43 protein-coding genes (2 of these 43 only partly in view) are annotated in these 57,671 nt (G+C 58.0%); 24 read left to right on the forward strand and 19 right to left on the reverse strand.

Annotated features, from left to right (window positions below; translation table 11 throughout):
• The 3 genes in view from ACWNZ1_RS08445 to ACWNZ1_RS08455 are tightly spaced (at most 54 nt apart) and all read left to right on the forward strand, a layout consistent with a single transcriptional unit that may run on beyond the window.
• On the forward strand, positions 1–139 hold the 3' portion of the coding sequence (locus ACWNZ1_RS08445) for a hemagglutinin (RefSeq protein WP_456027554.1). Its footprint begins 3,488 nt before the window's first position; the window shows 139 of its 3,627 coding nt (coding positions 3,489–3,627); its start codon lies beyond the left edge, outside the window; the stop codon is at positions 137–139.
• On the forward strand, positions 136–13,161 hold the full coding sequence (locus ACWNZ1_RS08450) for a LysM peptidoglycan-binding domain-containing protein (RefSeq protein WP_456027555.1): 13,026 nt from the start codon (positions 136–138) through the stop codon (positions 13,159–13,161). The genes ACWNZ1_RS08445 and ACWNZ1_RS08450 overlap by 4 nt, the downstream gene beginning before the upstream one ends.
• 54 nt (positions 13,162–13,215) lie before the next feature.
• Positions 13,216–14,553 (forward strand): hypothetical protein, encoded by a 1,338-nt coding sequence (locus ACWNZ1_RS08455; RefSeq protein ID WP_135845441.1) that lies wholly within the window; start codon positions 13,216–13,218, stop codon positions 14,551–14,553.
• Between the two features lie 128 nt (positions 14,554–14,681).
• On the opposite strand, the gene ACWNZ1_RS08460 is transcribed toward ACWNZ1_RS08455, so the two are convergent.
• Together ACWNZ1_RS08460 and rtcR are read right to left on the reverse strand one after the other, a co-directional pair.
• Positions 14,682–15,416 (reverse strand): PA3715 family protein, encoded by a 735-nt coding sequence (locus ACWNZ1_RS08460; protein WP_456027556.1) that lies wholly within the window; start codon positions 15,414–15,416, stop codon positions 14,682–14,684.
• Between the two features lie 69 nt (positions 15,417–15,485).
• Positions 15,486–17,114: an RNA repair transcriptional activator RtcR gene (gene rtcR, locus ACWNZ1_RS08465; protein ID WP_280944938.1), complete on the reverse strand. Its 1,629-nt coding sequence runs from the start codon at positions 17,112–17,114 to the stop codon at positions 15,486–15,488.
• Between the two features lie 205 nt (positions 17,115–17,319).
• Between rtcR and ACWNZ1_RS08470 the strand changes: the two genes are divergently transcribed.
• From ACWNZ1_RS08470 to ACWNZ1_RS08510, 9 genes are all read left to right on the forward strand, one after another.
• A complete protein-coding gene (locus ACWNZ1_RS08470) occupies positions 17,320–18,546 on the forward strand; it encodes an RtcB family protein (RefSeq protein WP_135845444.1) in 1,227 nt (408 codons plus the stop codon).
• A 4-nt stretch (positions 18,547–18,550) separates the two neighbouring features.
• Positions 18,551–19,582: an RNA 3'-terminal phosphate cyclase gene (gene rtcA / locus ACWNZ1_RS08475; protein WP_135845445.1), complete on the forward strand. Its 1,032-nt coding sequence runs from the start codon at positions 18,551–18,553 to the stop codon at positions 19,580–19,582.
• A gap of 331 nt (positions 19,583–19,913) precedes the next feature.
• Entirely contained in the window at positions 19,914–20,768 is an 855-nt protein-coding gene (locus ACWNZ1_RS08480) for a MurR/RpiR family transcriptional regulator (RefSeq protein WP_135845446.1), read from the forward strand.
• A 38-nt stretch (positions 20,769–20,806) separates the two neighbouring features.
• Complete coding sequence (gene ddpX, locus ACWNZ1_RS08485) at positions 20,807–21,358, forward strand: D-alanyl-D-alanine dipeptidase (RefSeq protein ID WP_135845447.1); 552 nt, start codon at positions 20,807–20,809, stop codon at positions 21,356–21,358.
• A gap of 151 nt (positions 21,359–21,509) precedes the next feature.
• Complete coding sequence (locus ACWNZ1_RS08490) at positions 21,510–23,090, forward strand: ABC transporter substrate-binding protein (protein WP_135845448.1); 1,581 nt, start codon at positions 21,510–21,512, stop codon at positions 23,088–23,090.
• 76 nt (positions 23,091–23,166) lie between these two features.
• Positions 23,167–24,183 (forward strand): ABC transporter permease, encoded by a 1,017-nt coding sequence (locus tag ACWNZ1_RS08495; protein WP_456027557.1) that lies wholly within the window; start codon positions 23,167–23,169, stop codon positions 24,181–24,183.
• Between the two features lies 1 nt (position 24,184).
• Entirely contained in the window at positions 24,185–25,066 is an 882-nt protein-coding gene (gene ddpC, locus ACWNZ1_RS08500) for a D,D-dipeptide ABC transporter permease (RefSeq protein WP_135845450.1), read from the forward strand.
• 2 nt (positions 25,067–25,068) lie between these two features.
• Positions 25,069–26,058 (forward strand): ABC transporter ATP-binding protein, encoded by a 990-nt coding sequence (locus ACWNZ1_RS08505; RefSeq protein WP_456027558.1) that lies wholly within the window; start codon positions 25,069–25,071, stop codon positions 26,056–26,058.
• Positions 26,058–27,026, forward strand: coding sequence for an ABC transporter ATP-binding protein (locus ACWNZ1_RS08510; RefSeq protein WP_256452871.1), 969 nt, complete (start codon positions 26,058–26,060; stop codon positions 27,024–27,026). The genes ACWNZ1_RS08505 and ACWNZ1_RS08510 overlap by 1 nt, the downstream gene beginning before the upstream one ends.
• A 117-nt stretch (positions 27,027–27,143) precedes the next feature.
• Here ACWNZ1_RS08510 and ACWNZ1_RS08515 read toward each other — a convergent pair whose 3' ends face one another.
• Both ACWNZ1_RS08515 and ACWNZ1_RS08520 read right to left on the reverse strand, forming a co-directional pair.
• Positions 27,144–28,691 carry a TerC family protein gene (locus ACWNZ1_RS08515; RefSeq protein ID WP_256452872.1) on the reverse strand — a complete coding sequence of 516 codons (1,548 nt, stop codon included), beginning with the start codon at positions 28,689–28,691 and terminating at the stop codon, positions 27,144–27,146.
• Positions 28,692–29,281: 590 nt separating this feature from the next.
• Entirely contained in the window at positions 29,282–30,028 is a 747-nt protein-coding gene (locus tag ACWNZ1_RS08520; RefSeq protein WP_135845466.1) for an NADPH-dependent F420 reductase, read from the reverse strand.
• A 102-nt stretch (positions 30,029–30,130) separates the two neighbouring features.
• Between ACWNZ1_RS08520 and ACWNZ1_RS08525 the strand changes: the two genes are divergently transcribed.
• Positions 30,131–30,484, forward strand: coding sequence for a winged helix-turn-helix transcriptional regulator (locus ACWNZ1_RS08525; RefSeq protein WP_135845467.1), 354 nt, complete (start codon positions 30,131–30,133; stop codon positions 30,482–30,484).
• A gap of 93 nt (positions 30,485–30,577) precedes the next feature.
• Positions 30,578–30,754 carry a hypothetical protein gene (locus ACWNZ1_RS08530; RefSeq protein WP_158296356.1) on the forward strand — a complete coding sequence of 59 codons (177 nt, stop codon included), beginning with the start codon at positions 30,578–30,580 and terminating at the stop codon, positions 30,752–30,754.
• A 193-nt stretch (positions 30,755–30,947) separates the two neighbouring features.
• Here the strand turns inward: ACWNZ1_RS08530 and ACWNZ1_RS08535 are convergent, their stop codons facing one another.
• Together ACWNZ1_RS08535 and ACWNZ1_RS08540 are read right to left on the reverse strand one after the other, a co-directional pair.
• A complete protein-coding gene (locus ACWNZ1_RS08535; protein ID WP_272949226.1) occupies positions 30,948–31,082 on the reverse strand; it encodes a hypothetical protein in 135 nt (44 codons plus the stop codon).
• An 885-nt stretch (positions 31,083–31,967) separates the two neighbouring features.
• Positions 31,968–32,468: an Lrp/AsnC family transcriptional regulator gene (locus tag ACWNZ1_RS08540; protein ID WP_135845468.1), complete on the reverse strand. Its 501-nt coding sequence runs from the start codon at positions 32,466–32,468 to the stop codon at positions 31,968–31,970.
• Positions 32,469–32,587: 119 nt separating this feature from the next.
• Here ACWNZ1_RS08540 and ACWNZ1_RS08545 point away from each other — a divergent pair, with 119 nt between their 5' ends.
• The 4 genes from ACWNZ1_RS08545 to ACWNZ1_RS08560 all read left to right on the forward strand — a co-directional run bounded on the left by ACWNZ1_RS08545 (position 32,588) and on the right by ACWNZ1_RS08560 (position 36,961).
• Positions 32,588–33,622, forward strand: coding sequence for a histone deacetylase family protein (locus tag ACWNZ1_RS08545; protein ID WP_256452873.1), 1,035 nt, complete (start codon positions 32,588–32,590; stop codon positions 33,620–33,622).
• A 50-nt stretch (positions 33,623–33,672) separates the two neighbouring features.
• Positions 33,673–34,728, forward strand: coding sequence for an ornithine cyclodeaminase (locus ACWNZ1_RS08550; protein WP_265072027.1), 1,056 nt, complete (start codon positions 33,673–33,675; stop codon positions 34,726–34,728).
• A gap of 175 nt (positions 34,729–34,903) precedes the next feature.
• The gene (locus tag ACWNZ1_RS08555; protein WP_046062427.1) at positions 34,904–36,319 is read left to right on the forward strand and encodes an amino acid permease; all 1,416 of its coding nucleotides are present in this window, start codon (positions 34,904–34,906) and stop codon (positions 36,317–36,319) included.
• Positions 36,320–36,415: 96 nt separating this feature from the next.
• Positions 36,416–36,961 carry a hypothetical protein gene (locus tag ACWNZ1_RS08560; protein WP_046062426.1) on the forward strand — a complete coding sequence of 182 codons (546 nt, stop codon included), beginning with the start codon at positions 36,416–36,418 and terminating at the stop codon, positions 36,959–36,961.
• Positions 36,962–37,002: 41 nt separating this feature from the next.
• On the opposite strand, the gene ACWNZ1_RS08565 is transcribed toward ACWNZ1_RS08560, so the two are convergent.
• The 9 genes from ACWNZ1_RS08565 to ACWNZ1_RS08605 form a co-directional block, all read right to left on the reverse strand.
• Positions 37,003–37,638: a hypothetical protein gene (locus tag ACWNZ1_RS08565; RefSeq protein ID WP_456027559.1), complete on the reverse strand. Its 636-nt coding sequence runs from the start codon at positions 37,636–37,638 to the stop codon at positions 37,003–37,005.
• Between the two features lie 315 nt (positions 37,639–37,953).
• On the reverse strand, positions 37,954–38,454 hold the full coding sequence (locus tag ACWNZ1_RS08570) for a lipocalin-like domain-containing protein (protein WP_280943993.1): 501 nt from the start codon (positions 38,452–38,454) through the stop codon (positions 37,954–37,956).
• A 45-nt stretch (positions 38,455–38,499) separates the two neighbouring features.
• A complete protein-coding gene (locus tag ACWNZ1_RS08575; protein ID WP_265072028.1) occupies positions 38,500–39,822 on the reverse strand; it encodes an NTP/NDP exchange transporter in 1,323 nt (440 codons plus the stop codon).
• A gap of 69 nt (positions 39,823–39,891) precedes the next feature.
• Positions 39,892–40,944: an oxidoreductase gene (locus ACWNZ1_RS08580; protein WP_280943994.1), complete on the reverse strand. Its 1,053-nt coding sequence runs from the start codon at positions 40,942–40,944 to the stop codon at positions 39,892–39,894.
• A 43-nt stretch (positions 40,945–40,987) separates the two neighbouring features.
• Entirely contained in the window at positions 40,988–41,248 is a 261-nt protein-coding gene (locus ACWNZ1_RS08585) for a DUF2790 domain-containing protein (RefSeq protein WP_135845477.1), read from the reverse strand.
• A gap of 160 nt (positions 41,249–41,408) precedes the next feature.
• On the reverse strand, positions 41,409–42,785 hold the full coding sequence (locus ACWNZ1_RS08590; RefSeq protein ID WP_320109820.1) for a heavy metal sensor histidine kinase: 1,377 nt from the start codon (positions 42,783–42,785) through the stop codon (positions 41,409–41,411).
• On the reverse strand, positions 42,782–43,486 hold the full coding sequence (locus tag ACWNZ1_RS08595; protein WP_135845479.1) for a heavy metal response regulator transcription factor: 705 nt from the start codon (positions 43,484–43,486) through the stop codon (positions 42,782–42,784). Before ACWNZ1_RS08595 ends, ACWNZ1_RS08590 begins: the two co-directional genes overlap by 4 nt.
• 322 nt (positions 43,487–43,808) lie before the next feature.
• Positions 43,809–44,363 carry a LuxR C-terminal-related transcriptional regulator gene (locus tag ACWNZ1_RS08600; RefSeq protein ID WP_256452878.1) on the reverse strand — a complete coding sequence of 185 codons (555 nt, stop codon included), beginning with the start codon at positions 44,361–44,363 and terminating at the stop codon, positions 43,809–43,811.
• A gap of 196 nt (positions 44,364–44,559) precedes the next feature.
• Positions 44,560–45,993, reverse strand: a complete 1,434-nt coding sequence (locus ACWNZ1_RS08605) for an HD domain-containing phosphohydrolase (RefSeq protein WP_256452879.1) — start codon at positions 45,991–45,993, stop codon at positions 44,560–44,562.
• A gap of 114 nt (positions 45,994–46,107) precedes the next feature.
• Between ACWNZ1_RS08605 and ACWNZ1_RS08610 the strand changes: the two genes are divergently transcribed.
• The gene (locus tag ACWNZ1_RS08610; RefSeq protein ID WP_135845482.1) at positions 46,108–46,869 is read left to right on the forward strand and encodes an alpha/beta hydrolase; all 762 of its coding nucleotides are present in this window, start codon (positions 46,108–46,110) and stop codon (positions 46,867–46,869) included.
• A 247-nt stretch (positions 46,870–47,116) separates the two neighbouring features.
• Positions 47,117–48,676: a GMC family oxidoreductase gene (locus ACWNZ1_RS08615; RefSeq protein WP_256452881.1), complete on the forward strand. Its 1,560-nt coding sequence runs from the start codon at positions 47,117–47,119 to the stop codon at positions 48,674–48,676.
• A 40-nt stretch (positions 48,677–48,716) separates the two neighbouring features.
• Here ACWNZ1_RS08615 and ACWNZ1_RS08620 read toward each other — a convergent pair whose 3' ends face one another.
• Positions 48,717–49,640, reverse strand: coding sequence for a LysR substrate-binding domain-containing protein (locus ACWNZ1_RS08620; RefSeq protein ID WP_256454399.1), 924 nt, complete (start codon positions 49,638–49,640; stop codon positions 48,717–48,719).
• A 118-nt stretch (positions 49,641–49,758) separates the two neighbouring features.
• Here ACWNZ1_RS08620 and ACWNZ1_RS08625 point away from each other — a divergent pair, with 118 nt between their 5' ends.
• Positions 49,759–50,535: an SDR family oxidoreductase gene (locus ACWNZ1_RS08625; protein ID WP_256452882.1), complete on the forward strand. Its 777-nt coding sequence runs from the start codon at positions 49,759–49,761 to the stop codon at positions 50,533–50,535.
• A 72-nt stretch (positions 50,536–50,607) separates the two neighbouring features.
• Here the strand turns inward: ACWNZ1_RS08625 and ACWNZ1_RS08630 are convergent, their stop codons facing one another.
• Entirely contained in the window at positions 50,608–52,890 is a 2,283-nt protein-coding gene (locus ACWNZ1_RS08630; RefSeq protein ID WP_256452883.1) for a heavy metal translocating P-type ATPase, read from the reverse strand.
• A gap of 312 nt (positions 52,891–53,202) precedes the next feature.
• On the opposite strand from ACWNZ1_RS08630, the gene ACWNZ1_RS08635 reads away from it, so the two are divergent.
• The 3 genes from ACWNZ1_RS08635 to ACWNZ1_RS08645 all read left to right on the forward strand — a co-directional run bounded on the left by ACWNZ1_RS08635 (position 53,203) and on the right by ACWNZ1_RS08645 (position 56,277).
• Positions 53,203–54,570 carry an erythromycin esterase family protein gene (locus ACWNZ1_RS08635; protein ID WP_280943997.1) on the forward strand — a complete coding sequence of 456 codons (1,368 nt, stop codon included), beginning with the start codon at positions 53,203–53,205 and terminating at the stop codon, positions 54,568–54,570.
• An 80-nt stretch (positions 54,571–54,650) separates the two neighbouring features.
• A complete protein-coding gene (locus ACWNZ1_RS08640; RefSeq protein WP_135845486.1) occupies positions 54,651–55,217 on the forward strand; it encodes a phosphoribosyltransferase family protein in 567 nt (188 codons plus the stop codon).
• A gap of 94 nt (positions 55,218–55,311) precedes the next feature.
• Positions 55,312–56,277 carry a ribose-phosphate diphosphokinase gene (locus ACWNZ1_RS08645; RefSeq protein WP_280943998.1) on the forward strand — a complete coding sequence of 322 codons (966 nt, stop codon included), beginning with the start codon at positions 55,312–55,314 and terminating at the stop codon, positions 56,275–56,277.
• Positions 56,278–56,531: 254 nt separating this feature from the next.
• Here the strand turns inward: ACWNZ1_RS08645 and ACWNZ1_RS08650 are convergent, their stop codons facing one another.
• Positions 56,532–57,140 (reverse strand): c-type cytochrome, encoded by a 609-nt coding sequence (locus ACWNZ1_RS08650; protein ID WP_280943999.1) that lies wholly within the window; start codon positions 57,138–57,140, stop codon positions 56,532–56,534.
• A 90-nt stretch (positions 57,141–57,230) separates the two neighbouring features.
• Positions 57,231–57,671, reverse strand: the 3' portion of a protein-coding gene (locus ACWNZ1_RS08655) for a dienelactone hydrolase family protein (protein ID WP_135845488.1). 219 nt of this gene lie beyond the right edge of the window; 441 of the gene's 660 nt are visible here — the last part of the coding sequence; the start codon falls outside the window, past its right edge; its stop codon occupies positions 57,231–57,233.

Consider the following 57,671-nt stretch of genomic DNA (forward strand, 5'->3'; position numbering starts at 1 on the left):
CTCGTATCTGAAAAACGGCGCGGGCGGTAACACGGGTACAGGTAAAAATGCTGTCAGCCGCCTCAAGGCCACCGCACACGGAAATACGGTGCTGATTGCGCCGCAACACGAGACCAGAAGGCAGGGAGCCAAGAAATGAACATCCAGGATCTTTGGACCAGCCTCCACACCAATGACTATCTGAACGCTTCGAACACGAACCTGGCCCTGCCGGCCGACAATCAACTGGGATCGGCACCTCTTACCGCGCTGCTCAGTGATGCCACGCTGTTTCCAAGCGCCAGCCTCGAAATGGCGCTCACAAGCGCAACGCCGCCGGGCACGGTCATCACACTCGTCGGCACGTTGACCGGCACCTTCATGGGCTTCACAAAGCCGGCTGCCACCGCCGTGTTCAGTGTCGATAGCGATGGAGTGGCCGAACTGTCTCTCGCGGTCACTTTGGGTGACGGGCAGGTGCTGGGTATCGCGTTTGCCAAGATCGCCAACGACGTTCCAGGTCAATATGATTTCACGGGGGCCAGCCTGACTGCGGCGTCAGCAGCATCGGGCAGTACGCTGACCTTTTCAGGTGTGCCCGTTCCTCCCAAGACCTATGCCAAGCTCTGGAGCGGTTCCATTTCACCGGTGGCCGGTGCAATCACAAGCTGGGCTAACCCCAGCACCACATGCCCTGTTTTCTCGCTCTCAAACAAGCTAGCTATCACCGCGCCACAGGCCGGGTTGCTCACCTTCAAGGCACAACTCTCGCTGACGAGTTCGTCTTCCGGTGGCGCGGGTCAATTGGTCGGTGAGATCCCCGCCGGACAATTGGCAGTCAGTGCCGTCCCGATGTCGAGCGTCTTGCCTGTCAATGAGGGGACCGGCCCGGTTTTCAGCACCGCAGATGGCTGGAAGCTCAATATCCCGGACCTTTCGAGCCTCGCTGCGCTGTTCGTCGGTACGCAGCTTGCCGCTTATGTCCCACCGCGTTTTCCCCTTGGAAGTGCCCTCAACGTTACCCGTATAGCGTTGTCGCTGGCCTATGGCGGCGCCACATCGTCCGTGATGACTACAAAAGTGGTCGAAGACACGTCGGTCTCGCTACTGCCCCTTAATGCGGCGAACCTGGATAGCATCGAGTTCTCGTTCTCTATGGTGCTCAGCAATGTGTTGAGCTTGAGTATCAGTGTCGGGGGCAATTTTCATTTCTTCGGTAACCAGACCCTCAGCTTCTATGCAGGCGTCTCTGTTCCCTCACTGATCGGTCGGTTCTACAACAACAACGCTATCGACGTTTCTGACCTGCTTTCCGTTGTCGATATAACGGGCATCCCACAAAGCGGCTGTGTGTTCGACACGCTGAGCGCCACCGTAGATGTCAACAACGGATACTATTCCTTTACTGGCCAAGCACTCTTTACCCAAGGTGACTGGTCAATCAATCTCGGTAGCGGAATTAAACTCATCGAGATCGACAGTCTCGGCCTGACTATCAATAAATCGGCAGCGATCACAACGGCTCAACTCTCGACTTCATTTGTGTTTCTAGGCTCTGAGTTTTACGCGACGGCTTATAACAGCTCCGGTTCAGCGGGGTGGGTGTTAACCGGTACGATGTCGCCGAACACACCGATGAAGATCGCCGATATCGCGCGTCAGCTCCTGCCCTGGATCGCTGACGCCGTACCGGACATCACCATCAACTACCTTCAGTGCCAGTTCGACACCAGCAACAATACCTACATGGTCAACGTCCAGGTCATGTGGAAACTGGACATTTTGCCGATATCGATCGCGGCTGAATTCATGCTGCGATCCAGCCGCATGAGTTCCACTGCTCCGGCCCAGTATTCCGGTTATGTTCGGGGCACCGTCGACATCAATGGCATGATCCTGGGCGTGGCCTACCTCTTTGATCCGACCACCAGCGACATTATCTTCAGTTATAAGAGCCTGTCGGTCACCTATCACAAAGACAACCAGGTAGCCGCCAATACCTATGTGGCGGTGAGTCTGAACAACAGCACCGTCGGCGACCTGTTCAGTTTCCTGCTGGAGTTCGCCGACCCGGGTCGGAACATCTCGCTCTCTTCGCCTTGGGACGTGCTGGAAAAAATTGGCTTACCGAACCTGACAGTCAAAGTCTATCTCCAGACCAAGAACATTGAAGTCGACATGGATCTGGGCGTCGATCTGGGCTTCATGAAACTCACTAAATTTGTCCTGAAGTACAGCAAGCAGTACGGCAAATCGAAGTTCGACCTCCAGCTCAGCGGGAATTTCCTGGGGCAGGATTACGGCCAGAACGGCGCCGCGCCACTCAGTTGGGATCCGCTGAACCAGGCACCGCCCGTTGTGCCTGGCTCCGGCACCCAAAGTTTCGATCTTGAATACCTTGGCCTGGGTCAGCGCATGGCCCTGCGAGAGACACCACCGGCGACGATGGATGGTGTCATCAAGGCCCTTGAAAAAGCGCTGGTACCAACGGGCAACCCACAGCAGAATCCGGCCACACAGTTACCGGGGCTTTCCTATGACGCGGGCTCTAACTGGCTGATCGGAACCCGTTTCACCGCGATGTCCACGGTACAGCTCAGCGTCGTCTTCAACGACCCCAATCTCTACGGCCTGCTGATCCAGCTTTCCGGCAGCCGGGCAGGCTCTTTGGCGGGCCTTCGCTTCGAAATTCTGTACCGCAAGATCAGCGACACCATCGGTGTCTACCATATCGAGTTGACGCTGCCCGATGCCATGCGACACATCGAGTTGGGCGAAGTGTCGATCACATTGCCAATCATCACGCTGGACATCTATACCAACGGCAACTTCCGTGTGGACGTCGGCTTTCCGCCAAGTCTTACTGACTTTTCCAGATCCGGTTCGGTCCAGGTTTTCCCGTTCATTGGCTATGGCGGCTTTTACTTTGCGGTTCTCAACGGGACGACCTCGACCAATGTCCCCGTCATCTCTAACGGCAATTTCTCTCCTGTTCTCGAGTTCGGTCTGGCACTCCAGGTCGGCGTCGGAAAAACCATCTCACTGGGCATCCTGTCCGGAGGTATAAGCATCACTGTCGGTGGACAGGTTCAGGGGGTACTTGCCTGGTTCAATCCCACTTCGGCCAACCTGTCGCCGGAACGTTACCTGCATCTACGCGGGACCGTGGCGGTGGTCGGTATTGTCTACGCGACCGTCGACTTCGGAATCATCCAGGCCAGCGTCAATCTCACAGTCTATGCCTCGGTTTCTCTGGACATGCAGAGCTACAAGGCCATCCTGCTTGAGATCAGTGCAGGGGTGCGCGTCAGTGTCTCGATCAAGATCGTCTTCATCCGCATTCGTTTCTCCTTCTCGGCAACCATCACCGAGAGCTTCACCATAGGCTCAGACTCCACCACCCCCTGGCTCATTGCCTCGAATTCAAACCCTCAGAGCATCCTGCGGGGGTCTTACCGGACCCAGGCCCCGGTGCTGCGCCAGCGGCCCTACGCAAAGCTGCGCAGCCGAGCCGCTCGCAGCCTGCAAAAGCGTGGTGTGCTGCTGCGCCGGTCCGCACTCAACCTGGCTGCGACGACTACGGTCAACCTGACGGCGATTCCATTGATCTCCCAGGCGTTGCCCAGCGACTTCAGTTTCCCGGGTGCCCCGAGCTTTCCTGGTACCAGCATGAACCCGGTACTTGCCCTGCTGCTGGGCATGGAGACGTCGACGGATCCCGCCGCTGGTACCAACCAGTTCCTGACATTTGTCACCGACTGGATCACCGATGCTATCGGTCACACTCAGGAAACGCTTTCGGCTGCGTTGATCGATGAAATTCTTGACGCGTTGTCCTTGAGCGATGTGGCGTCCACGATCTTCACCTACAGCGCATTGGAGACGTTGTTCACCAGCAACAACATCCAGTTTGCGGTCGCGGCCCGGCCGACAACGGATCCCGGCACAGAGATCCCCATGGCCTTGATGGCCATGATTCCCGAACTGACGATGTCTACGCCTGATTTTTCCATAAACTTCTTGTCTGACCGCGTGCCGGAAGGCGACTACGAACAGACGATCCAACAGTACTTTGCCGACCTGGCCGCCCAGTTCGCCGCCCGTAATACGGGCTCAACCCTGCAGGCCGAGGAGTTGATGGAAACGCCGGAATCCATGGCAACCCTCATATTCCGCTACTACTTTCAGATGCTGACCAAGGGGCTGATGCAACAGGCCAAGAGCCTGCTGGCCGATCTCGACCTGCAACTTGACGAAGGCCAGACCGCAGCGGCTTCGCTGACCTCGATCGCCAACAGCTTTACCAATAACTACACGGTACGTACTGGCGATACACTTGCCTCGATTGCCCACTTATTCGGCGTGAGCGAAGCGGATCTCAGGGCGATCAATCCGAACTACCAGAGCGTTGACCCGACTGTCGGCCAGACGATTTTCATCCCCACGACTACGGTCACGTACACCAGCCAGAGCGGCGATACCCTGGCCGGGCTCAGTGCATGTTTCGGCGTCTCTCCGGCCGATCTACAGGCCGCCAATCCCAGCGTGGACTTCGACAACCTACCGGCGGGGGCCGCGCTCACGATCCCGGCGATGCGCATCCTGCACACCGTCATTGCCGGTGAAAGCGGGGCATCGGTCGCCGCAGATTTCGGCATCGACCCGGGCACGCTCAAAGCAGCCAACCCAGGCGTCGACTTTAATCCGCTGCCGGCCGGGACGGAGTTGTTGATACCTCTGCAGGTGACTCCTTATATGGTCGCCGCCAGTAATCAGTCCGCACAGAACGTCCTCAATACCGCGGTTACGCTTGTTCTCGGTGACATCACCTTTACGGCCAAATCAACCGACAGCATCACCTCGTTGGCGGCCCAGTTCGGCGTCACCGCCGAGCAATTGGTGACGACAAACGCCGAGAGCCTGACCGTGATAAACCCGGGCCAGTCAATTGTGCTCGGCGATCTGACCACGGTGACCCGGGCAGGGGACACCTACAACTCAATCATCGCTTACTGGTACGACCGTATCGCTGATTTCGATCCGACGACTCTGACCACGGCCAATCCGAACCTGACCTTTACCGGCGGTCAGACGCTCTCGATCCCGCAGACCACCACGAATAACACGATCTACACGGTTCAGAATGGGGACACCTTCGCCAAGGTGGCCGCGGCGTATCCAGGCCTCACACTCTCCCAACTGCTCAGCAACAACGCCGCAATCGGTCTTGATGTCGGCCAAACCGTCAACTTGCCGGCCGTCTCGGTTCCAACCAGCAGCAGCTTCATCCTGCCCTACGCGGCCACGACGGGCGATACACTGACCTCCATCGCCGCAGCGTTCTTCGCAGCCGATGACCAAACCCAGGCGGCGGCGATCCAGAGTTTGCAGCAGTGGAATGGCACCCTGGTCGCAACGGCCCCGCTGGCTGTCGGCCAGCTCATCAACATTCCGTATGCCAGCAGCTTCGGGAACATCCAGCGCCAGTATAAAGTCTCTGCGAAGTTGATCGCAGACAGCACGGCCTCAGGGATGGCATCGCTTCTGGCCGCCCGGGCGTCGCTGACAGCGCCGAATGTGAGCCATTCGATAGCGGCCGCCGACACCCTGGGCGGCATTGGCGCGGCCTACGACCTTTCCCTCGAACAGCTGACGGATCGTATCGCCTTGGTCACGGGCCTCTTTATGGTCGATGCCACGTCGAAGGTGCTGACCCTGTCTGTTGTTGCTATCCCTGGCATGCGCTTGTCGGTGCTCACCAATAACCTGGCGTCCATGGGGATGTTCACCGATGCGCTGAACATGACCAGCCGTTTCATGATGAGCGGCCTGCGAGCCCCGGCGCCGCAGTTCGCTGGGCAGCCAGCCCCATCGGCAACGGTGGCATACCCGCTCTATGCCCTTATCGGTCAGGAGTACCCGCTGGGCGCGGTTGCCATTGGATACGACATCAACATCGGCAGCTCAGGTGCGTCGTGGGTGTCCGTTGACCCCAGCGCTGCCGTCATGCCGCTGGTCCAGCCAGAAGTCGACCAGATCAATAGCTTCAAGACGCTTACTTTCCAGCCCAGCGTCTCCCAAGCCATTGCATTGCCGCAGTTTAGCTACACGGCCGATTGCCAGTCGGTGGGCACGATCAATCGCTGGGTGACCCCGCAAGTGCCGGCGGCCATCGTCCCCAGTGGCCAGAAAGTGGTGCAGCCGTCGATGTGGACGCTGCCCGATGCCATGATATCGGCGCTTGCCGCCAGTCCGACCGGCACGCTGCTGTACCAGCCAAAATCCGGCACCACGATGTCCGATGGCAGCATCGAGAGCGTTGCCCTCGAAAACACGTGCTATGCGACCTCGATCAGCATCGATATCCAGACGATCCCTGACGCGCCCGATGGCACCTATATGGTCGCCGGAGCGGATCAGGCGGGGATGCAGCGGCTGTTGGCACTGTGGGAGTTCCTTACCACCAACAGCGAGACCGCGACCCTCTATATCGCTTATCCGGATCAGAGCTCGTCCAGCACGACCGGTGTTTTGGTCTCTGACACGCTGAGCCGCACCGACAGCTTCATCCTGAAGACGAACCTCAGCACAGAAAGCCATGGCGCACCACAACTGACGCTGCGTAAAACGCCGATTCGCATGCTCAACACCGGCCTGTTGGAGACGCCGCTGGCCGATCTCGAACCCGCCAATTCGCTCAACTTCCTGCAATTGCTGTGGGAATGCAGTGTGGTCAAATCCGGTGGTTACTATTTGCGCTATGTGACGAGCGACGGAACGCTGGGTCTGCCTCAAACCCTTTTCACCGGCGGAACCCAGGCGACCATTCAGATCATCGTGGTCGCCGACAATCAGGTGGCGGGTAGCCCGGTAGCGTACGCCTTCAACAACGTGGCGCTGATCGGTGACAACGTAGATGCCGGTACTCACAACATCTTTTTCGAGGCGCTGACCCACGAGGTCACGAGCTCAGACACGCTTGCCAGTGTGGCGCAGCTCTATGCCTCTTATGTCAGTCTTGATGCCGTCTCGCTGGCGGAGCTGAACCAGACCGTTGTCGGAACCATGGTGCCGGGCACCACCGTAACGGGAGCGTCCGGCCAGGTCGCAGCGCTGGCCACTGACAGTTTCCTCAGCCTGGCGCAGCGCGCCGGCGTGACGGTAGCCGCGATTGCAGCCGAGAAAGCCCAGGTGACTGGTTGGCTCCAGCCGGGCAATGATCTTCAGTTCTCCGGGAACCCGGTCCAGGTCGTCGCGCCCGGCGATACGCTGGCATCCATCTCGCAGGAATATGACTTCCTCGATCCGGAGGCGCTGGCCGCTCTCAATCTCAACACGGTTAACCTGCTCTTGGTCGGGGCGACACTCACAATCCCAACTAAGGCTGACTACATCATCCAGGCCGGCGACACCTTTGGCAGCATCGCGTCTGCCCAGGCGATCGATCTGTCACTGATTGCCGATACAAACCAGGACGCGCAGATCCTGGCGGAGGGCCAATCCATCATCGTAGGGGGCGGCACACTCAACCTCACCGCCACCTTGCCGCAAGGGCACGTCGGTTTCGACGTCACCCGGGCGAACCCACAGCCCGTCGATACAGCAGAGGAAACCGATCAGCAAGCGCTGAACACGCTCTTCAACCTGCTCGGCTTCCAGATCACAGAAACGGCTGCCCTCAAGGCCAGCAATGAGGGGCTGCCCGCCGGCCCCACGACTGAGAACGATGATGCCCCCTGGGACTACCAGCAGGTCATGTCGGTGCTTGCCTTTGCGAAGGTCAACCATGCGATCGAAAGCGCTCCGTTGCCGCCACCCGCGTTGAACCCCTATGCAGGCATCAGCCCCAATGCAATGTCCGAGGTCGCGCTTGCGTTCCAGGATGTACTCGGCAACCGCACCAACGGCTCGGTTCTAAGCCCCATCGATCAGCCGCTGGGCTACACCGATTCGATGGTTTCAGTCGGGGCATGGCCCTCGGCGACGACGGCTTATCGTTTCTCTTCTCCGGCATCGGGGGACAACAATCTGTCGGTCACCGTTTCGATTTCGCCGACTCAGTTCCTGCCGGACAACTCTCCGCTGCAGATGCTGGGGGGCGCGCCAAGTGCCGAGCTGTCAACAGCAGCGGCCATACGCGCCAGCGGGGCCCTGGCAACCTATCAAACCGTTTCTTACCAACTGCAACAGCCCGATGTGACCGGTTGGCTGAGCACGACCCTAGGCACTGTCGCGGATGCGCAAAACGTTGGCGAAACGGCTCGCGTTCGTCTCCTCGGCCTGGCGAACTCCGCCTATGTCTTCTTGACCGGCGCGCAGGGCCTGGTCGTTGATCCGGTGACGCTGGGGGCCAATGGCTACAAGAACATCGGGTCGTTGTTAAACCTTACGTTGTCGCAGAGCTCCACAGGCTATGCGGTGACGGCCGCCAATCTGGGACAATACAACGCTGCTGCCCGGGCCGATCTGCTGTGGGGGCAGGGCACTCAGCTCGCTGTTCCGAGCAACTATCTGGTGCTGTCGGGCGATACGCCCCAAGCCATCGTCACTCGCCTGGACGGCGCCATCGACCTGGCCACGCTGGCAGACAACAACGCCGCAGTAAAAGTGGCCCAGGATGTAATGGTTCACACAGCCGTACGCTCTGCGACGGTTGGCTCGGCCGGGCTGTCCCTCAGTGCGATCGGGCTTCAGGTCGGCACACTGGTGGTTGATGGCCCTGGCAGTGTTCCGGGGTTGGTGACGCCGAACTCGACGGCGCCGCTCAGCGCAAACCTGACGCTGACCTATTCCGACACAACGGGGCAGTACAGCTACCAGACAACGGCCAGCGTGACGCTGGAAGACGCTGCGGCCAGCTTCACCGAGCAAGTGCGCAAGAACAGCGGTGATCAGGAGGCTGTCGTCACAGTGCTTGAAGTCGCCGGGGCCAATGAGTTCCTGGACGACATCTGGCCAGTGGGCACGAAGCTCACAATCTCAAGCGTACTGTCCAACTCCAACGACACCTTGACGTCACTGGCCAGCGATTTCGGCGCTCCGCCCGGCGCAACGGGTTCGCCTGAAGCCCAGTTCCTTGCAGGCAATGCTCAAGTGCCCGGCATCTGGGAGGTCAATACCGCTCTGTTCATTGAGACGGTGCCTGTTTCCATTGCAGAGGGCGAGACGCTGGCGGATATCGCCGGTGCGCATGCCAGCGACGTGGGCTCGGTACTTGATCAGAACCGCTCGGTGCCATTCCTGGACTCGGCTCTGCTTGCCATTCCGTACCTGGCGAACAACATCGGTATTAGCGCCAGCATCTATGGCGCAACGGGTGCCGAGACGCTTTCGGACATTATCGCCAAATATCCGGGATGGAGCCTGGATGGGCTCACTCAATACAATGGTGACGTACCGGGCCTGTTCGCTTCGGTGGCGATCAATCTCAATGGTCGGACGATAACGCCGACCGTGACATCGACGATCAACACGCTGGCGCTGGCATTCGGTCTCAGCGTCAGCGATTTCATGGCCCAGATAACCGGGCTCGCCGGGATCATCGCGGCAGGGGCCGCCATTGTCGCTCCAGCGATGACCTCGCTCAGCGGCGACACCCTCCATGACGTGGCGTCCCGCTACAACCTGGATGACGGCAGCCTTGCTTCGGCTTGTGCTTCGTTGCCAGGTTTTCTGCCCGCCAACATGACGATTACCATTGATGGCACCCAATACCAGACGTATGCCAACGACACCTTTGGCTTGCTGACGGCGCGTATCAACGCCGACCGATTGGCGCAGAACCTCACACAGATCAGTGTGGCCGATGTTGCCGCGGCGGCGTCCGGTGTTGCGGTCAGCGCCCGTACGCTGCTGGCGCCGCCGCTGACCGGTTCCGTGCTGGCGGCGGTTACCCCGGCTAAAACCAAGGCAATCTTAAGTCTCGGCGTGACCCTGACGATGAGCCGCGATCCGTCCCTGCTGGCTCCGGCCTTCGCAGGGGCGCCCCATGTCGTTTCAGCGCGGACCGATATACCGGCCCAGCCATTTGCCGGCTTGACGGCTGTCGACCAGGGATCGCTCCAACAGTTCGCGATTGATTTCGAGACGGCTTTCCCGGGGCTGAAAATCGCAACCGGCCCCGCATCGACACAGACCCAGGGCACCCCGCAGATCAAGAAACCCTCGTTGAAGCTGGCAGCCACTGCCAACCCGGCATCGTCGACAGGTGGAAAGACGCTGTGGGTGGTCAATTTCTCAGAGTCCGGCGTGGGCATCACCTACGAGGTCAACAAATCCGGGGTCCGCTACTTCGGCGTAACGCCTCTCTCGACCGTTGCCTGGAACAACACCGTTGAAGTCCCAACCTATTCCAGCGACAAGGGCTTGGTCTGGAGCGGTAAGCAGCAGGCTTTCCGCGCTGCGGATCCAGACCAATGGAACCAGCAGTTCCTGGCCGCCATCGACTTGTTGCTGTCGCCGTCATATGCCGTGTCGGGGTCCTCGGACAGTAAAGTCGCCGCCAATATTGCCGACGTGATTGCCGCTAAAGGTGGGATCGCGACCGGCATGTCCGGGATCGTCGCGCCGATTCTCGGGACCGACAGCATGGGGCTTGATGAGGCTCAGGCCACGCTCAAGCAACAGTTGCTGACGACCTTGAGCTCTGCCTACTCAGTGCAGACGTTGGTCCAAATCGATCTCGATGTTCAGGGCCGCGGGGCTGGCAATGACCCAACCACGGCGCCACAGCTCTCCGGCAACCTGGTGGCCGGGGTCATCCGTACGCCGGATGATACGGCTGAGGTCGCCGATCCGAACCAACCGTTCGCACCGCTGGCGGCCCGGGCCCAGGTTTCCCAGAGCTTCCTCGTGGAGACCATTTTTTATGTCCCGAACATCATTCGCCCGGGGCTGACTGTGAGCTATGCCGGTGTCCCTGATACCTACACGACCACGGGCTCCGATACGCTCAGCACGATTGCCGAGTTCTTCAAGGTCAAGCAGCCCGGGGATCTACCTCTCGGGTTGACGCTGGCCGCCACCGATGAGCCGCTGTTCCTGGGGTCCACGGCGATCAACGTGACGTCCTATGTGGTGCCTGCCTCGCTCGCGACGATCACGGACGTGGCGGCATGGATGAACGTCGAGATAGCGGATGTGGTCAACGCCAACTCAGAGCGCACGGGCTTCTTCGCCGTGGGCAGTACGGTCACCATCGACGGCAACGCGTTCACGCCGAGCGCTACAGATACGCTGGAAGCGATCGCCACCCATTTCGGTGGTCAAGATCAGTTCTCGGACAACCTGGCGGATATTGATGCAGGAACACTGCCTGGCAGCTACACGTTGAACAGCTCGGCGCCTGCGCGTGGTATTCAGAACGTCCCACAAATGAGCATTGCCACTGCAAAGGGTGCGCTTTCCACCAACGGTTCACGAATTACCACCCTGTTCGGGGTCAAGGACCCGGCCATTCAGAAGTCGGTCGTGCTCAATCTCGACTATCAGGTCAGCCAGCTGGAGTTCGATCTTCATTCGGTGGATGGTATCCAGGGGTACAAGAGCTCGTCCTGGCTTAACTTCATCGTTCCCATCGTCAACGGCGCCGACACTGATGGATATGTCGGCCAGATCCAGGTCCCGGTCCCCTTACGCGGTTACCCGGGCCCCGCGATCATCTCGGATCAATCTGCGAGCAACGCAACCGATACGCCGGAGCCGGCTAAAGTGCTGGCCCAGTGGGACTACGGCTTCACCACGAAGCGGCAGTACGCGGCCCAAGATCAGATGACGCTGGAAGTTCGTTTCAATCAGACCAGCGATGACAGCGCGGATGCGCTGGACTATGCGAGCGCGCCTAAGTACGAGAGTGTCATTGAGGTGTTGGCGGCTTTTTCGGCGGTCTGGCCCGCGATATCGGCTGACCTTGCGCAACTGCCGGATACTTTGGCCGATACTGCGAGCCCGGCCGCTGCCAACGCGGTAGCCGCGCTCGCAGACCTGGCGGGCAGGCTCCAGAATGCGTGGAGCGGCGTGCATGCCATGAAGCTGTTCGCAGGCCTGCCTGAAAAGACTTTCAGTTATCTGATGTCGACGTTGGTCCGCGGGGTGCCGGCCCATATCAGCGGCGTCACGCTGGATCGCATCGGGCAGATGACGGATTTTTCGGTAGACCCTGACGATTTCCTTTTCGTGACCGATGCAAGCTATACGGTCGACCTAAACAATGGGGTTGTTCCGGCCGCGCTGGCGACCGAGTTCGATGGATATGGCTTCAAACTCAGTGGCGAGCAGACGATCAAGCCTGCGGTCGTCGGGAGCGGTAACACTGACTGGCTGGTTGTCGATCCGGCGGGCACGCAAAAAATAATAGATGGGCAAAACAATCCTCAAGTCTTTACTGCACCGCAAACCTACAGACTGACGTTGTCGGGTACGGAGGCATCAGCGGTGATCAAGGTCTATCGCCAGATACTGTGGCCGGGCCTGAAGTATGTGCCTCCCGGCAATGGGGTTGAAGGGCAGGGGGCCTGGCTGAGTGCCTCTCAGGCAGGGACCCGCTTGGCATTTGCGCTGGAAAAAGAGCAGGCGCTGATTTCAGACCAGTTGGAACTCGATTACGACTTCTACCGGCTCAATCTGCTGTTGCTGCAGAACGCCAGCGGCGGAACGTCAATCTCGCGCAACGCCAACTTGATTGCCGGCGCCCAGATAAACCCACTGTTCATCTACAAGACACCGGTGGTGAAGTTCCCAACACGGATCACTCCGTTGCTCAGTCATACCGAAACCGTACCCATGACGGGGCCAGACTTGACTGGCGCACTCAGTAATTTCTTCGAGACGCTGGTGGCATCCCAGACCCAGGCCTTGCCGGGGACGATGCGCCAAATGCGCATCGGCGCCGCTTACTGGCAATCGGTGGATGGAAAGACCGATCCGACAATACCGGGCAGTCTTTCCTTCCGTAATCCTTTGATATTGGTGCCAACCGTTCAGTTCAACGTCGACACAGACTGGAAGGCCTCTGGTCTTGTGGGAGCACTGGCTTCAGCCATGACAAGCAGCGCCGAGCAAATGGGTATTACGGCCGCGGCGCCAGGGCAGTGGGTACTCGATGTGCTGGTCTATAGCTACGTTGATGGCGCCGATAAGCTCACCGGGATTCTGGATATTCAAAATCAGATCTACCCTGCCTGAGTAGTGCGCAGTTGAGGCGAAGCAGCTTTTCACCCATGAAAGGAAGGATCGAAAATGGCAACTTCGGACACCGTATTTGGAGTGGTATACAGCCCGACATGGACGACATGGTCTCCCCCCTATTCCAACGCCGGGGCACAAGCGCAGTTCTCTGACTCCGACTTCTTTAACGACAGTTTCCAGGCGCTTTGGAATACCGGGCAGGACACCAGCGGCAACGCCTACCGAAACGATATCGGAGTGATCGGCAGCTTCGGCTTTAACTTGGTTCGCCTCTATGACTGGGGTGCAACACGTGGCTGGAACGGAACGTATGGCACCGCGCATATCAACTTTCTGGACTATGCGCATCAAAGTGGCGTAAAGGTTGTGGTGCCCATATCCAATTATTTCCTGTCGGACGACACTTATGCGTGGAACGGTAACGATCCTGACGCCTCATACAGCTTCGACAGCGCGCCGTCCGACATACAGAGCGCACTGAAGCAATTTGTCAGTAGCGTGGTGGTCAGCGGCGATATCCATCCGGCCGTCCATAGTTTCTCCGTTGGCAACGAGATCGATATCAATACGTTTGTCGGTCAGGGAAGCAGCGGGGCGGTTGCTCCGGGATCACGCCTGGCCAGGGTGATTTGGTGGATCGTTAACCTGCAACTGCAGATCAGTACCGCGAAATATCGCTACGTGTTACTGACCAGCCCCATCTCGAACGCAGACCAGGGCAATCCATCGTCGGGTAATCCGCCGTTGAGCTACTGGTTTCAGGCTTTCCTCAATGGAGTGACGACCAACACTAATCTGCCGGAGGGCACCACGGGCGGCGATGGCGCGACGTTCTCGGCCAACTGGGCCGGCATCGGCGATATCATCGGTTATAACAACCTCTGGTACTTCAACAGCGTCAATATCTATCAAGTCGGGGAGGGCTTGACCACGACGTTGAGGCAATACGACAGCTGGTCCAGTAACGCGACGACAAACAGCCTGAACTGGCCCGGTCAGCAATTTGGCGTTCCCTTGCTGCTCAGTGAAATAGGGGTAACGCGGTCGGACAATGGAGCAAGCGGGCAGCAAGCACAGTTCACCACGGTCACCCTGGACATCGTACAGACCATTGTGAGTTATCTCGCCACCCATACCGGCAGCTACCTGATGGGCTTCTGTCTCTATGAGTTCAGCGACGAGGTGACACTGAGTGCCAATTGGGGGCTCTACATGGTAGAGCCGACGACTTACCCCAGTGGCAACGTTTTATTTAGCGATATGACCGGCGAGACGGCCGTCAGTTACGGAGAGTTTCCTAGCGTTAGCTATGCCGTGGACCAGCTTTTTCCTGTGCAAGATACGTCGGGTACCACTCTGATGGCGGCGCTTCAGAGCATCATTACCTAAACTGTTCAAGCAAAGTGGACGGCTAGCGTTCTTCTTGGCGATGTAACGGCACTGGCTGGCTGAAGGAGTGAGTGTGATGATCAAAGCGCGCCGCCAAGAAACAACAAGCGCGCCATCAACGCCGCCATTTACGGAAATGACAATTCACCGGGCACACTGTATTGGTTGCCATCGTATTCCAAGGTGAACTTGGCCACGGTGGGCTTGCCAACGACGTTTTCGCAGTCCTCACCCCTGGTGTGGTTTTGAGTGTTGATTGTCTTCTGATTAACATAAATACGGGCCAAGCCATTCTTGCTCGTATCTCCGATGGAGACAGTACGCAATGTCTGGATGAAATCCCCCGTACAGGAGCCATCCCACTCACCGTTGCTTCTGCTGACTTCCAGTGTGTTCATGACTGGGCGCAACGCTGGGCCATCGAGTACATAGAGATTCAAAGTCGTACTGCTAAAAGGATTGACCCTGGATGATCCCTGATAAGCCACTCGCACACCAAACGCGCGTATCTGCGGTGCAAGCTGATAGCGGGCGGTGTCCAGCGAGAGACTTTCAAAATATACGGCGTCTGAACTGATTGAAGCCGCTTGGTAGTGATGGGCAACGATCTTGCCGCTGGAGGCATTGGCCACAACCACGGCCAGGCCATATTCGCCCTGGCCATCCTCATCAACATTCTCGGCAAAGGGCAGGGCAGCCAGGACTTGGCTGGAGTTCGCCGGATTGATCCTGCACACAGCATGTTCGCTGTCGAGTTTCAAATCCGGACGCAGGGTCTTGGCCCACGTTTGCAGTTGATCTGTGCAGTCAGCCAAGGCGACCAGTGGGAAGAAAAACAGCGGTAAGACAGCGAGTGCTCTCATTGAAACCTATTCCTTTAGGGGAGGGGGGCAATAATTATAGTAGGGCGACGCCGTAACGGACGTAACGTATCAAGTTAGCCCATGACGATGCGCTACGAGCTCGTGGACTTGGCTCCATGTGATGTTGAATCGAGCTAGAAATTTTCGAATTCGATCGGAATCGTTAGGCGATGCCTTGGCTGATCTGCTGTGTGCAAAGAGCTTGCGACCGGCATCAGCCTGGCTAGCTGCGGTGCTGCATATCCTCAAGACCGACTCCAGTTGAAGGCGATCATACAAATCAATCTCAAGGCCTGCTTCAGCCAGGTGCTCGGACAATGGGTCCGAAGCGGTCGGTATCCGCCAATCCAGGCGCAGCCGTTCCAGTTCATCCTCCACAAGTGCCATGTCGATGCGACCGCTATCAGCGAGTGTGGCCATCCGGGTGATCGAAGCAGAAAGTTGTCGGAAGTTTCCTGGCCAGGTGGCATCCCTATCGGTAGCAAAGGAGAGATATCGGCGCCGAGCTTCGATGTTGAAGCGAACCATATGGCCGTGATCTCTGGCATATCGCAGCAATTCAAAATCTATGTTCGGCTCAATGTCTTCGCTTCGGTTAGCCAGCCCGGGCAACACAAAAGTCCAAATATTTATTCTGGCTAACAGGTCTTCGCGAAACAGCCCTTCAATCACGCGCTGATGCAGATCTCTATTAGTACCCGCTATCAGGGTGAAGTCAGACTCGACCTCCTTATCAGAACCCATCGGCAAGAACTTTTTCTCCTCAATCGCTTTCAGGAGCATCGCTTGCTCATCGAGCGGTAACTCTCCGATCTCGTCGAGGAACAAAACCCCTTTGTGGGCCGAGCGCAGCAAGCCCTCTCGCGCCTGCTGGGCGCCAGTGAACGCGCCTTTCGTATGGCCAAACAACGTCGACATCGCTGTATCACCGCGCAACGTGGCGCAGTTCACCTCGACGAACGGCCCATCGATCTGGTGACGTCCCCGTTTGAGCTCGTAGATCTGCCGTGCCAGAAAAGACTTGCCGGCCCCTGTTGGGCCGCTAATAAAAATCGGGGCACGGGATCGCACGGCAACCCGTTCGATCTGCTCTATCGTACGGTTGAAAGCCGCGTTGCGGGTTTCAATGCCGGACTTGAGAAGTTCTGTGCCTTCCAGGCGCTCAGCTTGGAATCGCTTCGCGATCTGGTCGTAGCGCTGAAGATCCAGGTCGGTGACAACGTGTTTACCTACCGATGCCGAGACGTCATCCCGCAGACCACTTGGCTGCGTCTGTATCAGCTTGGCAGGGACATGCCGGGACTCGGCCAGCAGGAACCAGACGATCTGTTGAACATGGGTGCCCGTAGTGATGTGAACAAGATAATCCTCCCGCTCTGTGTCAAATGGGTAGTCAGCCGCGAAGTCATGTAATGCGGCATAAACCTCCTCGAAGTCCCAGGCGTTTCGCATGGCCATGCTATGCAGGCGAACCTCGGTCTCTGGCGATACCTGCACAATATCAGCCGCTACCTTCAAGGCGAGATCGGTATCCCAGCGCGCTTCCCCGTGAATCAGTTCAAGGCGATCAATCACCAGATCAGGCTGCTGGCAAAGCGAGATGGTCGGACGCCATCTGTTCCAGCGCTGCTCACCTTTTCCAGCACGGTCGAGCTTTGTCCCTAGAATGCCAATGGCGACTGTTTTTTTGACCTGCACTTCGTGATATCCAAAAAGATAGGTGACGATAAATCAGTATAGTTTTTCGACTCGCTACTGAATAGCAATGCTGTGATTGAATCTCTTTAAATCCGTATAAAGTCTTTATGTATCAGTAAGATAGTAGAAAAATAAACGTCCGCCCGTAAAATTGGCACGCCGCTCGCTATAGAGCTCCCAAACAGAAATCATAGGAGCGAAAATAATGACCACTCAAACCTTCGAACTGCTTGAGGTTGAAAACGGCAAGCCCATCAAAATGTGGACCCGAGGCGTCCCGGTTGAACCCGAAGCTAAGCAACAGCTGATAAACACCGCACAGATGCCGTTCGTGTTCAAGCACATGGCCGTCATGCCCGACGTTCATCTGGGGAAAGGCTCGACTATCGGGAGCGTGATTCCAACCAAGGGCGCGGTCATTCCCGCCGCCGTGGGGGTCGACCTCGGTTGTGGGATGTCGGCTGTGCGGACCTCGCTGCGCGCCGGCGACCTTCCCGATAGCCTGTTCAGCCTGCGCACCGCAATAGAGAAGGCTGTTCCGCACGGACGCACCTCAGGGCGTAGCGGCCGTGACAAAGGGGCCTGGGAAACCGCCCCGACGATTGTCGATCAGGCCTGGTCGGCGCTTGAGGGGCGTTTCAACCTCATCACCGACAAACACCCACGCCTTGAAAAGTCTAACAACCGCAAACATCTTGGAACGCTGGGTACAGGCAACCACTTTGTCGAGGTGTGCCTGGACGAAGCCGATCATGTGTGGGTGATGCTTCATACCGGCTCCCGTGGCGTAGGGAACGCGATCGGTTCCTACTTCATCGAGAAGGCCCGTGAGGAAATGCGCGAGCACATGGTAAACCTGCCGGATCGGGACCTGGCCTACCTGCGAGAAGGAACATCCAGCTTCGATGATTATGTTGAGGCTGTTGAGTGGGCCCAGGACTTCGCCAAGCAGAACCGCGCGGTCATGATGTTGGCGGTGCTGGATGCCGTTCGGTCGATTATCACCAAGCCTTTCGAGTCACGGCTAATCGCCGTCGATTGCCACCATAACTACGTGGAGCGGGGCACCTACTTCGGGGAGGATATCCTTCTCACCCGTAAGGGAGCCGTATCCGCGCAGAAGGGCCAGATGGGGATTATTCCCGGATCGATGGGCGCAAAGAGCTTCATCGTGCGCGGCCTGGGGAACGAGGAGGCGTTCTGCAGTTGTTCGCACGGTGCTGGTCGGGTGATGAGTCGTACCAAGGCGAAGGCGTTGTTCACTGTTGACGATCAGGTGCGGGCGACCGCCCATGTTGAGTGCCGTAAGGATGCTGCTGTGATCGATGAGATTCCGATGGCTTATAAGAACATCGATGCGGTGATGGCTGCCCAGCGCGACTTGGTTGAAGTGGTCCATACCTTGCGCCAAGTCGTCTGCGTGAAGGGCTGACGTGATGAACCAGGATCTGATTCTGATCGACGGCACCAACGGAGGAGGGCAGGTGCTTCGTACCGCCCTCAGCCTCTCCATTATCACCGGCCGGGCATTTCGGATGACGGGAATACGCGGTGAGCGCTCCCGTCCCGGATTGTTGCGCCAGCACCTGACCGCGGTACGCGCAGCGACTGAGATTTGTGGCGCTAAAACCCTTGGGGCGGAACTCAACTCGACAGCTATTGAGTTCCACCCGGGAGGCGTAAAGGCCGGGGAGTATTCATTCGCGATCGGAACCGCGGGCAGCACTATGCTGGTATTGCAGACCCTGTTACCTGCACTTTTGCAGGCTGACGGGCCCAGTACAGTCCGGATCACCGGCGGGACGCATAATCCGGCGGCGCCGCCCTTCGAATTCATAAAACAGGCGTGGTTGCCTCTGGTGCGGCGCATGGGGGCGCAGGTGGAATTGGCGCTACTTAATTATGGGTTTGTTCCCGGCGGAGGGGGCCTGATCGAAGCCACTATACGACCTTCTGCACTCAAACCGCTGGAGTTGGACGGTGGAATGGAGCCCATCTCAATCGTTTCGGCGGGAGCGCTGGTTTCGGCCATTCCTGTCTCGATTGGGAGCCGAGAGCTCGATCGACTCTCGGCGAGGCTGAAGATAGAGCGTCGCGACCTGTCTGTTACCGACCTGGGTGACCAGGCTGGCCCAGGCAATGCTGTGTCGATCACTGCCGTGAAGGCTGGCGTCACCGAAGTGTTTACCAGTATCGGCCAAGAGCGAATGCGCGCGGAGCGGGTAGCTGACGTGGCGCTAGACGAGTTCACAGTGTGGGCCCAATCGAATGCCGCTGTAGGAAACCGCCTGGCGGATCAGCTGATGTTGCCGATGGCAATTGCGGGCGCAGGCAAACTGACAACGGTGCGCTTGAGTAATCACATCCGAACGAACGCGGCTGTTATCCAACAGTTCATCGCGGTTGATGTACGCCTTGTCCAATCTTGCGATCAAGGGAACATTGTGGTTGAGCTTCAGGCTCGCTAAATACCATCAGAGCGACGCACAAACACCTGGACCATGTGATGGGCATAAAGCAGTGCCTGCCTCCCGGCGAAGCCGGCCGGTCTCTAGCCAAACGAAAGACCCCAGCGATCGACAGACCACTGGGGTTTTTCTTCGCGGCCGTTTCGTGTTCGGGCGTCTTCGGCCGATCCCTGGCCATGCAGCTTCTGCACCCAGGTGCTGCCGCCTGATCACCGTAGGACGCCTGCTGAAATAGTCATTGTATTGCTTCGAAAGCGAATGTTATTATTCTAACACATATGAAAATATTGACAGCGCAATAACATTTCGCATTCGGGAGCTCTGAAAGTCCATGGAAAAGAACAGCTTCCTGCAGTTGCTGGAGCGAGAGTTCTCCAACCTGACCCCGACCGGCAAGCGGATCGCCAGTTATCTGTTGGGTAACCCAGAACAGCTTCCGTTCGAGTCGGCTGATAGCATCGCGCAGCAGACCTCCACCACTGGGATTTCCGTAGGGCGCTTTTTTCGATCCCTTGGTTACCAGAACATCGATGAAATCAAACAGAGCCTGCGCGTTGAAACGCCAGCGTCGTGGCTTATCACCGATCGCATCGGCGCCTTTCGTGCCGAAAGCAATCAGCAGGATGCTCTTGATCGTTCCCTGAGTCGCGAGATCGAGGCCATTCGGTATGTCTACGGTTTAGCGCGCAGCGACGCCTTCGCCCATATCGTGCAACGCATCTACGAAGCCGATGCAGTATTTATTCTCGGCATTCAGTCCACTCGAGGGATTCTCACAGCGTTCCATAGCCACCTTGAGTACATCCGGCCCAAGGTCTACTACGTCGATGGTTTATCCGGCATTTACGCAGAAACCCTGAATTCCGGCTTCGCCAATCCCTACGCGATCATTGCGGATTTCCGTGCTTATTCCAGTGTGACTCAGACCTTCTGCGACGCAGCCATAGACAACAACCTCCCATTGGCGCTGATCACCGACCTGCAATGCCCGTGGGCCAGAGACTACCCACTTGACCTCTTGCAGCTGAAAACCGATGTCGGGCAGTTCTGGGATTCCCCTGCGCCATTAGCCTGCCTGTTAAATCTGATCGTCTCAGCCGTCGCTGAAAAATACGGCGATCGACTCGATAAGCGCTTGGCCAAGAACCGTCAATTGCAAAAAGCTTTCGGTCAGTTCGAAGGCTGATCCTCATCGTCCCACCGAATCCCAACTGGAGTATTGGCGTGAACAACAGCCCCCTTGTAGAGATCGATGCCCAGCGCTACCAGGTGCAAATCGATTTGATCTACGCCGGTGCAGACAACCTGGCAAGAAGAGTGATTTATCCAGATGCGCGTTGCCTGTTACATCACCAGGCTGCCGACTGTCTGTACAAGGCCAGTCAACTCGCTCGTCAGGCCGGATTTATCCTTCGCATCTATGACGCCTATCGGCCGCCTTATGCTCAGTATCTGCTGTGGGACGCGTTGCCCAACAACGACTACGTGCGTGACCCGCATTTGGGCTCCCACCACAGCCGCGGCGTGGCGGTGGACCTGACCCTGGTCGGTGCTGATGGCGAGCCGTTGAATATGGGGACCGAATTCGACGCAATGGAAGAAAAATCCCACCAGTTCTATCCCGACTTGCCAGTAGACGTGCAACGCAATCGACTGCTGTTGGTGGGGATCATGCTCGCCGCCGGCTTCCAGACGATTGCCACCGAGTGGTGGCATTACGAACTTCCGAATGCCGATGACTACCCATTACTGGAGGACGTTCAAACCACGGATTGATAGCCCTGCAACGCCGCGCAGCCCACGTTCAGTGCGGCTGATAACAAAATAACAAGACAGCGTTACTTACGTTTCACCTGCAACTGCCCGGTTATAGCTTTTATAAAAAACCTGACGTACTTCCCTCTATCGAATGATCAAGGAAACCGGCATGAACCCAATGAACACCGTGACCAGCAAAACCTTTTCCGGCGCTGGCAAGCTATTGCTGAGCGTTTTGTGCAGTGCACTGAGCCTCGGTGCCTGGCAGGCCGCGACAGCAGCTGTACCACAAGACACCCTGGTCATCGGCAAACCCGCTGATCCCCAGACCCTCGACCCGGCCGTGACCTTCGATAACAACGACTGGACCATTACCTACCCATCGTACCAGCGCCTGGTCGGCTACAAGGTCGAAGGCGACAAAAGCAGCACCGAAGTTCAGGGCGACCTGGCCGAGAGCTGGACAGTTTCTGCGGACAATTTGGTCTGGGAGTTCAAGATCAAACCCGGCAACAAATTTGATGACGGCGCCTCGGTAGATGCCGCCGCGGTGAAGTTCTCCTTTGATCGCTTGATGACCCTCAAGCAGGGACCTTCCGGTGCATTTCCAGAGGACATGGTGGTCGCGGTTGTCGACCCGCAGACCATTCGGTTTACTCTGAAGACGCCTTTCGCGCCGTTCCTGTTTACCCTGGCCCACAATGGTGCTTCGATCATCAACCCCGCAGTGGTCAATAAAAGCGCGGACGTCAATGCCTGGCTGTCGAGCCATACCGCAGGCTCCGGTCCCTTCCGCTTGAGCAACTGGCAAAAAGGCCAGTCGTTGACCATGGAGCCGAACACCTACTTCGCCGGTCCCAAACCTGCGCTGAAAACCGTGGTCATCAAGATCATCGGTGAGCCCTCCGTGCGTCGCTTGCAATTGGAACGGGGTGACCTGGACATCATCGAAGACATGCCCGAAGACCAGCTCGGCGTTCTTGCCAGCAAGCCCGGTGTGGCGGTGAAGGAGTTCCCGTCGCTACGGGTCACCTATCTTTACCTCAACAACAAGAAGGGCCCACTGACCAGCGTCGATGCTCGTCGTGCGATCACCGAAGCGGTGGACTACAACGGCATCGTCAAAGGCATTCTCAGGGACAAGGCCAAGCTCCTGAACGGGCCAATCCCGGACGGCATGTGGGCGTATGACAGCTCGTTGCCGCCGATGAAGCAGGACATGGCAGCCGCCAAGGACAGCCTCGCCAAAGCACCGCAGAAAATCACCAACCTCAGTTACATGTATTCGGACAAGGATCCTAACTGGGAACCGATCGGCCTGACCCTGCAAGCTGCATTGGCGCCCCTGGGCATCAACCTCAAGCTGGAAAAGCTTGCCAATGCCACGCTGCGTGAGCGCGTCGGCCAGGCGGACTACGACATCGCGGTCGGTGCCTGGAGCCCGGATTTTGCCGACCCGTACATGTTCATGAACTTCTGGTTCGACTCCAAGATGCAGGGCCTGCAAGGCAACCGCTCGTTCTATAGCAACCCGCAAGTCGACACGCTGATCCGAGAAGCGGCCGCGAATAGTGACACCGCGAAACGCGTCGAGCTGTACCAGACCGCGCAGAAAATGGTGCTCAAGGACAGCGTCTACGCCTACCTCTATCAGAAGAGCTACACCTTGCCGATGCGTGATTCGGTCAAGGGTTACGTGTTCAACCCCATGCTCGAACAGGTGTTCAACTTGGGCAGTATGAGCAAGTAAACCGGCTCCCTCGCGCCGGCCATTCGTGGCTGGCGCGGCTTCTGATTTTCGTCGCGAGTGTGACTGAGGTGCCAAAATGGCCTTCCTGACTTTGTTGCGCAAGCGCCTGCTCGGCCTGTTGCTGGTCGTGTTCGGCGTTTCGCTGATTACCTTTGCTATTTCGCACCTGATCCCCGGTGATCCTGCTCGATTGATCGCTGGCGACCGTGCCAGTGATGCGTTGGTGGCGGGCATACGTCATCAATTGGGATTGGATCTGCCGCTGTATCAACAATACGGTCGTTACCTGATGGACCTGATGCAGGGAGACCTGGGAACCTCGATACGCACCAGCCGTCCCGTTCTGGAAGACTTGCAGACGTTCTTCCCGGCGACGCTGGAGCTGGCACTGGTAGCGCTGGTGCTTGCAATCCTGGCCGGTGTGCCGCTTGGCGTGCTATCAGCGGTTTACCATAATCGGGCGATTGACCAGATCGCCCGTACCCTTGCAGTCACCGGCATTTCAACGCCTGCCTTTTGGCTAGGCCTGGGCGCAATCGTTCTGTTCTACGGTCATCTGGGTTGGTTGCCGGGAGGAGGGCGGCTGTCCGAAGGGCTTGCTCCGCCGCCGACAATCAGCGGCTTTTATCTGCTCGACTCGCTGCTTGCCGGTGAGGGCTCGTTGTTTCTCGATGCCGTGGAGCATCTGATTCTGCCGGCGGCAACCCTGGGGTTCGTGACCTTGGGGGTCGTCGCACGACAGATTCGTTCAGCCATGCTTGATCAACTCGGCGAAGACTATATCCGCACCGCCCGCGCCTACGGCTTGTCCCGATGGACTGTGATCCTGCGCCATGCACTGCCTAACGCGCTCATCCCTTCGGTGACTGTCCTCGGGCTGACCCTTGGGGATTTGCTGTATGGCGCGGTGCTGACCGAAACGGTCTTCGCCTGGCCGGGCATGGGTGCCTATGTCGTCAAGTCGATCCAGTCACTGGACTTCCCGGCGGTGATGGGCTTCGCCATTCTGGTTTCGTTCATCTATGTGCTGCTGAACATGGCCATCGATATTGTGTACCGCGTGATCGACCCACGCATCGGCGAGGTAAGTTGAAATGTCCGCGACCCTGATAGCCACGCGCCGCCCGCGCTGGAACGAAAAACTCGCCTATCTGACCTTCCGCATCCGCCGCAGCCCGCTGACCATGGCGGGTCTGGCGATCACTTTTATCGTCTTGCTGTGCATGATCTTCGCCCCTTGGCTCGCAAGTCACGACCCTAACGCACTGAACTTGGCCGAGCGCCTGGCACCGCCATCCAGCACCCATTGGTTCGGCACCGACGAAGTCGGCCGCGACTTGTTCAGTCGCGTGCTCTTCGGTAGCCAGCAGTCGGTGGGCGTCGGTCTGTTCGTGGCTTTTGCATCCTGCTTTATTGGCGGTTTGCTGGGGTGCTTTTCCGGGGTTATCGGTGGTCGTTTCGATGCGTTGATCATGCGTCTGATGGACATCATGCTGTCGGTGCCATCGCTGGTACTGATCATGGCCTTGGCAGCTGCGTTGGGCGCGAGCCTGTTCAACGCGATGCTGGCGATTACGCTTGTGCGAATTCCTTCCTATGTCCGGCTAGCCCGCGGCCAAGCCTTGAGCATCCGCGAGATGGGGTATGTCAAGGCCGCCCAAACCTTCGGGGCAGGGCGCTGGCACGTCGTGCACTGGCACGTGGCACGCAATGCAATGCCGCCATTGCTGGTCCAACTGAGCCTGGATATCGGCAGCGCGATCCTCATGGCCTCGGCCCTGGGCTTTATCGGCCTGGGGGCGCAGCAGCCTACGGCCGAGTGGGGTGCGATGGTCGCCACCGGGCGCAACTACATTCTCGACAACTGGTGGTACTCGACCTTTCCAGGCCTGGCGATTCTGATCACGGCCACCGGGTTCAACTTGCTGGGCGATGGCGTACGCGATCTGCTCGATCCACGGCAACAGGGGAAATGACCATGCATGCGTCGAGTCCAGTATTGTCCATCGACAACCTGAGCCTGGAATTCCCGGCTTACAAAAACAATGTCAAAGCCCTGAATGGCGTGTCGCTACACGTCAATCCCGGCGAAATCGTCGGTATCGTCGGCGAGTCCGGATCGGGCAAATCGGTCACTGCCATGCTCAGCATGCGATTGCTGCCAGAGCGCAGCTATCGCATCACGGCCGGCAGCCTGAGCATGCTCGGTCGCGACATGCTGGCAGCGCCTGAAAAGGAGTTACTGACGATTCGTGGACGCGATGCCGCGATGATTTTCCAGGAGCCGATGACCGCCTTGAATCCGACGCGGCGGATCGGTAGGCAAATGCTCGATGTGATCATTCATCACCAGAAGATCAGCGTCGCCCAAGCCCGTCTCAAGGCGATCGCACTGTTGCGCGACATGCACATAGCCAGTCCGGAACAAGTATTGGAGAGCTATCCTTTCGAACTGTCTGGCGGTATGCGTCAGCGGGTGATGATCGCGCTGGCGTTCTCCTGCGAACCCCAATTGCTGATCGCCGACGAGCCTACAACAGCCCTCGATGTGACCGTGCAACGCCAGGTGCTGTTGCTGTTACGAGAAAAAGCCAGGCAGCGGGGCACGGCCATCTTGCTCATCACCCATGACATGGCATTGGTTTCACAGTTCTGCGACCGGGTGTACGTCATGTACACAGGGGCTGTGGTCGAGGAGGGGCGCACGGCTGACGTCATGGGGAATCCGCAGCATCCCTATACGCAAGGGTTGCTCAGTGGTCTGCCGGAAATGGTCGAGCCGGGCCAGCCGCTACTGACCATTCCCGGTCAGGTGCCGAACCTGGCCTCTCTGCCCGTGGGCTGCACGTTTCAGGAGCGGTGTACGTACGCCATGCCGGTTTGCACCAAACGCCCGAGTCTCAACGCCATCAACGGTAATGACCAACGTAAAAGCGCGTGCTGGTTACCGGTCAAGGAGCTTTCGTGATGAACAGTGCAGTCTTTCAACCCATCACCCCAATGGCACCCACGATTCTTCAACTGAACGATGTTCACGTGCGTTTCCCCGTAAGTAATGACTGGTTGGGGCGGCCGCGCGGGTATGCCCACGCCCTGAACGGTATTGATCTTCAGGTACGGGCAGGGGAGACCCTGGGTATTGTCGGCGAGTCAGGTTGCGGTAAGAGCACTTTGGCTCAATTGCTGATGGGCCTGGTGCCGCCCAGCAGCGGTGGACTGAACTGGGCCAATCGCAGCGGCGAGGGCAGTAGCAACGTTCAGATTGTTTTCCAGGATCCACAGTCTTCGCTTGATCCGCGCCTGCCTATCTGGAGAATAATCACTGAGCCGTTATACGCCCGAGGCCATGTCAGCCATGCGCAGATGCGCGATGTGGCCGCCAGGGTCGCGGCCCAAGTCGGCATCCGCCCGGAGTACCTGGACCGTTTCCCGCACCAGTTTTCCGGGGGGCAGCGTCAGCGCATCGCCATCGCCCGAGCCCTTTCGTCAGACCCGGATATCATTGTCCTGGACGAACCCACATCGGCGCTGGATATCTCGGTTCAGGCGCAGATTCTCAACTTGCTGGCAGAGCTGCAAAGTGCCCGCAATCTGACGTACATCCTGATTTCTCACAACGTATCAGTGGTGCGTCATATGGCTAATCGGGTAGCGGTCATGTACTTGGGGCAAATCGTTGAACTGGGCAGCGCTGCTCAAGTGCTCGATGAGCCACGTCATCCCTATACTCGCTTATTGCTCGAAGCGGTACCACGACTGGGCGTGCCACTCCACGACGAGCAAGTTGCGGCACCTACCGAATTACCGGGGAACCGTCGACTACCCAGTGGCTGCTTCTTCCGCGAACGCTGCAATCTATGCACCGTTGGCTGCGAGAAGCCGCAGGCCTTGTTGGGCGATGAGCAGCGGAGTGTGCGATGTCATTTACAGGATTGAGTCACTGGTTTCGCCAATCCTCCCACCTTAGAAACGGAAAGAGCCAAAAGACTGAATAAGCGTTGGGGCAGGCAAGGCGAAAATGAACAAGGCCGCAAATGCGGCCTCATTCTGTGCTTATTCCTTACGCAACAGCACCCTGGTCACCCGACGCTCTTCGACCTCCATCACGGTCATGCTCCATCCTTGCCAACTGTGCATGTCTCCAATCATCGGCAAGCGATCCAGCAGGCTCATCACTAACCCAGCAAGCGTCTGGTAATCTTCCGTCGCTTTCGCCTGGAACCCGGTGTGTTCGCGGACCTGACTGAGATTCAGGGCACCGCTGACGAGGAAACCTCCATCCTGGGCGACAATATTCGGTCCTTCGATTTCACTGGCATCCGGCAGCTCACCGGCAATGGATTGCAGGATGTCGGTCATAGTGAGAAGGCCGACGAAGTCACCGAACTCGTTCACCACGAACGCGATGTGGGTCGACTCCTTACGCATCTGCTCCAGTGCATTGAGGATCGTGAAACTGTCGAGCAAGTTGATGGCTTTGCGCGCCATGACTTCCAGATTCGGCTGATTGCCCGCCAGTATTTCCTTGAGCAATTCTTTCTTATGGACAAAGCCTAGCGGCTCATCCACGCGTCCTTCCCGGATCAATGGCAAGCGTGAGTACGAAGAATGCATCAACGCCGTACGGATTTCTTGAGCCGAATCTGCCAAGTCGAGGTGGTCGATTTGTGCACGAGGCGTCATCACGCTGCGTATCGGGCGCTCGGCCAATTGCAGCACGCCACTGATCATGACCCGTTCGCGCCGATGGAAAACCTGCTCCGGTTCGTCGCCTTCCAGCAGGTCGGCGATTTCCTCACCGACCTCATCGGCTCCCAGTTTTTGACCGCCCAGCAGGCGCAACACCGCATGGGCGGTACGCTCGCGCATCGGCCGAAGACCTTGCAGGCTTTTCTTGCGACGGGAGCGCGCCAGCTGGTTGAACAATTCAATCAGAATCGAGAAACCAATCGCGGCGTACAAGTAGCCTTTCGGAATGTGGAAACCCAGGCCTTCAGCCGTGAGGCTGAAGCCGATCATCATCAGGAAACCCAGGCACAGCATGATGACGGTAGGGTGCCCATTGACGAATTTTGTCAGCGGCTTGCTCGCGATCATCATCAAGCCGATCGAGAACATCACCGCGATCATCATGACTGACAGGTGCTCTACCATACCCACGGCCGTGATCACCGCATCCAGGGAAAAGACCGCGTCCAGCACCACAATCTGCGCAACGATCGGCCAGAACATCGCATAGGCGGCATTGCCGGACCGTTGCGCCACGTGGCCCTCGAGTCGCTCATGCAACTCCATGGTTGCCTTGAACAACAGAAACACACCACCGAACAGCATGATCAAATCCCGGCCCGAGAACGTCTTGCCGAAGACCTCGAACAGCGGGTTGGTCAACGTCACCATCCAGGAGATGCTGGCGAGGAGGCCAAGGCGCATCAGCAACGCCAGGGACAGGCCGATGATACGGGCACGGTCGCGCTGCTCGGGCGGAAGTTTGTCAGCCAGGATGGCGATGAATACAAGGTTATCGATGCCGAGCACCAGCTCCAGCACGATCAAGGTCAGCAGGCCCAACCAGGCCGTGGGGTCCACGATCCATTCCATGGGTTATTCGCTCCCTCGGACGATCAATGCGAAGGAAGAAGGCTGCAACAAACGTAGGCAGAGCGCAGGAGCGCTGGAGTGAATTCTGTTCTTTGGAAAGCTACTGGGAGGTTCCTGGAGCGTGTTCATACAGACCTGGAAATAATTGGGGAAGAAATCCTACAACGGTTTCCAACGCTTCATACGAGACGATTTATTACAGGATCTGACAGGATGGCGATTGATCCCGCGCAGCGCGGGCGACACGGATGGGCTTATGCCGAGCTGAGTGCTGCAGATTTCACACAGCGTCGTGGGCAGGTGGTCCGTGAGCAAACTGAACGTGAGACGATAAAGCACCCGTGCAAGATTTTGCCCTTGAGGCCAGGTGTTGCTGGCTTCAAATCTGCTGGATGACTCGGCTGAAATGGAAACATTGTGTTACGTGTAATGTATATTATGTTAAACACGATGTTTATGATCTACACAGATGCTGTCACCTGCACCCTAAAACCGAACTAAGCAGATCCGCCAACTACTACCCCACCACTGGAGTCGCTCATCCGCTAAACAACCAGGTATACATTTGAATCGCTCGTATTTGGCGAACGTTAATCCAGCGGGTGGAAGGAGCGGTTCATGGCTACAACATCGGCATGGGTGGGGTTCGGCCCGAGCTTCATGAAGTGTTGAGGCAGTTCATCGCGCTTCGCCGCAGCCTGCCCCTTAACTGCTAACAGAAGCGCCCTGCGCATGGTCTTGGCGTCGTAGTCACAGCAGTAGCTTGGTGTGGACGGTTGTTGCCTCCAGGACTTTTCAAGAAAACCTCCGTCGACCGGATCGAAGCCAGCCTGGTCAACCAATGACATCACCGTCTCTTTTGCCTCGTGATTATCACCCGCCACCGCTGCCGCCAAGCGACCTTCAGCACCCTTCGGACGACCTAGCTCTGCCAATGTATAGGCTAGGACATTGTTAAAAGCTTTTACTACAGGGCACCCGATCTGCTTCGTAACCCAGACGCTTTCCGTCATCCCTTGATCAATCTCAGCAATTTGTGGGTCACGCAAACCAGGGTAGTAATTACTGGTGTCGACCACCGGTACGCTGTCAGGTACGGCGGTGAACAGGTCGGACGGCAAGGCACTCAATGCAGGTAGCGGTATCGACAGTACGATCACATCCACCCCATCTACCGCTCCTCGAATGTCTACAGGTTCCGCACCGATCTCTTCGGCGAACGCACGGACACCATCGACACCTCCAGAATTGGCTACTCGGATTTCATGCCCCGCAGCTCTGAGCTTACGGGCAATTGTGCCGCCGATGTTACCGGTCCCGATAATGCCTATTTTCATGGCTGAGCCTCTTGAACTGATCGTATTGCACCGACTTTAGAGTGCTCATGAGATAATGGTAAGTACGCACCAAAAGGTGGGTAACTCACTAGAGAGAAAGAAATGGAACGGGAATGGAACTGCAGCGATCCGCGAAATCGGCGTGAGTGGGCTGAGGCGACTACTGAAACTCTTCGCGTTTTGGAAGGAAAATGGAAAATCATCATTTTGTGTCAGCTCTTCGCGGCAAAGGATGCGCTTCGCTTCTCAGATTTGGAGAAGCTTATCGAAGGGATCAATCAGAAGATGTTGATCCAACAGCTAAAGCAGCTAGAGAAGGACGGTATCGTGCTGCGGACGGTGTACCCGCAGGTGCCACCCAGGGTGGAGTACCAACTCACGCCTATCGGCCATGCGCTCGGGCCATCGATCCAAGCGTTGATCGAATGGGCGGAGATGAGGCGTGATCACATCTAACAGCTATTGGGCCTCCGCGCATACCCCTAACCTGCTTGTCGCGACGGGATTGCCGAACTCTTACGATCCGAACACATACATACCGCGATCGACATGAAGGGCGCCATCCCCGACGGCAGCGAAAGACTTTGCCGCGCGATTGGATTCGGTCAGGGTGTTCGCGAAGCGTTTGAACGAGCCGCCACGCAGTATCCCGAGGAAGCCAATATTCCCCAATTGTTCGTAAACCCGGCAGCAACGGAGGCTGATCTGACACTGGTCAAACCATGATGTCTAGATTGGCCAGGGCGCAGTGCAATGTGAGCACAACTTGGTGGATAAATCACTCCGCCGCCCTGCTCAGCCAGGTATCAGCCCTGCATGTTTTACAGTCTGGACTCACCGCTGTAGCTGGACTGGATATGGATGGGATAGGCTTTAAAAAGGGCTGCCCACTCTCATAGGCCGCCCTTAAACACCCGATCTAGCTGCTCCTTATTTCATCAATCCAGCGAATCAACTGGCGAAAGCATTCACGAAAAGCTTCGGATACAGCCAACGCTGCAAGCCAGGAGGCAGTTTTTTTCAGCCAGTCAGGTGCGCCACGGCGAGTGCTCATAGTCGTAATCCTATGCATGAGCTAATAGACGTGGGCGTTTCAGCCGAGATTAATTGCGCACCCATGATAGGTACGGCCGAGGCTCGGCCACGGAAATGGCCGGCGTCAAGCTTGATAACGCTCTTGCCAGTGGCTCATCTTCATCGACGGCCATTGCTAAGAACTCGCATCAGACACCCGATCCTCGAATGCACTGCGCTTCTTCTGCTCTCACATCACGATAGATGAAGAGTTCTTTGGGCTCTCGACTTCGCACGGGGGCACATATCGAGAGCGCTATTTTTTGGCTACAAACCCAGCGCAGCCGAGGCGCGCCGAATCTAGCGGCTACCATGAGACGCGGTTAAGGCGCCCCCGGTGGTTTTTTCCTGATAAGCCGATAAGGGCTATCGGTCCGTCTACGCGATTCAGGTGCGTGACGCGTCTGTGCTCTGCAACTGAATGAACTCCTCAGTTGCAACAGGCCCTGACACCTTGAGCGTGTAGGCACAAGCCGATCCTCGGCAACGCACTACATCATTCTGGGGCGTTGCACTCAACGTGCAACGCTCCGATTTTTCTAGTAGCCCTAATCTAAAGTTCCTTTAGGTAGGGGCACCTAGTAATTTTTAGGCCTGGCCATCAGCAATCGCTTGGTACAGCCTGGCCGGCGTCATCGCTAAACGAAAAGTCTCTCGCTGGCTGATGAGCTATGTTTGGTCTGAAACAGCCCGTTGTTTTGAACATGGAAATCCAGGTTCGCGATGAGCATACAGGCTAGCGAGTGGTGTTTGCCACTATCTTCGCCGTCCTGAGAGATCAGGCATGCGAATTTCGCCGCGCTGCCGGTACGCATCTTCAGAATAATGCCCAAGTATTGTGCAGAGGGGAAAATCGTTAACCCACTCACTCCTTGGTCGATTTGGGTATTGCAATACGGCTACTGGTCTTGACCTCGCGCAACGCCAGGCTCGACTGAATGGATGCAATACCCACCTGACGCCTGAGCACCTGCTCGATAAAATCACTGTAGCTATCAAGATCCTCTGCCAACACTTGCAGCACGTAATCGGCATCCCCGGTGATCTTGTGACAGGACAGCACTTCGGGCAGTTGCGCAATCACCGCCTCGAAGGCGTCGGGAGCGTGATCGGCGTGGGTGGAAAAACGGATGTGCACGAACGCCATGATATCCAACCCCAGCATGCGTCGATCAAGGTTAGCCTGATAGCCCTTGATCACGCCCGCCTCCTCCATTCTCTTTCGCCGCCGCCAGCAAGGCGTGAGGCTTAGCGACAGGCGCTCGCTGAGCTCGGCGTTGGAAATGCTCGCATCATCTTGCAGCAAGGTGAGTATCGCCAAGTCAGTCTCGTCGAGACTGATGCGATTGGATGATTTTTTCCGCATTTCGCAATTCCTGAGTAAAAACGCCCGAAAAATCTAGCAGACCACGAAAATAAAGCAAAGAAAGCGCATCCAGACCGGAAGAGAATATTTGCACTGGTTCAAATTAACGGATGCGCAGAATGTTTACAGTTTTCAGTGATTCCCATCGCTTGCACCACGGCACCGAGTTGAAAGACGGCGTGCTCAAGCCGTCCTTCGAACAGCCCAGCCGAGCCGATACCGTCCATCATCGGATCAAGCAGGTAGGCCTTGGCCAGATCGTCGAGCCACGGGCCTTTGACCGGTCGTGTTACGTCAATGCGCACAGCGAGCGCTACGTCAGCTTTCTTGAAAGCGCATGGTCACAATGGTGTGCGACCGGGCGTACCCACGATGCCTTGCCGCTGGTATGGCCAGTGCGCGATTTGTCCAACGATCAAGTCCCGACGTTCATCGACGGAAAGCTCGGCTTCTTCGCCATGGATGCCGGTTCCCCGATTACCGCGACCACATGGCAAGCCGTAAAGACCAGTGCTGACATCGCCCTCACCGGCCTGGCGCTGATCGATGAAGGCCACGACAGTGCCTTCGCCCTGTGCCGTCCGCCCGGCCATCACGCAGCGCGTGAATACATGGGTGGCTATTGCTATCTCAACAACGCCGCCATTGCCGCACAACAGGCCATTACTCAAGGCGCGAAACGTGTCGCGGTACTGGACGTCGACTTCCATCATGGCAACGGCACCCAGAACATCTTCTACGAACGCAGTGACGTCATGTTCGTGTCGCTGCACGGCGAACCCGCGGTTTCTTATCCGTACTACTCAGGCTTTAGCCACGAAGTCGGCGCCGGCCGCGGCGAAGGTTACAACCTCAACTACCCGTTGCCGAAAAACACGACCTGGGAAAGCTATCGCAATGCCCTGCTCCACGCCTGCAGGAAACTCCAGCAATTCGCCCCTGAAGTGCTGGTCATTTCACTCGGCGTCGACACGTTCAAGGACGACCCTATCAGCCACTTCTTGCTGGAAAGCGAAGATTTCATCGGCATCGGCGAGCTGATAGCGGATGTGGGTTGCCCCACTCTGTTCGTGATGGAAGGCGGCTATATGGTCGATGAAATCGGAATCAATGCGGTCAATGTGCTGCATGGCTTCGAGAGCAAACGCCCCTGAGTCGTCCCCTGCCCCGCAACGTTGTTACTACTGAACCGGAGACTAAAAACATGACTCTTTTTATAGACGTCGATCATGCCGCACGCCTGTTCGCCACAGTGGGCATTCGCCGCGCAATCCGCGAAATGGCAGATTACATCGAAGCTGACTATTCACGTTGGGCGCAGTTTGATAAGTCGCCCCGCACCGCCAATCATTCGGCCAAGGGTGTGATCGAGTTGATGCCGACCGACGATGGCCAGCAGTACTCGTTCAAATACGTCAATGGTCATCCGGACAACGGTCAAAGCAATTTGCTGACGGTCATGGCCTTCGGTGTCCTGGCCGATGTCCACAGCGGCTATCCAACCCTGCTCAGTGAACTGACGCTGACCACCGCTGTGCGCACTGCAGCGACCTCTGCCTTGGTGGCGAAGTCCCTGGCGCGCCCGGATGCAAGCATCATGGCCATCATCGGCAATGGCGCCCAGAGCGAATTTCAGGCCCTCGCCTTCCATGAAATGCTATCGATCAAGGAACTGCGCATATTCGATATCGATCGTGACGCCTCGCTTAAGTTGAAGCACAACCTGTCCGCATTCCCGGATCTTGAGGTGATCCTGGCCGGCTCTGTGCAAGAAGCGGTCAAGGGCGCAGACATCGTCACCACGGTCACCGCAGATAAAGCCTACGCAACGATTTTGACGCCCGAGATGATCGAGCCCGGCATGCATATCAATGCCGTAGGGGGTGACTGTCCGGGGAAAACCGAGCTGCACGCCGAGATCTTGCGCAATGCCCGGGTCATCGTTGAATTTGAACCTCAGACTCGGATTGAAGGTGACATCCAGCAATTGGAAGCCGACTTTCCCGTCGTCGAGTTTTTCCGGATTGTTCAAGGCGAAATTAAGGGCCGCGAGAACGACGCACAGGTCACTGTGTTCGATTCGGTGGGTTTTGCCCTCGAAGACTTTTCGTCACTGCGCTACGTGCTAGACCTGGCCCAGGAGTATGCAATCGGTGAGCACATCCACTTGGTGCCGACGCCTGCCAACATAAAAAACCTCTATCAAATCCTCGATCAGCAGCCAGCAATCGTCCCCTCACGCCTGCGCACAGTGAGCTGAAAACCCTAGGCGATGCCCCTGAGCAAAGTGCCAAGGGGCTACGTACCACTGTGGGTACGCGGCAAATCTCGCTCTGCAAAAACAACCACCGTCAGTAGCCGTTGCATCTCTAACAAATACGCAAGACACCACTTTTCTGCCAAAACTCAAAAACATAAAATCAAGAGGTTTTGTAATGAAATCAACTCCCTCAGGGCTGATTGAACAGCCCGCGCTGCAGCGCACCCTCAGCAATCGTCACATTCAGTTAATGGCCATGGGAGGCGCCATCGGTACAGGCCTGTTCATGGGGTCCGGGAAGATCATCGCCCTCTCGGGCACGTCGATCATCCTCATCTACATGATCATCGGTATGTTCGTTTATTTCGTCATGCGTGCCATGGGCGAAATGCTGCTCTCTAACTTGAACTTCAAAACCTTCGCGGATTTTGCCGGTGCCTACCTCGGCCCGCGCGCGGCATTCTTCCTTGGCTGGTCATATTGGCTGAGCTGGAGCGTCGCGGTGATAGGCGATGCCGTCGTGGTCGGCGGATTTTTTCAGTATTGGTTCCCCGATGTACCCGCCTGGATACCGGCCATCGGTATGCTGATGACACTGTTCGCCTTGAATGTGCTGACGGTCAGGCTTTTTGGTGAAGTGGAGTTCTGGTTCGCGATCATCAAGATCATTGCCGTCATCACCCTGATTGGCGTCAGCATGGTGCTGATTGCCAGCTCCTTTGTCTCACCCAGCGGTGTTACTGCTTCGCTGAACCACTTGCTGGATAAACAAGCCGCGTTCCCCAACGGCCTGTTCGGTTTCTTTGCCGGTTTCCAGATGGCAATCTTCTCATTTGCCGGCACCGAACTGATCGGTACCGCCGCCGCCGAAACCCGCAACCCCGAGAAGACGCTACCGAAAGCCATCAACTCGATTCCGCTGAGAATCATCCTGTTTTATGTGCTGGCACTGGCCTGCATTATTGCAGTGACTTCGTGGCAACAGGTATCGCCCAACAAGAGCCCTTTCGTCGAGCTGTTCCTGGTTGCAGGTTTTCCCGCGGCAGCCGGTATCGTCAACTTTGTGGTGCTGACGTCTGCCGCTTCCTCGGCCAACAGTGGTGTATTTTCGTCTAGCCGCATGCTGTTCGGACTGGCCAACCAGGACAACGCTCCGGGGATTTTCCGACGTCTGTCGAGCAATAGCGTGCCTCTGCTGAGCCTGGCGTTCACCACACTGTTAATGCTCGTGGGGGTGCTGCTGCTTTTCATCGTTCCTGAAGTGATGACCGCATTCACCATTGTTTCCACTGTATCGGCAATCCTGGTGATTTTTACTTGGTCGACCATCCTTGCATCGTATATCGCCTATCGCAAAAAGCGACCTGAGCTGCACGCGAAATCGGCCTATAAAATGCCTGGCGGCGTACCAATGGCCTGGTTTTCCCTGGCGTTTCTGAGCTTTGTTCTTTGTCTGCTGGCATTGAGACCTGACACCCGTATTGCGTTGATGGTCATGCCGGCTTGGTTCATCTGGTTGGCAATTGCTTACCAGTTGACCTGTTCCAGGAAGCCTAAAACCGCTGCCGAAGCTGCCAGTCAATACGGCTGAGATGTTTGGGTGCAGCGTAAACCTCAACTCATCCTTGATAGCTTAAGGCCATCTGTCGATAATCACGCCTTCTAAAAAAGCACATAAGGATTTGCTGTGAAGAAGCTCTACTTGGCTCTACCGTTCTGCGCGCTGCTGCTACAAGGCTGTGGCGTGACCATGACCCGCTATGAACCCAACTTTCAGAACGTTCAGCAGCTCAAGCAAAATGCACCCATGCAGCCCTTGCGCGAGACGCAGGTGAATGCGGATTCAGGTCAAGGGTCGCTGATGGTACGCCTGAACCCGATTTCGTCGCCCGAGGGCAGTGTTCCACTGCACATCCAGGCCGCGATCAACGATGAGCTCCGCCAGGCCGGTCTGTTGGACCCTCGTGCTGACCGGCAGCTGCAGGTTCAGTTGGTCAAGAGCCAGCTCACCGCAGGCATGAGCAGCGGCCATGGCGAAGTGGCTGCGCGCTTCACGCTGCGTAAAGGTGATCAGGTTCTATACGAAACCACTAAGGATGTGCAGCGTGATTGGGACAGCAGTTTCTTCGGTCCGATCGCCATTCCGGCGGCCGCGAACAACTACAACCCTATGCTGCAAGACTTGCTCAAGAGCTTGTACAGCGACCCGCAGTTCACTCAAGCGTTGAAGTGATCAAAAAAAGAGCCGCGATTGCGGCTCTTTTTCTATTGGTGTCAGCCCCGTGGAATATGGGTGTCGACAGCGGAGTATTTTATGCGGTTGTTGTCGACCCAGTTCTTCAACAGCGCATTGACCTGGCGGTTGAAGGTGTCGGTGATGGCCGCCTTGGGCGTATTACCTGCCAGGGGCAGGAACCAGATGCCCATCCAGGTGTTGACCGCATCATGATTGCTGGTCTTGCCCAACGGCTGACCCTGCTCGTCCAGGGTTTCCAGGCTCATGGTGTATTGGTCGGTCGCCAACGCAGGAATGATCGTGAACGTGAAGCCACTGAGGAACGCCAGGACCATTTGCCCTCCGCCTGGCGCATGGTTGTAGACCTTCAATCGAAGACTGTAATCGCCTGGTTGCTTCTGGAATTCGTCAAAGACCACGCGCCCAAAAAGCCCTGATTCATCGAAGGTTCGCTTCAGGTCGGGCTTGAGCATGTCGCGAGCCTGCGGCACCTCGGTGGCCTTGGCATTGTCGGGATCGCCCTGATAGAAATCGAAATCGACATAGACGTTCGGCTTGTTCGAGTAGCTGGCCATTGAAGGCAGATTCACGGGGGCTACTTCATCTTTGGTGAAACTGGCACATCCACTCAGGCTCAAGGCCAAGGCAAGGCCTACGGCTTTTGCAAATTGCATATCGACATCCTTGCGTAATTTTACTAATGCCGCTCATAGAGAGGGGAATGGATTCTAGCGGGATCCGCTTAAAAGCAAAAGGCCATCATTTAGTGGCCTACACTCATTTCCTCGTCCTTGAACAAGCTGGCTTAACCCAGCGCCTGGTAGCGATGAAATAGCCACGCTTTCTGCCAGGTTGGCCATTGCAGCGGTCGATGCCGTGCTCGTCGGGGAATAGGCATCGGATTTTTGTTTTCGGCTTCACGGTTCCAGACCGGCCGATGCATGAGGACACTCAAATCAAGCATGGCCAGCATGGAAGATACTTCGCAGCTACCTTACACGCTCCCAGACGATGTGAACCTTCGCCCCATCCGGGCGCCGAAAATCTTCTACCATCCGGTCGCCGTCGATCTTCAGTTGCAAGTCATCCCGGGTACGCACCGCGCCCACCCAGTTTGGAAATGTAGCCCCTTCGACGGTGTTGCCCATGAACTCGCCATTCGGGTTAACGGTGTATCGTCCAAAGAAACCGATGCTACCGCGCATGGCTGCGCGGTTTTCCTCATCGGTGCCTTCGCCACGCACGTTGGAGCGAAACGGCGGCACACGCGGATCTGTGAGCACTTCAATAAACGTCAACTCTGGGGTGAAAACGAGCCAGCCATGAGGATTGGGTCCATAAGCATCCGAGCTACTGCCCTGGCGCTCAACCGTTGCGCTGATCATGCGCCAGGTGCCGACCAACGAATTTTCCTTGCCCGCAAAAGCTGTGGAGAAAACCGAAAAGGCAATGACCGCACTTACTGCCAGTACCCTGCTTTTTAGAGTCATCCGTATCACCTCTCACTGTAAGGGCGCGATGGAGAATAAAAATCTTCATGCCCTGGCCGAGATAATTGCCAGGCGTAGCTCCCGCGAAGCGGCATCATCGGCCTGCCGTCCCAATTGCCAGCCCAAGTACCCCCACAGCAACGCGCAACACGCGCCAATCATCGCGGCCAGGCCGGCGCCCTGCCCCAGCATGTCAAGCAGGCTCTTGGCCCAGCCGCTCATGGCATCACCGGCGCGATAAACCACGGTGTCGATGAAGTTCTTGGCCTTGTATTTACTCTCGGCATCCAAGGGCGCGAAGAGCATTTCCCTGCCCGGCCGGACGAACGCGTACTCGCCGATTCGTCGCACGATCATCAACGTCGTAAGCAGCGCAAACCCGGGCGCCAACGCCAGGCCAAGGAAGCCGATACACATGAGCAGCGGGACAACGGCCAGCAACGCACGTACCCCCAGCTTCGGCGCGATACGACCGGTGATGAACAACTGGGACAGCAACGCGCCCGCCTGCACGATGATGTCGATGGTGCCAAAGATGCGAACTTGCGATTCGCGATCCGGATAGTGCTCGGCCACCAGGCGCGCCTGCTCGAAATAAAGAAAGGTGCTGACGGTCGCCAACAGCACCACGAACCCGGCGATCCCCAGTAGGTAAGGTGATCTGAGCACGGCCGTCAAACCGCTGAACGGGTTGCCGCGCAATGGCTGCCGAGGACTTTGCGTCGGCGCGGCGCCGGGTCGGCCGGCCCCACCCTTTTCCCGCCATCTCATCAGTGCCCGTTTCAAGACAAGTGTGGCACCGAGCAACAAAGCCGCCAGCAGCATTAACCCAGAGGCACCGAAGATACCGATGAGCAGCGTGCTCAGGGCCGGCCCCAGCAGACCGCCGATGCTGGCACCGGCAGCGATAAAGGCAAATAAACGTTTGGCCTGCTCGCTGTCGAATACATCCGCCATCAAGCTCCAGGCCACGGACACGACAAACAGGTTATAAACCGAGATCCAGACGTAAAAGACCCGGGCCAGCCAGACGCTGTCCGGCTGGAACTGGAAGAATTCGACGAACATCAGCAGGTTGATGCCGAAGAAGCCGTACACCCAGTCGATGAGGCGCAAGCGCGGTACCCGGGAACTGAGCCAGGCAAACATCGGAACCGCTGCCAGCATGACCAGGAAGGTCGCGGTGAACAGCCATTGCAGGTTCTCTACGCCCGCCGCGATGCCCATCGACTCACGGATCGGGCGCAGCATGAAGTAACCGGTGAAGAGGCACAGGAACAGCAGGAATCCGTACAGCGCCGGACGTAGCTCATCGTCGCGGGCGTTAAGGGCGAGGCTCAGCCGGTGCAGATAGGAAGGCGTACTCATGGGAACTCCAGGAAGACGGCAACAGGCCAGAGGGTGGGCACGGGACGAACACCCGCGCCCAAGGTTGCATCAGGGGTAGATGACACCGGTCAGCCGTTCGGAGACCGTCCAAAGCCGATCGGAATCCGCCTCCCTGGTCGCTGCAGTAGGCGTCTTGGCAAAACCCAGCGGACCGCGCTTTTCCTGGTCTCCGGTCGGCCCGTAATAAGCGCCGCCGACGGCCTGCGCAGCGGTGGCGGCATACAGCGTGGGCAGCGCCCCTTGTGCCGCTGAGTGGTAGGCGTCGCGGTCCTGGGCCCAGCGCTGGCCGAATTCACTGTTGAGGCCGGGGCCGCGTTCGACCAACTCGGTTACGGCAACGCCGGGGTGCGCGGCGATGCTACGAATGCCCCAGTTTTCGGCATCGCTGCGCCGCTGCAGCGCGAACGCCCAATGCAGGATGGCCAGTTTCGATTGCGCGTATGTCGCATACGGGTCGTACTTCTGGTTGGCCTGGAGGTCATCGAAGTTTATCGCGCCACGGGTCGCTGCAATGCTTGAAAGGCTCACCACGCGGGCGTCCTGGCTTTGACGCAGGAGTGGCACCAACAGGCCGGTCAGCGCGTAGTGCCCCAGGTAATTGGTTGCTAACTGAAGTTCGAAACCATCGGCTGATGTACCTCGTTCGGACGGCGCCATGATGGCGGCATTGTTGATCAACACGTCGAGGCGCGGCAGCCTCTGATTAAGACGCTGGGCCAGGTCGCGCACGGATGAAAGGTTGGCCAGGTCCACGGCCTCGAACTGCACCTTGGCATCGGGCACCGACTGTTGAATGCGTGCAATGGCCTGCGCGCCGCGCTCTGGATTGCGAGCAGCGATAATCACCTGCGCGCCGGCACGCGCCAGTGCCAGCGCATCCTCATAACCCATGCCGCTGGTGCCACCGGTGATCAGGACGATTCGGCCCTGCTGCGACGGTATGTCGTTGGTCGACCAGTCGGGTTTCGGTGCGACACGAGCCGTCGCTTCGACACTTACGGCACTGAGCAGCGCGACACCGGCGAGAAGCGCTCGGCCCAGTCTCATCAGCGGGTTTATGGTGTTCAGAACGCCGATTGCGGAGGAGGTTGTGTTCCACATGGTTGAATCCTCTATTTGAATAATGAACCGACACGGTCGGCGCTCACTGGATGGAACACGCCTCAGCCTGTTGCAGATAGCTGACTTGGCGGATTTCCCCTTGCGTATCCACGTAGGTCATTTTTGCCCGCACGACCTCACACACTTGCGAGCTCGGGACCTCGATGCGAATGGCGTGGGCGATGTCCAGCGGCATGCCATATTCGTAAGCCGGTGGTTCCTTGTTTTCTTTGGCAAACAGAGGCGAACCGCTCAATGTGATGACGGCCAGCAGACTGGCGATCGACAGGTTTTGGATATTCATGATGGACTCCACGACTGCCTTTACCGGGATGGTCGTAGCACTCTAGGAGGGGGACACTGACGTCAAGGTGACTGCTGACTGACAGGAAGATGTCAAACGCCGATGCTGGGGAAACACCGGCGTTCGCTAAGACGCAACAGCGCTCAGCCAAGGCCTGCGACTAGCGCGCCGCTTGGCTCGTCAGGGAAAATCCGAAGGTATTGAGCCCATTCTTGCTGTGGGCAAACACTCGTCCACCGTGCATGGACGCCACGGCTCGCACAATGGAAAGCCCCAAGCCATGGTGCGCGTCGCTCCGGGCCCTGGCGGCGTCGGCGCGATAGAAGCGTTCGAATAAATGCTCCAGGTGCACGTTGTCGATGGGTTCGCCCGCATTGGAAACGCTCACCTCGGCCTGCATGCCATGACTTTCCAGGCGGACGATGATGACGCTCTGCGGCACCGCGTATCGCGCCGCGTTCTGTATCAGATTGGCGAGGGAACGGTGAAACAGGCGTCGGTCGATGCATACACGCATGTCGCCTTCGATCTCCACGCTCAGCTGTTTGTCGTGCAAGACAGGCTCAAGGTATTCCACGGTCTTCGACGCCTCTTCATAAAGCGAGACATCACTGAGCTCGGTCGCCCGCTGCCCACTTTCGGCACCCGCCAGAAACAGCATGTCATTGACGATAGTGCCCATCCGCTCCAGCTCTTCGAGGTTGGACTGCAACAGATCCTGAAGCTCATTCACGTCCCGCCCGTGGGCCAACGCAACCTGGGTCTGCCCGATCAGGTTGGTCAACGGCGTTCGCAGCTCGTGGGCCACATTGGCATTGAACCCTTCGAGCTGGCACCAGGCCGCTTCCTGGCGAGCCAAGGCGCCGTTGAACGACACCGCCAACTCCTGCAATTCGCTTGGCAGCGCCTCGGTGTCCAGTCGCTGCTTCGAATCCCCCGGCGGCAGGCTGTTGGCCTGACGGCTCAGGCGCCTGACCGGCCCCAGGCCAAAACGCGCAATCCAGTAACCGAGCAATGCAACCAGCACAACGCCCAGCGCCGAAATCAGGATCAGCGTCTTGGTGAACTGGTCCAAGGTCTTCATGAACGGTGTTGAATCGAGTCCCACAATAAAGCGCAACTCCGGCCGGCTACCCATGGCGGCAATGGTCTTGATCAGCAGCACCATGGGACGATCTCGGTCAGGTATCTCGACCGTGGAGAATCCATCCGGGCGCTTCGACCAATCCTGGCCGTCCGGCATGGCCCCGCCATAACTGTAGGCCGGGTCATCAACCAGGACCCAATAACGCACCCGCTCGTCCGTGGGCGTCAGGCCATCCAGCTTCTCACGCAAGCCGACCCAGAACGCCGGTGAATCGTACTTTGCAAGTACCGGATCGAGTACGGAATGGCGCAGGATCAGCTCGTTCTGCATCTGATCTTCGAGCGATTGCTTCAAGGAACAGCGCAACAGCGTCGCACTGACCGCGGTGATCAGCATGACCGAAAGCGCAAACATCAGGCCGAGTCGCCTGGATATCGATCCTTTCATCATGGCGTACCATTTTGCCTGCCATCGGCTTCGCGGCTTTCCAGTACATAGCCCATGCCACGGACGGTATGCAGCAGCTTGCGTGGATAAGGCGCATCCACTTTAGCGCGCACACGCTTGATCGCAACCTCGACTACGTTGGCGTCACTGTCGAAATTCATGTCCCAGACCTGTTCGGCGATCATCAATTTGGGAAGAATCTCGCCCTGGTGCCGCGCCAACAGGCTCAACAGACAGAACTCCTTGGCCGTCAGGTCCAGCCGCACCCCGGCCCGGGTGACCTTACGCGATTGCAGGTCGACCTCGAGGTCATCGATGCGCAAGTGCGTCGGGTCGGCCGTGTCGTCGGCGAAACGCCGGATTAATGCCTGGATACGCGCGACCAGTTCGGCAAATGAAAAAGGTTTGGCCAGGTAATCATCGGCACCCTCTCGCAGCCCACGGACGCGATCATCCACCGTGCCCCTTGCCGACAACATGATGACCGGGGTTTTCTTGTACAGGCGCAAGCCCTGGAGCACGCCGTAGCCGTCCTTGCCCGGCAACATGACATCCAGGATAACGACGTCATAATCCATTTCCAGCGCGTAGTGCAGGCCATCGATGCCATTAGTCGCGACATCAACGATGTAGCCGAGCTCGCTCAAGCCACGGTGCACATAAGAGGACGTCTTTTCTTCGTCCTCGACGATGAGCAAACGCATCGGGTAACTCCTCCGTAGAAGCGGCGCGGGTCGAGACAGACTTTTATCCATCTCACAAGGATCCTGGACAGGCTGTGTGCACCATTCCCCAGACTACAGAACAAAGGTGTCCTGAGCCTGACCGTTTGCTGACATTCTTGTCAGATAGGCCGGGGCTTTGAACCCGAGCTGATAGCAGATTTCCTTCGCGGAACTGCCCAGGGGAGAAAGCTAGCGCACAACTCGCGTCTTCGCGCACGAGGCTCTCTTAGCCCGACGATTTACATTTGTCATTCATGGGGCTGCGTCAGGGTGCTGTCGACGCTGCATATTCCACTCTGAGTCAGATCAATCCCAGACTCATCGCCTTGAGTGTGGCCGCTGCGCGGGTGGTGCATTGCAGCTTGCGGAACATGTTTTCGACGTGAGTGCGCACCGTACTCGGACTGATGCCAAGCTGCCGCGCCACCTCCTTGTTGCTGCCTCCCTCACTGATGCAGCGCAAGATTTGTGCTTCACGCTCGGAGAGCGGGCTGCTGCTTATTCTGGAGGCGGCCATGGCGCGCGTGCCCTCCTCGCTCAAGCTGGGTTGGCTGCGCAATGCCTGTAAGGTCAGTGTTGCAACCTGCAGCCGATAGCCGATCTGTACTGAATCGCCTTCGAAGCCGCGGATGTAGCCGCGGCCATCGAGCCGTTCATAAGACTGAACCGCCCTCTGAGCCGCCAACGAGCGTCCAACAGACTGGCCACAGGCAGGCGACGTCCAATAAGGCACCCCCACTTTCGTTTCAAAACCGTCGTCTGGAAGCGCTCCTGGAATGAGCCAGACATGATGAGCCGCCATGGCATGGCTCTCGGCATTGCTTGATAGGCAACTAAAACCGTTCAGGTCCATCATGCTCAGCTCCTGGTTATTTTATTCAATCTTGTTTGGCAGGTCCGTCGCTTAATCTTAAGTAGATTTGCTAAAAAGCGCGTTGCATCTTTTTGATCAAAATCAAAATAATATTTCTTCGATAATCGAATAAGTTATTTTTGTTTCGAATAAATGATATATCGCGCAATAAACAACTATCGGCGAATTGCGCTTGGTCTCAAATCAACCTTAGCGTCAGGGCTTTAAGGGTCGCAGCCGCACGGGTGGTACATTGAAGTTTACGGAACACGTTTTCCACATGGGTACGGACCGTGCTCGGACTGATGCCCAGTTGACGCGCCACTTCCTTGTTGCTTCCCCCTGCGCTGATGCGCCGTAGAATTTCGGTTTCACGCTCGGAAAGCAGGCCACCGCCAGGCTTGCAGGCCGTCATCGTTGTGTCCCCGCGCGCCGCCGCGATGACCGCCTGACAGGCGCGTCGGTCAAAGCGTCCCTGGTCCGCCTCCTCCAGCAATAGGTGGGCAGCATCACTCTGACTCAGGGCCGGTCGCCACGGTCGCTCGCTCAGCAACGCTTGCCAAGCAAGGGTTGCGGCAAGCAAGAGGTGTTCGCTTTGCAGCGCGTCACCGCTGAGACTGCGAAAGTAACCACTGCCATCCAGTCGCTCGTACGCGTGAGCCGCTATCTGGCCCGACACTGCCAGCGCCGGTATCTGGCCGCAGGCCCGCGACGTCCAGTAAGGCACCAACCGCACTTGCTCAAGATCGCCCTCCAATAACGCTCCCGGAATGTTCCAGACTCGATTGGGCACTGCTGCGCGGCCAATGCCATGGATGAGCGCCGCTTGGCCGAGATGGTCAACGGCTGATGCCGGCAGGCCGGAAAGCCTGGCGGCTTCGCGCACCAGCTCTGAGGAGCGACGCGAATAGCCCGACAGCCACGGGAGCTTGAGATCGATCACATCGCCGACCAGGGTCAGCGGCACCTGTGCGGTGGTTTCCCGTGGATCAACAGATTGTGGCGTGCGCAGTTGCTCCAACCAGTCCGTAGCGTGTTTCAACATTTCGGTGGCAAGCGCTGCTGGATAACGTCGGTCGCGCTTGCTGGTGATCCACTGTAGTGCCACCTCCAGGCCGTGGCTGCGGGACAGAATTTCCAGATCCCCTGCCAGCAACACCTGATAAACCACCTCCGGCACCTGCGGGTGACGCAGGCCGAACGGCCTTCCCTCCCCGTCGTATTGCTCGAACACATGACGCAGCCCGTGTTCGACTTCGGTTCTCAAGCCCAATGTATGGGCGATATCACCGGACACCTCGCAATGAATCTGTGCCAGCGGCGTGGACCTGCGCATCGCCCGCTGGCCCGACGCATTGAGGGTATGCGTCAGCATCGCGTTGCGGCCCTCGACGTCATCGCCCAGCAGCCGGGTGAAGCCCTCGGCATTGGCGGTGCAGCCTGACCAGCGCAGCAAGGCCACTTGGCGTCCGATCTCGGTGTGCTCGCCGGCGCCATTGCACGCCTGCGCGAGCATCTGCACCAATCGGGCGGTACGGCGCGACTGATCGAACGGCTGGCCCATGCTCAGGTCGCCCACCATGGACAACGCCAGAATGGCGTCTTCCAATTCGATACAGTCACCTGCCGACATGTCGTTTCCTCCGGGCATCCGATTGAACATTATTGATGGCCTCGGATAAATGACCGATACCTCAGCCGCCGAGTATCGCTGAAACTGCGCTCACCCCATACAGGAGATCGCATCATGTTCAAACCCAAGGCCCTTGCCCTCACTCTCGCCATGACCTGTTCGTTGTTCGGCGGCGCGGCCCATGCCGCGGCGCAGCAACCTTCTGTCGTCATCGTCCATGGCGCTTTCGCCGACGGGTCCGACTGGGGCAAGGTCGTCCCGCTGCTGCAGGCGGAAGGCATCAAGGTCACCGTAGTACAAAATCCGCTGACCTCGCTGGCTGACGATGTCGCCGCCACGCAGCGTGTACTGAACAACCAGGAGAACGACGTCGTATTGGTCGGCCATTCCTGGGGCGGCACCGTCATCAGCGAGGCTGGCACCGACAAGAAAGTACGCAGCCTGGTGTACGTCGCCGCGTTCGCTCCGGATGCCGGTCAAGCCAGTAAAGACCTGGGCAAGGACTACCCTGCTCCGTCCGGCGTGAAAGACATCGCCGCCGACAAAAACGGTTTCTTGTACATGACCGCCGAGGGCATGGCCACCGGTTTTGCCCAGGATCTTTCCGCCGAGCAAACCGCGGTAATGGCCGCGACGCAAGGGCCGATCCGCGCCTCGGCATTCGATGACAAAACCAGCGTCGCGGCCTGGAAAGGCAAGCCATCCTGGTACGTCGTGGCCAAGGAAGACCGGATGATTCAGCCTGATCTGCAGCGGGCTTTCGCCAAGAAGATCGGTGCCAAGGTCACCGAAATCGAAGCCAGCCATGTGCCGCAACAATCGCGCCCGGCCGATGTTGCAAAAGTCATCATCCAGGCTGTTCAGAAGAGCCAGTAATCCCAGGCCCCTCCTGCGCTGAGGTCGAGGGAAGTGCGCTGCACCTGGATGCTTGCCACCGCTAGCCATAGCGCGAACGGTAGTCGAACAGCCAGACGCAACGTACTTCCCTGCCCTCGCGAGATTCACCGCATGTTCGCCTCTGCACCTGGCTTGCCGCCCTATTTCCAAGGGCTGACGGCCGCTCACCCACTCGATCGACTCATCAACCTGGCGAACGATGACACTCCGCCCAAGGGACCTGCTCATGCCTATGAATTCCGAGCTGAAAAAACATCATTTCGATTTTATCGTCTGTGGAGCGGGCACTGCCGGCTCCGTCGTGGCTGGACGGCTGGCCGAAAACCCCGAGGTCGAGGTATTGCTCATCGAGGCCGGGGGCAGCGATGAACACCCCCACGTCCTGGAGCCGGGGAACTGGCCCCTGAACCTTGGCACCGAGCGCGATTGGAACTTCGTGGGTGCCGCAAACCCTCATCTCAACGACAGGAAAATCCCGCTGAATATGGGCCGCGGGTTGGGTGGTGGGTCCAGCGTCAATGTCATGTTGTGGGCCCGCGGTCATAAAAACGATTGGGAAGACTTCGCGGCGCACAGTGGTGATCCTGCGTGGAGCTACGCGTCGGTCCTGAAGATTTATCAACGCGTGGAAGACTATCGGGGCACCTGCGATCCAGCCCGTCGCGGCCAGGGCGGCCCGGTTCATGTCGCGCCTGTGCGAAACGCCCAACCGATTGCGAACGCCATGATCAGTGCGGCTGCCGGAATGGGTATACCTGCTTTTGACAACCCGAACGGCGCCATGATGGAAGGCCGCGGAGGTGCGGCGCTGAACGATCTCATCGTCAAGGATGGCCGGCGTCATTCCATCTACCGCGCATACGTCGCGCCACGCTGTGGCCAGCCCAACCTCACGGTCTTGACTGATACGCTTGTCAGTCGCGTGCTATTCAGGGACCAACGCGCCATCGGCGTGCAAACCATAAACAATGGCCATACCGAGTGTTTTTACGCCAATCACGAAGTCATTCTGTCACTGGGAGCGGTCAACACGCCTAAGGTCCTGATGCAATCAGGCGTGGGGCCGGAGGAAGAATTGCAGCGCCATGGCATTCCGGTCGTCCAGCCTCTCCCCGGTGTTGGCGCCAATCATCAAGACCACGTGTCCTTTGCCGTTATTTTCGAATACGCGACGCCACAAGCGGTGGGTTACGGCGGCTCGGAGGCGACGCTCTACTGGAGCAGCGAAAGCGCTTTGCACCTCCCGGACATGTTCCACTGCCAGGTCGAATTTCCAGTGCCCAGCGCGGAGACCGCCTCACTCGGCGTTCCCGCACATGGCTGGACAATGTTCGCCGGCCTTGCCCACCCGGAAAGTCGCGGACGGGTCAAGCTCAGCGGCCCGAATGTGACCGATGTCCCCATCATTGAACCCAACACGCTGTCCCATCCGGCCGATCTGCGCAACGCGCTGGAAAACATCCGTTTTGTTCAGGAACTGGGCGCGCAGGCCCCCTTCAAGGGCTTGATAAAAAGTGAAAGCCTGCCTGGAAAACTGACTACCCAATCGCTCGAACACTACGCGCGCAACGCGGCGGTTACTTACTGGCACCAATGCGGTACGGCAAAAATGGGCCAGGACGCGATGTCCGTGGTCGATGGTCAACTGCGGGTCTACGGAGTCCAGGGTCTGCGCATTGCCGATGCTTCCATCATGCCGCATGTGACGAGCGGCAATACGATGGCCCCGTGCGTCGTGATCGGTGAGCGGGCCGTGGAGGCTATACGGTCCACTTACGACATATGAGCTTCGTGCATGCGCCCGTGACCCTGTTCATGCCAACCCGCTAAGGGCTGCTTCCTGCTGCCAATGGTTGAATGTTGGCACGGGCCAAATCGATAAACGCCTTGAGCGCTGCCGAAGGGTTGCGCCGGTTCGGGTAATACAGGCACAAGTTGTCTCGCACAGGCGTCCAGTCCTCCAATACCCGCTCAAACGCTCCGGTCTCGATTTCGGCTTGAACGTCCTGTTCCATGAAAAAACCGAGGGCCACGCCTGTCCCGACTACTGCCTTGGCGAGGCCAGGCTCGTCCAGCGTGAATTGGCCGTTCACATCCAACCGGATGACCTCTCCATCGCGCTCCAGATACCACGGAAAAATGGCGCCGTTGGGTAGGCGGACCCGTAAGCAGTGATGTGTGAGTAGATCGGTTGGAGCCCAAGGTCGGCCGTGCACCTCGAAGTACGCTGGCGAGCCCACGATGGCGTAACGTTGCGGTCGGCCCAGCGGGATGACAATCATGTCGCTGGGCACCAGATTGGCAGATCGCACCCCGAGGTCGAATCCGCCCTCGACAATGTCCACGAGGCGCCCTTCGGTCACCAGATCGATATGCACCTTTGGGTAACGCCGTGAAAACTCCAGCATCAGCGGCATCAGGGGAGTCCGAGCGGCACTTGCAAATGCATTGATGCGCAAGACTCCCGAAGGTCCGACATTGTGAGAGCGCACCGCCTCGAGCGCAGCGCGAACATCCTGTAGCGCCGGCCCGACTTGCTCCATGTACAGCCTGCCGGCCTCGGTAAGAGACACGCTGCGTGTGGTGCGATTGAAGAGCCGCGTTTCAAGGTTCGACTCAACCTTGGCGATGGTATTGCTCAATGCAGTCGTGGAAACGTTCAGGTCGATAGCGGCTTGTCGAAACGAGGCCCGGCGCGCCACGGCCGTTACCGCCTCCAACTCATTGAGCCCTACACGAAGATCCGGCATTTGATTGTCCTGCTTATCGGGATTAGCCATTACGTTTATGCCAGTTGAGCAAACTATCCCGTGGACGGCAAGATCATTGGGTGTCATCAATTCACCCGTCATAGATGGAGATTACGCCATGAATCTTGATTTGAAAGGCAAGCACGTTCTGGTCACCGGCGGCACCAAAGGTGTCGGTAAAGCGGTTGTGGAGCTGCTGCTCGACGAAGGCGCAAGGGTGCTGACCTGCGCTCGCCAGGCAAACATCGAAATGCCGCCAGACCTGTGCGTTCCGGCTGACCTGTCGACCCGGGAGGGTTGTGAGACCTTGGTGGCCGCAACCAAGCGAATATTGGGAGATGTCGACATCATCATCCATGTACTGGGTGGCTCATCGGCACCGGGTGGCGGCTTTGCTGCACTGGACGAGGAACACTGGCAACGCGAGCTCGATCTGAACCTGTTTCCGGCCGTGCGCATCGACCGTGCCTTGTTGCCGGGCATGCTCGAACGGAACGAGGGTGTCATCATCCATGTGACTTCCATTCAGAGCCGGCTGCCTCTGCCTGAAGCAACGACCGCCTACGCGGCTGCCAAGGCTGCGCTCTCGACTTACAGCAAAAGCCTGTCGAAGGAGATCTCGCCAAAAGGCGTGCGTGTTGTCCGGGTATCGCCGGGGTGGGTTGAAACCGAGGCGTCGGTCGCCTTGGCCGAGCGCTTGGCGAAAGAAGCAGGTACCGACTACGAAGGCGGCAAGCATCTGATCATGAAAGCGTTAGGCGGTATTCCACTCGGCCGTCCCTCAAAACCTGCGGAAGTGGCGAACCTCATTGCCTTCCTGGCTTCGCCTCGCGCGGCCTCCATCACGGGCAGCGAATTTGTCATTGATGGCGGCACCATTCCAACGGTTTCATAAGAGGTGTGGGGCGGCTTCGGCTGTCCGCCCCCAGCCTTCAGGCAGCAAATTCATCGCTCATGACGCCAGCTTCTAACGCCAATCCAGATACCGAAACAGCTCCTCCTCCTGGTCAAAGTGCAATCGCACAAGCGTGTCCAGGCGAATCAACTGATGCTGGATCTGATCAGCGGAAGTTACCGTGGGTTGGGTGCCGAAGTCGCTGCTCATGCGCGCCAGCAAATGGATAAGACGAAAGATTTCCCGGTGGACATGACTCATTGTCGACAAGGGATCTTCTCCCTGCATGTTTCGCGTCAGCAGTGGATAGAGAGTGTTTTCATCTTCACGCTCATGCTGCTCCAGTAACGTTTGCAGTTTGTGGACCAGTTCGAACAAATCGCGCTGTGCCTGCTCTAGTGGACGCTGAGAAAAGTCACTGGCCAACCGATGCAGATCACTCAGGACGCTGGCGAGTTGCTGATGTTCGTCTTGCAGGCGATCGATTTGCTCTGCGCCAAGTTTTCTCTGTCTCTTGCCCCGTAATGGGCCTAATGCGCGCAAGGCGTTAATGATGATCACCACGTCGATGCCTTCCTGGACTACGGCGCCAATCAGCGGCGGCAAATAACCGAGGGCCGCCACTGCCATGGCCAGCAACGACAGTCCCATACCGACGAGTACACCTTGGCGGGCGATATAACGGGTCCGCCTGGCGATGTCCAACGCCTCGACGAGGCGATCCAGCCGATCAACCAACAGCACGACACCAGCCGCCTGCGCAGACGCAATGGCCCCCTTCGCGCCCATGGCCACGCCGACATTGGCCGCCGCCAGTGCGGGGGCGTCGTTGATGCCATCGCCAACCATCAGTGTGCTGGCATGCCGGCTACCTTGCTGTACGGCACGCACTTTATCCTCTGGGCTCAACCCGGCGCGCAGTTCGTCAATGCCCGCGGACAGCGCGATCATTTCGGCGGTTTCCAGCCGATCTCCGGTGAGCATGACAATTTTTTCGATCCCCCTGTTGCGCAGTCGACGCAATGTTTGTGGGGTTTCGCGGCGAACGTTGTCCGAAAAAAGCAGCAGGCCAGCGAGCTTCCCATCCACCTCAATGAAGCTTCCACTGCACGCCAGGTAATCCATGTGGCGCAACATGGCGGCGGCCCAATCGGTTTCGGGCGTTTCTTTATGAGCATAAGCCAACGTACCGAAACGTACTTGGACACCATCGATTCGCCCACACAGCCCAGATCCGGGAGTTTCTTCCACGTCCTGCGGGACTGCGAGGGGCAATTGGCGCTGTTGCGCCGCTTCAACAATCGCTTGGGAAACCGGGTGCGTTGAGGCCTGTGCCAGCGAAGCGGCCAGGCCGAGCAGGCGCTGTGGATCTTCCAAGCCGTTGACTTCTATCGACTGCAGGCGGGCATGACCGCTAGTCAGTGTCCCCGTCTTGTCGAGAAACACTTGCTTGATCCCGGCCAACGCCTCCAGGGTTACGCCGTCCTTGATCAGGATGCCCCGTCGCGCAGCCCTTGAAATACCCGACATGATGGAAATGGGGACCGCCAGGATCAAGGGGCAAGGCGTAGCCACCACCAGAACCGCTAAAGTTCGCAAGGGGTCTCCACTCATTAGCCAGGCCGCGACAGCAAACAGCAATGTCAGTGGAATGAAAAACAATGCATAGCGATCGGCCAAACGCACGAACGGTGCACGCGAACGCCGTGCCGTCTCGGCCAGCCGCACGATCCCGGCATAAGTGCTTTGTGCCGCTGTTTGCGTGGCTATGAGCAGGATGGGCGCACCGACATTGGCGATGCCACTGGACACTTGCTCACCTTCCCGACGAGTCACGGGCATCGATTCGCCGTTGAGCGCCGACTCATCCAGCGTGGCGGCAAGGCTCAGCAGGCGTCCATCGACAGGCACTACCTCGCCTAAGCGTACCAACAGGGTCTGATGCGGCTGGATTTGTTCAACGGGGATCTTGCGCAGGCCCCCCTCCTCCTGCAGCCAGGCAAAACGCGGCGCCCGGTCGATGAGTGCACGAAGTTCGCGCTCAGCCCGCTGCCGGGTGAAAAACTCCAGGGTGCGCCCGCTGGCGAGCATCAGGGCAATCACAGCGGCTACCAGCGCCTGTCCAAGCACCAAGGCAGCCGTCATGGACAGCAGTGCTATCAGGTCGACGCCCGCCTCGCGGCGGGCCAGTCGTTGCATGACTTCCACCAGCAGCACCGCGGTCATCACCAACGTTCCGGTGGACCAGCAAAGCGTTGCCCATCCAGGTCTTTGCGCCAGGTGTGCAGCGCCCCCCACCAACAGCGTCAGCGCGGTAAACAGTAATAGAACCGGGCCCAGCCATTTGTCGAGCATTGAAGGGAGTCTCTGGAAAAACGATTCGGGCCTTATTTTCTGACAATGCCCATGTCGATGAGGACAGCGGACTGGGATGGATACCCCGAGGCTATCTCAAGTGATCACTATCTTCTGGGGGGATTGCGCCTTTATTGACAAACCTCAATCAATCCCGTTGGGCGCGGTGTATGAATAATCCAACAACGAATACAGAGACGTTAGCGCACTGAGTCGAGATGCCTGCGCCAACGATTTCGGACGGTTTGGCGCCGGGTATGACACGAGCACCATGCCGTCAGCAGCAATCCACTCTTTTCGAGGATGATGTTCATGAACTCACCTTCGCACAAAATGATGGAGAAGCTTTATGGCAAGCAACATTACGTTGACAGGGAGCATATAGCCCCTCTGTTGCGTCAATACGCTGAGCCACTGCCGGACCTGGACTCCCCCGCTTTTGCCCAGATGTTTGATCGCTACGCTGATGCGCGCGTGGTGATGATCGGCGAGGCGAGTCATGGGACCAGCGACTTCTATCAAGCCCGGGCTGCGATTACCCAAAGACTGATCGAGCGGCACGGGTTCAATATCGTCGCGGTTGAAGCAGACTGGCCGGACGCCGGCCATGTCGACCAATACGTCCGGGGATTTGCGCATACGGCGTGGAAGCGTCACATCTTCAGCCGATTTCCGACCTGGATGTGGCGCAATCGTGAGGTGAAGGCGTTCGCCCACTGGCTACACCGCCACAATCACCAACAAGATCCCGACCGTCGCGTCGAGTTTCGTGGCTTGGACGTCTACAGCTTGCGCAACTCCATCCATGAAGTGCTGGACTATCTGGATCGGGTCGACCCGCATCTGGCTCAAGAAGCCCGGCGGCGTTATGGCTGTTTGACCCCGTGGCAGGATGAACCCTCGCTGTACGGCCACTTCGTCGAACGTGGAGGTGTAATGCCCTGTGAACAGCCGGTGGTCGAGCAGCTCAATGTCATGCTGGCTGAACAATTGGCCGGTCTCATCCGCAACGATGAGTCATTCTTCAATGCGACGCAGAACGCCCGGGTGGTCATGGCGGCGGAACAGTATTACCGCGCGATTTATCGAGGGTCGACGGCCTCCTGGAACCTGCGTGACCGGCACATGTTCGATACATTGCGGGCACTGCTTGAGCACCGGGGCCCACAAGCCAAGGCAGTGGTATGGGCGCACAACTCCCATATCGGCAATGCGGGCGCCACGGAAATGGGTTGGAAGGGGCAGTTCAACATCGGTCAACTGTGTCGAAGCGCCTTTGGGCGCGATGTCGTTCTGATCGGCATGGCCACTGATCGAGGCCAGGTGGCTGCCGCCGATGATTGGGATGGCGAGATGCGGATCAAGGACATCCGCCCCTCGCGACCGGACAGTTGGGAGCATCAGTTCCTCAAGGCCGGTATCGCTGCATCGCTGACCGATTGGCGAGACCCGCAGCGAAAAGAGCTACGCCGAGTCCTGTCTACCCCCTTGCTGGAGCGGGCCATCGGGGTGATATACCGCCCCGAAAGCGAGCGTCTGAGTCATTACTTCGAGTCGGTGCTGGCTGAACAATTCGACGCCATGATCTGGATCGAACAGACCAAGCCGGTCAACGCGCTGCCACTGCCGAAAAACCAGCAACTGGAACCGGAAGACGAAACTTATCCATTTGGCGTGTGACAACGAGTGCAGGTCCTTCGGGAGTGGGGGCCTGCGGGTATTTTCGAACACAACCCATGGAGCGCGGACAGGAGAAGACAATGACGATCCTACTAGCAAGTCAGCGGATGCGCCTGTATGACAGTAATGAGCTCGATGACGTGCTGCAGGCAATGGCGCGCAAGGCTGCGACCATGCTGCCGCCGGCTCACGCCGCACTGATTGGCATCCAGCGTCGGGGCGAACCTTTGGCCCAACGATTGCGCCAGTACATTGCGCATCATACCTGCCAGCCGGAACTCCCTCTTTACCCCCTGCAAGTCAAGCGCTACGCCGACGACCTGCAAGTGCTGCATACCTACACGCAATTGACCGATAACCCGGCCCTGGGCAGGCTGGACCTTGCCAATACCACCTTGCTGGTGGTTGATGATGTGCTCTTCGAAGGCCATTCGCTACTGCGTGCTTGCGCGTACTTGGCGCAACTGGGGGCTCGTCGCGTCTACACTGCCGTACTGGTCGACCGGCATATTTGCCAGCAACCGATCCGGGCCGACATAGTCGGCGTGCATCTGCAAGTCGCCGCCACTGACATCGTCGAATGTAACGTGCCGCCCTTCGAACAGGTGTTTTGCATTGAGGTGGTACGACACGGTGCCGCCCGCTGACAGTGCAACAGATCCGCGGCAACGCGGTAAAACTCACAGGGACACGTGCCATTGAGCTGAGGTGCGTTTTTCGGCTGCCTCTAAGGAGTCCTGCATGTCTACCCTGCCCCCGCTTCTTTTTGCCCTGCGAGGCAGCGAGTCCTATAGTGCCCGGGTTGCGCAATGGCTTGGCTGCGCTTTGGCGCGCCACGAGGAGCGCGACTATGAAGACGGCGAGCATAAATGCCGACCGCTGGATCCGGTAAACGGCCGCGAGGTCGTGGTGTTCCATGGCTTGTATGGTGACGACCAGCAGAGCGCCAATGACAAGCTGTGTCGCCTGCTGTTTTTCTGCGGTGCCCTCAAGGATGCCGGTGCGCGCCGGGTGCAGGTGGTGTCACCTTACCTCTGTTACGGGCGCAAGGACCGCCGCAGCCAGCCTCAGGACCCGACCATCACGCGCTATGTGGCCGCGTTTTTCGAAGCCAGTGGCGTGGATCAGCTGATCACCCTGGAAGTGCATAATCCGGCCGCGTTCGACAACGCGTTTCGCATGCCTGCGTGGAATCTGCAGTGCACGGAACTGTTCGCCGGGCATTTCGCCACACTAGTGGGCAACGATGAAGTGGTTGCCGTTTCCCCGGACTCAGGGGGCGTTAAGCGGGCCGAGTTGTTTCGTCAGGCCTTGGAGCGGCTATTGGGACGTTCGGTCGGCAGTGCGTTGATGGAAAAACATCGTGCCCATGGCTCGTTGACGGGCACCCTCTTGATAGGCGATGTCTGCGGTAAGACAGCCATCGTGTTCGACGATCTGATCAGCACGGGGGATACGCTCAAACATGCTGGCATAGCCTGCCAGAAGGCTGGAGCCGGGCGCTTGTTCGCCGCCGCTACACACGGTTTGTTTACTGCTGGCAGTCAACTGTTCGACCAGCCAATCTTCGAACACATCGCCATCGCTGACACCGTGCCGCCGTTCCGCCTGCCTCCTGACTGTGTGACACGTCACCTACGGATACTCGACAGCACCGCCCTGGTCGCTTCTTTGCTGGCGGAAAACGGAGCATTTGATTGCGCCTGAGCGGACGCCTCCTGGCCGCGCCCCAGTGTACGGCGCAGCGCATTGGCCCCTGCCCTGTCAGCCAATCCAACGGACCTCTGGTGCCTTGTGCGTGACGGGCGCTGGCGCGGACTTCGGATGGCCAACGATACGGCTGTAGATCGCCTGGCCAAGATCCATGGGGGCGGACCTCAAGGGGTTTGCTTCAAAAAATCGTCCAGCCAAGAGGATTTGCTGTTGATTTAGATAAGGTCAGGGCGCCGGGTACTCGAAGGTCATTGTTTCTGGCCCCCAAGTCCCGCCAAGTAACGTGCGGCAGCTACCGCGTCTGCATCAGACAGTGCGTGCTGGGCTGTTTTTTGCAGCACATTGATCTGGTGAATCACGTACTCCGCGTGTTGTCCCGCCACCCGGGGCACCCGGCCTTCGCCCTCGCCGTCAGTACCGTGGCATGAACTGCATCGGGCGACGCCGGAGTCGGGTATACCCCCGCCGTAGATCAATTCACCGCGCGCATCAAACACATCGGTACCAGCCTGCATCGGACGCTGACTGGCAAAATAGTCGGCCAGTTCGGTGATCTGGACCTCAGTCAAATGGGTGAAGCCGCGCATGTACTGAGTCCCGGCCTTATCACTACGTACATGGTTTTTAAAGTCCTTCAGTTGCAGTTGAAGGTATTCTTTTTGCTGACCGGCCAACTTGGGGAACATCGGCGACACGGACTCGCCCGTCAGGCCGTGGCACAAGGAGCAAACCTGATCCGCCATGGCGATACCTGACATGGGCAGCGTTTCTTGCGCCGTCTCCTCGTTCGTACTGGTACAGCCCACGAGCGCAGTCAGGCAGAGGGCAAGAATACGCTTTGATCGGTATGTTTCCATGGTCTGTGCCCCTGGCGTTCAGATGACCAACCACATCGGATCACAACTGGCTGACCAAGGAGGAAGCTTTTCCGTCTGGCCTGAGGGCCGTCACGAGGATTCCATGGACAGATGTTCTGCAAACCAGTCGCCCGCCAGCCTGGCGACCTCCTCAAGGGCTCCGGGCTCTTCAAAAAGATGTGTCGCGCCAGGCACGATATCCAGGCGCTGGACACAGCGCAGTGCTTGACTGCTCTGGCGATTGAGCCTGACCACCAAGGGGTCCTGTGCGCCGACGATCTGCAATGTGGGCGCCCTTACTTGGGACAGTGCCGGCCCGGCCAGATCGGTCCGTCCTCCCCGACTGACCACCGCGTACACCGCATCCGCTCGCTCGACCGCCGCCAACAGCGCGGCGGCGGCCCCGGTGCTCGCCCCGAACAGGCCGATGCGTAGTGATCGCAATGCTGAGTCATGACCAATCCAGTCGATCACCCTGACCAGTCGCTTGGCAAGCAGGGGGATATTGAAACGTAGCTCCCCGGTCAGGTT

The organism is Pseudomonas sp. CFBP 5748 (assembly GCF_053850495.1).

Coding starts and splice junctions, on each gene's coding strand:
- ACWNZ1_RS08450 (WP_456027555.1), top strand. CDS start 136: ATGAACATCCAGGATCTTTGGACCAGCCTCCACACCAATGACTATCTG.
- ACWNZ1_RS08455 (WP_135845441.1), top strand. CDS start 13,216: ATGGCAACTTCGGACACCGTATTTGGAGTGGTATACAGCCCGACATGG.
- ACWNZ1_RS08460 (WP_456027556.1), bottom strand. CDS start 15,416: ATGAGAGCACTCGCTGTCTTACCGCTGTTTTTCTTCCCACTGGTCGCC.
- ACWNZ1_RS08470 (WP_135845444.1), top strand. CDS start 17,320: ATGACCACTCAAACCTTCGAACTGCTTGAGGTTGAAAACGGCAAGCCC.
- rtcA (WP_135845445.1), top strand. CDS start 18,551: ATGAACCAGGATCTGATTCTGATCGACGGCACCAACGGAGGAGGGCAG.
- ACWNZ1_RS08480 (WP_135845446.1), top strand. CDS start 19,914: ATGGAAAAGAACAGCTTCCTGCAGTTGCTGGAGCGAGAGTTCTCCAAC.
- ACWNZ1_RS08490 (WP_135845448.1), top strand. CDS start 21,510: ATGAACCCAATGAACACCGTGACCAGCAAAACCTTTTCCGGCGCTGGC.
- ACWNZ1_RS08495 (WP_456027557.1), top strand. CDS start 23,167: ATGGCCTTCCTGACTTTGTTGCGCAAGCGCCTGCTCGGCCTGTTGCTG.
- ddpC (WP_135845450.1), top strand. CDS start 24,185: ATGTCCGCGACCCTGATAGCCACGCGCCGCCCGCGCTGGAACGAAAAA.
- ACWNZ1_RS08505 (WP_456027558.1), top strand. CDS start 25,069: ATGCATGCGTCGAGTCCAGTATTGTCCATCGACAACCTGAGCCTGGAA.
- ACWNZ1_RS08510 (WP_256452871.1), top strand. CDS start 26,058: ATGAACAGTGCAGTCTTTCAACCCATCACCCCAATGGCACCCACGATT.
- ACWNZ1_RS08515 (WP_256452872.1), bottom strand. CDS start 28,691: ATGGAATGGATCGTGGACCCCACGGCCTGGTTGGGCCTGCTGACCTTG.
- ACWNZ1_RS08520 (WP_135845466.1), bottom strand. CDS start 30,028: ATGAAAATAGGCATTATCGGGACCGGTAACATCGGCGGCACAATTGCC.
- ACWNZ1_RS08525 (WP_135845467.1), top strand. CDS start 30,131: ATGGAACGGGAATGGAACTGCAGCGATCCGCGAAATCGGCGTGAGTGG.
- ACWNZ1_RS08530 (WP_158296356.1), top strand. CDS start 30,578: ATGAAGGGCGCCATCCCCGACGGCAGCGAAAGACTTTGCCGCGCGATT.
- ACWNZ1_RS08535 (WP_272949226.1), bottom strand. CDS start 31,082: ATGAGCACTCGCCGTGGCGCACCTGACTGGCTGAAAAAAACTGCCTCC.
- ACWNZ1_RS08540 (WP_135845468.1), bottom strand. CDS start 32,468: ATGCGGAAAAAATCATCCAATCGCATCAGTCTCGACGAGACTGACTTG.
- ACWNZ1_RS08545 (WP_256452873.1), top strand. CDS start 32,588: ATGTTTACAGTTTTCAGTGATTCCCATCGCTTGCACCACGGCACCGAG.
- ACWNZ1_RS08550 (WP_265072027.1), top strand. CDS start 33,673: ATGACTCTTTTTATAGACGTCGATCATGCCGCACGCCTGTTCGCCACA.
- ACWNZ1_RS08555 (WP_046062427.1), top strand. CDS start 34,904: ATGAAATCAACTCCCTCAGGGCTGATTGAACAGCCCGCGCTGCAGCGC.
- ACWNZ1_RS08565 (WP_456027559.1), bottom strand. CDS start 37,638: ATGCAATTTGCAAAAGCCGTAGGCCTTGCCTTGGCCTTGAGCCTGAGT.
- ACWNZ1_RS08570 (WP_280943993.1), bottom strand. CDS start 38,454: ATGACTCTAAAAAGCAGGGTACTGGCAGTAAGTGCGGTCATTGCCTTT.
- ACWNZ1_RS08575 (WP_265072028.1), bottom strand. CDS start 39,822: ATGAGTACGCCTTCCTATCTGCACCGGCTGAGCCTCGCCCTTAACGCC.
- ACWNZ1_RS08580 (WP_280943994.1), bottom strand. CDS start 40,944: ATGTGGAACACAACCTCCTCCGCAATCGGCGTTCTGAACACCATAAAC.
- ACWNZ1_RS08585 (WP_135845477.1), bottom strand. CDS start 41,248: ATGAATATCCAAAACCTGTCGATCGCCAGTCTGCTGGCCGTCATCACA.
- ACWNZ1_RS08590 (WP_320109820.1), bottom strand. CDS start 42,785: ATGATGAAAGGATCGATATCCAGGCGACTCGGCCTGATGTTTGCGCTT.
- ACWNZ1_RS08595 (WP_135845479.1), bottom strand. CDS start 43,486: ATGCGTTTGCTCATCGTCGAGGACGAAGAAAAGACGTCCTCTTATGTG.
- ACWNZ1_RS08600 (WP_256452878.1), bottom strand. CDS start 44,363: ATGATGGACCTGAACGGTTTTAGTTGCCTATCAAGCAATGCCGAGAGC.
- ACWNZ1_RS08605 (WP_256452879.1), bottom strand. CDS start 45,993: ATGTCGGCAGGTGACTGTATCGAATTGGAAGACGCCATTCTGGCGTTG.
- ACWNZ1_RS08610 (WP_135845482.1), top strand. CDS start 46,108: ATGTTCAAACCCAAGGCCCTTGCCCTCACTCTCGCCATGACCTGTTCG.
- ACWNZ1_RS08615 (WP_256452881.1), top strand. CDS start 47,117: ATGCCTATGAATTCCGAGCTGAAAAAACATCATTTCGATTTTATCGTC.
- ACWNZ1_RS08620 (WP_256454399.1), bottom strand. CDS start 49,640: ATGCCGGATCTTCGTGTAGGGCTCAATGAGTTGGAGGCGGTAACGGCC.
- ACWNZ1_RS08625 (WP_256452882.1), top strand. CDS start 49,759: ATGAATCTTGATTTGAAAGGCAAGCACGTTCTGGTCACCGGCGGCACC.
- ACWNZ1_RS08630 (WP_256452883.1), bottom strand. CDS start 52,890: ATGCTCGACAAATGGCTGGGCCCGGTTCTATTACTGTTTACCGCGCTG.
- ACWNZ1_RS08635 (WP_280943997.1), top strand. CDS start 53,203: ATGAACTCACCTTCGCACAAAATGATGGAGAAGCTTTATGGCAAGCAA.
- ACWNZ1_RS08640 (WP_135845486.1), top strand. CDS start 54,651: ATGACGATCCTACTAGCAAGTCAGCGGATGCGCCTGTATGACAGTAAT.
- ACWNZ1_RS08645 (WP_280943998.1), top strand. CDS start 55,312: ATGTCTACCCTGCCCCCGCTTCTTTTTGCCCTGCGAGGCAGCGAGTCC.
- ACWNZ1_RS08650 (WP_280943999.1), bottom strand. CDS start 57,140: ATGGAAACATACCGATCAAAGCGTATTCTTGCCCTCTGCCTGACTGCG.